General features: G+C 70.1%; 50 protein-coding genes and 2 tRNA genes (1 of these 52 only partly in view). 31 read left to right on the top strand and 21 right to left on the bottom strand.

The annotated features are described in order from the left end of the window. The 3 genes in view from ENSA5_RS36710 to ENSA5_RS34935 are tightly spaced (at most 46 nt apart) and all read right to left on the bottom strand, a layout consistent with a single transcriptional unit that may run on beyond the window. On the bottom strand, window positions 1-297 hold the start of the coding sequence (locus ENSA5_RS36710; RefSeq protein WP_146156449.1) for a hypothetical protein. It extends 1,764 nt beyond the left edge of the window; 297 of the gene's 2,061 nt are visible here — the first part of the coding sequence; its start codon is at window positions 295-297; its stop codon lies off the left edge, out of view. Continuing rightward, the gene (locus ENSA5_RS34940) at window positions 288-1,907 is read right to left on the bottom strand and encodes a serine/threonine-protein kinase (protein ID WP_106396057.1); all 1,620 of its coding nucleotides are present in this window, start codon (window positions 1,905-1,907) and stop codon (window positions 288-290) included. Before ENSA5_RS34940 ends, ENSA5_RS36710 begins: the two co-directional genes overlap by 10 nt. Window positions 1,908-1,953: 46 nt before the next feature. Continuing rightward, on the bottom strand, window positions 1,954-2,247 hold the full coding sequence (locus tag ENSA5_RS34935) for a hypothetical protein (RefSeq protein WP_106396056.1): 294 nt from the start codon (window positions 2,245-2,247) through the stop codon (window positions 1,954-1,956). 110 nt (window positions 2,248-2,357) lie between these two features. Between ENSA5_RS34935 and ENSA5_RS34930 the strand changes: the two genes are divergently transcribed. Genes ENSA5_RS34930 through ENSA5_RS34920 form a run of 3 tightly spaced genes read left to right on the top strand, consistent with a single transcriptional unit; the run spans window position 2,358 to window position 4,420 of the window. Continuing rightward, window positions 2,358-3,230, top strand: coding sequence for a protein-disulfide reductase DsbD domain-containing protein (locus ENSA5_RS34930; protein WP_181198480.1), 873 nt, complete (start codon window positions 2,358-2,360; stop codon window positions 3,228-3,230). After that, window positions 3,215-3,988: a redoxin domain-containing protein gene (locus ENSA5_RS34925; protein ID WP_258183114.1), complete on the top strand. Its 774-nt coding sequence runs from the start codon at window positions 3,215-3,217 to the stop codon at window positions 3,986-3,988. Before ENSA5_RS34930 ends, ENSA5_RS34925 begins: the two co-directional genes overlap by 16 nt. Before the next feature lie 57 nt (window positions 3,989-4,045). Further along, window positions 4,046-4,420 (top strand): hypothetical protein, encoded by a 375-nt coding sequence (locus tag ENSA5_RS34920; RefSeq protein ID WP_106396054.1) that lies wholly within the window; start codon window positions 4,046-4,048, stop codon window positions 4,418-4,420. A gap of 186 nt (window positions 4,421-4,606) precedes the next feature. Here ENSA5_RS34920 and hemC read toward each other — a convergent pair whose 3' ends face one another. The 4 genes from hemC to ENSA5_RS36705 all read right to left on the bottom strand — a co-directional run bounded on the left by hemC (window position 4,607) and on the right by ENSA5_RS36705 (window position 8,204). Then, window positions 4,607-5,584, bottom strand: coding sequence for a hydroxymethylbilane synthase (hemC, locus tag ENSA5_RS34915; protein WP_181198479.1), 978 nt, complete (start codon window positions 5,582-5,584; stop codon window positions 4,607-4,609). Further along, window positions 5,581-6,960 carry a glutamyl-tRNA reductase gene (hemA, locus tag ENSA5_RS34910; protein WP_106396053.1) on the bottom strand — a complete coding sequence of 460 codons (1,380 nt, stop codon included), beginning with the start codon at window positions 6,958-6,960 and terminating at the stop codon, window positions 5,581-5,583. Before hemA ends, hemC begins: the two co-directional genes overlap by 4 nt. Window position 6,961: 1 nt before the next feature. Next, entirely contained in the window at window positions 6,962-7,753 is a 792-nt protein-coding gene (gene ccsA, locus ENSA5_RS34905; protein ID WP_106396052.1) for a cytochrome c biogenesis protein CcsA, read from the bottom strand. 82 nt (window positions 7,754-7,835) lie between these two features. After that, the gene (locus ENSA5_RS36705; protein WP_146156448.1) at window positions 7,836-8,204 is read right to left on the bottom strand and encodes a hypothetical protein; all 369 of its coding nucleotides are present in this window, start codon (window positions 8,202-8,204) and stop codon (window positions 7,836-7,838) included. 121 nt (window positions 8,205-8,325) lie between these two features. Here ENSA5_RS36705 and ENSA5_RS34900 point away from each other — a divergent pair, with 121 nt between their 5' ends. The 8 genes from ENSA5_RS34900 to ENSA5_RS34865 all read left to right on the top strand — a co-directional run bounded on the left by ENSA5_RS34900 (window position 8,326) and on the right by ENSA5_RS34865 (window position 14,203). Beyond that, the gene (locus ENSA5_RS34900) at window positions 8,326-9,027 is read left to right on the top strand and encodes an NUDIX hydrolase (RefSeq protein ID WP_181198478.1); all 702 of its coding nucleotides are present in this window, start codon (window positions 8,326-8,328) and stop codon (window positions 9,025-9,027) included. Next, complete coding sequence (locus ENSA5_RS34895; protein WP_146156447.1) at window positions 9,024-10,055, top strand: hypothetical protein; 1,032 nt, start codon at window positions 9,024-9,026, stop codon at window positions 10,053-10,055. Before ENSA5_RS34900 ends, ENSA5_RS34895 begins: the two co-directional genes overlap by 4 nt. 14 nt (window positions 10,056-10,069) lie before the next feature. Next, a complete protein-coding gene (locus tag ENSA5_RS34890) occupies window positions 10,070-10,936 on the top strand; it encodes a hypothetical protein (protein WP_106396049.1) in 867 nt (288 codons plus the stop codon). An 8-nt stretch (window positions 10,937-10,944) separates the two neighbouring features. Next, a complete protein-coding gene (locus tag ENSA5_RS34885) occupies window positions 10,945-11,463 on the top strand; it encodes a 4-hydroxylaminobenzoate lyase (RefSeq protein WP_106396048.1) in 519 nt (172 codons plus the stop codon). A gap of 178 nt (window positions 11,464-11,641) precedes the next feature. Next, window positions 11,642-12,364 carry a hypothetical protein gene (locus tag ENSA5_RS34880; RefSeq protein ID WP_146156446.1) on the top strand — a complete coding sequence of 241 codons (723 nt, stop codon included), beginning with the start codon at window positions 11,642-11,644 and terminating at the stop codon, window positions 12,362-12,364. An 80-nt stretch (window positions 12,365-12,444) separates the two neighbouring features. Next, window positions 12,445-12,517: transfer RNA gene (locus tag ENSA5_RS34875), tRNA-Glu, on the top strand. A 32-nt stretch (window positions 12,518-12,549) separates the two neighbouring features. Next, a tRNA-Lys gene (locus tag ENSA5_RS34870) sits at window positions 12,550-12,622 on the top strand. Window positions 12,623-12,838: 216 nt separating this feature from the next. Further along, window positions 12,839-14,203: a serine/threonine-protein kinase gene (locus ENSA5_RS34865; RefSeq protein WP_106396046.1), complete on the top strand. Its 1,365-nt coding sequence runs from the start codon at window positions 12,839-12,841 to the stop codon at window positions 14,201-14,203. Here the strand turns inward: ENSA5_RS34865 and ENSA5_RS34860 are convergent. Further along, on the bottom strand, window positions 14,184-14,615 hold the full coding sequence (locus ENSA5_RS34860) for a hypothetical protein (RefSeq protein WP_181198477.1): 432 nt from the start codon (window positions 14,613-14,615) through the stop codon (window positions 14,184-14,186). The genes ENSA5_RS34865 and ENSA5_RS34860 overlap by 20 nt on opposite strands. A gap of 857 nt (window positions 14,616-15,472) precedes the next feature. Here ENSA5_RS34860 and ENSA5_RS34855 point away from each other — a divergent pair. Beyond that, window positions 15,473-15,811, top strand: a complete 339-nt coding sequence (locus tag ENSA5_RS34855; protein ID WP_106396044.1) for a hypothetical protein — start codon at window positions 15,473-15,475, stop codon at window positions 15,809-15,811. On the opposite strand, the gene ENSA5_RS34850 is transcribed toward ENSA5_RS34855, so the two are convergent. Both ENSA5_RS34850 and ENSA5_RS34845 read right to left on the bottom strand, forming a co-directional pair. After that, window positions 15,799-15,990, bottom strand: a complete 192-nt coding sequence (locus tag ENSA5_RS34850; RefSeq protein WP_146156444.1) for a hypothetical protein — start codon at window positions 15,988-15,990, stop codon at window positions 15,799-15,801. The genes ENSA5_RS34855 and ENSA5_RS34850 overlap by 13 nt on opposite strands. Window positions 15,991-16,021: 31 nt before the next feature. Next, window positions 16,022-18,544: an endopeptidase La gene (locus ENSA5_RS34845; RefSeq protein WP_106396042.1), complete on the bottom strand. Its 2,523-nt coding sequence runs from the start codon at window positions 18,542-18,544 to the stop codon at window positions 16,022-16,024. Window positions 18,545-18,675: 131 nt separating this feature from the next. On the opposite strand from ENSA5_RS34845, the gene ENSA5_RS34840 reads away from it, so the two are divergent. Continuing rightward, complete coding sequence (locus ENSA5_RS34840) at window positions 18,676-20,610, top strand: hypothetical protein (protein ID WP_146156443.1); 1,935 nt, start codon at window positions 18,676-18,678, stop codon at window positions 20,608-20,610. Window positions 20,611-20,704: 94 nt separating this feature from the next. Continuing rightward, window positions 20,705-21,979 (top strand): hypothetical protein, encoded by a 1,275-nt coding sequence (locus ENSA5_RS34835; protein WP_106396040.1) that lies wholly within the window; start codon window positions 20,705-20,707, stop codon window positions 21,977-21,979. Window positions 21,980-22,242: 263 nt separating this feature from the next. Here ENSA5_RS34835 and trxA read toward each other — a convergent pair whose 3' ends face one another. Then, complete coding sequence (gene trxA / locus ENSA5_RS34830) at window positions 22,243-22,569, bottom strand: thioredoxin (RefSeq protein WP_106396039.1); 327 nt, start codon at window positions 22,567-22,569, stop codon at window positions 22,243-22,245. A gap of 226 nt (window positions 22,570-22,795) precedes the next feature. On the opposite strand from trxA, the gene ENSA5_RS34825 reads away from it, so the two are divergent. The 4 genes from ENSA5_RS34825 (at window position 22,796) to ENSA5_RS36700 (ending at window position 30,066) form a co-directional block, all read left to right on the top strand. Beyond that, window positions 22,796-25,120, top strand: coding sequence for an ATP-binding protein (locus tag ENSA5_RS34825; protein ID WP_106396038.1), 2,325 nt, complete (start codon window positions 22,796-22,798; stop codon window positions 25,118-25,120). Continuing rightward, a complete protein-coding gene (locus tag ENSA5_RS34820; RefSeq protein ID WP_106396037.1) occupies window positions 25,117-26,097 on the top strand; it encodes a response regulator in 981 nt (326 codons plus the stop codon). The genes ENSA5_RS34825 and ENSA5_RS34820 overlap by 4 nt, the downstream gene beginning before the upstream one ends. A gap of 626 nt (window positions 26,098-26,723) precedes the next feature. After that, window positions 26,724-29,720 (top strand): hypothetical protein, encoded by a 2,997-nt coding sequence (locus ENSA5_RS34815; RefSeq protein WP_106396036.1) that lies wholly within the window; start codon window positions 26,724-26,726, stop codon window positions 29,718-29,720. 1 nt (window position 29,721) lies between these two features. Next, a complete protein-coding gene (locus ENSA5_RS36700; RefSeq protein ID WP_146156441.1) occupies window positions 29,722-30,066 on the top strand; it encodes a hypothetical protein in 345 nt (114 codons plus the stop codon). 62 nt (window positions 30,067-30,128) lie between these two features. Here the strand turns inward: ENSA5_RS36700 and ENSA5_RS38800 are convergent, their stop codons facing one another. Both ENSA5_RS38800 and ENSA5_RS38795 read right to left on the bottom strand, forming a co-directional pair. Continuing rightward, the gene (locus ENSA5_RS38800; protein ID WP_181198476.1) at window positions 30,129-30,272 is read right to left on the bottom strand and encodes a hypothetical protein; all 144 of its coding nucleotides are present in this window, start codon (window positions 30,270-30,272) and stop codon (window positions 30,129-30,131) included. A 379-nt stretch (window positions 30,273-30,651) separates the two neighbouring features. Beyond that, window positions 30,652-30,795, bottom strand: a complete 144-nt coding sequence (locus tag ENSA5_RS38795) for a hypothetical protein (RefSeq protein WP_181198475.1) — start codon at window positions 30,793-30,795, stop codon at window positions 30,652-30,654. Between the two features lie 447 nt (window positions 30,796-31,242). Between ENSA5_RS38795 and ENSA5_RS34810 the strand changes: the two genes are divergently transcribed. Further along, window positions 31,243-32,316 (top strand): hypothetical protein, encoded by a 1,074-nt coding sequence (locus ENSA5_RS34810; RefSeq protein WP_106396035.1) that lies wholly within the window; start codon window positions 31,243-31,245, stop codon window positions 32,314-32,316. Between the two features lie 71 nt (window positions 32,317-32,387). Here ENSA5_RS34810 and ENSA5_RS34805 read toward each other — a convergent pair whose 3' ends face one another. Then, entirely contained in the window at window positions 32,388-32,951 is a 564-nt protein-coding gene (locus tag ENSA5_RS34805; RefSeq protein ID WP_106396034.1) for a hypothetical protein, read from the bottom strand. A 117-nt stretch (window positions 32,952-33,068) separates the two neighbouring features. Here ENSA5_RS34805 and ENSA5_RS34800 point away from each other — a divergent pair, with 117 nt between their 5' ends. From ENSA5_RS34800 to tsaA, 4 genes are all read left to right on the top strand, one after another. Continuing rightward, window positions 33,069-34,196, top strand: coding sequence for a hypothetical protein (locus ENSA5_RS34800; RefSeq protein ID WP_146156440.1), 1,128 nt, complete (start codon window positions 33,069-33,071; stop codon window positions 34,194-34,196). A gap of 75 nt (window positions 34,197-34,271) precedes the next feature. Then, entirely contained in the window at window positions 34,272-35,282 is a 1,011-nt protein-coding gene (locus ENSA5_RS34795; RefSeq protein ID WP_106396032.1) for a fatty acid desaturase, read from the top strand. Next, window positions 35,279-36,073, top strand: a complete 795-nt coding sequence (locus tag ENSA5_RS34790) for a hypothetical protein (protein WP_106396031.1) — start codon at window positions 35,279-35,281, stop codon at window positions 36,071-36,073. Before ENSA5_RS34795 ends, ENSA5_RS34790 begins: the two co-directional genes overlap by 4 nt. 9 nt (window positions 36,074-36,082) lie before the next feature. Continuing rightward, a complete protein-coding gene (gene tsaA, locus ENSA5_RS34785) occupies window positions 36,083-36,808 on the top strand; it encodes a tRNA (N6-threonylcarbamoyladenosine(37)-N6)-methyltransferase TrmO (RefSeq protein WP_106396030.1) in 726 nt (241 codons plus the stop codon). On the opposite strand, the gene phoU is transcribed toward tsaA, so the two are convergent. Then, window positions 36,784-37,482 (bottom strand): phosphate signaling complex protein PhoU, encoded by a 699-nt coding sequence (gene phoU, locus ENSA5_RS34780; RefSeq protein ID WP_106396029.1) that lies wholly within the window; start codon window positions 37,480-37,482, stop codon window positions 36,784-36,786. The genes tsaA and phoU overlap by 25 nt on opposite strands. A 412-nt stretch (window positions 37,483-37,894) precedes the next feature. Then, complete coding sequence (locus ENSA5_RS34775) at window positions 37,895-39,340, bottom strand: sodium/proline symporter (RefSeq protein WP_106396028.1); 1,446 nt, start codon at window positions 39,338-39,340, stop codon at window positions 37,895-37,897. A gap of 30 nt (window positions 39,341-39,370) precedes the next feature. Here ENSA5_RS34775 and ENSA5_RS34770 point away from each other — a divergent pair, with 30 nt between their 5' ends. Both ENSA5_RS34770 and ENSA5_RS34765 read left to right on the top strand, forming a co-directional pair. Beyond that, on the top strand, window positions 39,371-40,681 hold the full coding sequence (locus tag ENSA5_RS34770; protein ID WP_106396027.1) for a hypothetical protein: 1,311 nt from the start codon (window positions 39,371-39,373) through the stop codon (window positions 40,679-40,681). A gap of 2 nt (window positions 40,682-40,683) precedes the next feature. Beyond that, window positions 40,684-41,316 carry an HD domain-containing protein gene (locus ENSA5_RS34765; protein ID WP_106396026.1) on the top strand — a complete coding sequence of 211 codons (633 nt, stop codon included), beginning with the start codon at window positions 40,684-40,686 and terminating at the stop codon, window positions 41,314-41,316. 42 nt (window positions 41,317-41,358) lie between these two features. Here ENSA5_RS34765 and ENSA5_RS34760 read toward each other — a convergent pair whose 3' ends face one another. Together ENSA5_RS34760 and ENSA5_RS34755 are read right to left on the bottom strand one after the other, a co-directional pair. Next, window positions 41,359-41,769: a hypothetical protein gene (locus tag ENSA5_RS34760; protein ID WP_106396025.1), complete on the bottom strand. Its 411-nt coding sequence runs from the start codon at window positions 41,767-41,769 to the stop codon at window positions 41,359-41,361. A 60-nt stretch (window positions 41,770-41,829) separates the two neighbouring features. After that, the gene (locus ENSA5_RS34755; protein WP_106396024.1) at window positions 41,830-43,668 is read right to left on the bottom strand and encodes a DUF2330 domain-containing protein; all 1,839 of its coding nucleotides are present in this window, start codon (window positions 43,666-43,668) and stop codon (window positions 41,830-41,832) included. A gap of 317 nt (window positions 43,669-43,985) precedes the next feature. Between ENSA5_RS34755 and ENSA5_RS34750 the strand changes: the two genes are divergently transcribed. Further along, window positions 43,986-45,188: an extensin family protein gene (locus tag ENSA5_RS34750; RefSeq protein WP_106396023.1), complete on the top strand. Its 1,203-nt coding sequence runs from the start codon at window positions 43,986-43,988 to the stop codon at window positions 45,186-45,188. Window positions 45,189-45,256: 68 nt separating this feature from the next. Further along, window positions 45,257-46,873: a gluzincin family metallopeptidase gene (locus ENSA5_RS38790; protein WP_181198474.1), complete on the top strand. Its 1,617-nt coding sequence runs from the start codon at window positions 45,257-45,259 to the stop codon at window positions 46,871-46,873. 15 nt (window positions 46,874-46,888) lie between these two features. Here the strand turns inward: ENSA5_RS38790 and icmF are convergent, their stop codons facing one another. Next, window positions 46,889-50,221, bottom strand: a complete 3,333-nt coding sequence (gene icmF / locus ENSA5_RS34740; protein WP_106396022.1) for a fused isobutyryl-CoA mutase/GTPase IcmF — start codon at window positions 50,219-50,221, stop codon at window positions 46,889-46,891. A gap of 299 nt (window positions 50,222-50,520) precedes the next feature. Between icmF and ENSA5_RS34735 the strand changes: the two genes are divergently transcribed. Both ENSA5_RS34735 and ENSA5_RS34730 read left to right on the top strand, forming a co-directional pair. Then, complete coding sequence (locus tag ENSA5_RS34735; protein ID WP_181198473.1) at window positions 50,521-51,927, top strand: serine/threonine-protein kinase; 1,407 nt, start codon at window positions 50,521-50,523, stop codon at window positions 51,925-51,927. Window positions 51,928-52,041: 114 nt separating this feature from the next. Beyond that, the gene (locus ENSA5_RS34730; RefSeq protein ID WP_181198472.1) at window positions 52,042-53,214 is read left to right on the top strand and encodes a 30S ribosomal protein S1; all 1,173 of its coding nucleotides are present in this window, start codon (window positions 52,042-52,044) and stop codon (window positions 53,212-53,214) included. A gap of 46 nt (window positions 53,215-53,260) precedes the next feature. Here the strand turns inward: ENSA5_RS34730 and ENSA5_RS34725 are convergent, their stop codons facing one another. Continuing rightward, window positions 53,261-53,797 (bottom strand): hypothetical protein, encoded by a 537-nt coding sequence (locus ENSA5_RS34725; protein WP_106396019.1) that lies wholly within the window; start codon window positions 53,795-53,797, stop codon window positions 53,261-53,263. Between the two features lie 77 nt (window positions 53,798-53,874). Here ENSA5_RS34725 and ENSA5_RS34720 point away from each other — a divergent pair, with 77 nt between their 5' ends. Continuing rightward, window positions 53,875-55,896, top strand: coding sequence for a serine/threonine-protein kinase (locus ENSA5_RS34720; RefSeq protein ID WP_181198471.1), 2,022 nt, complete (start codon window positions 53,875-53,877; stop codon window positions 55,894-55,896). A gap of 30 nt (window positions 55,897-55,926) precedes the next feature. On the opposite strand, the gene ENSA5_RS34715 is transcribed toward ENSA5_RS34720, so the two are convergent. Continuing rightward, window positions 55,927-56,778, bottom strand: a complete 852-nt coding sequence (locus ENSA5_RS34715; RefSeq protein WP_181198470.1) for a methyltransferase domain-containing protein — start codon at window positions 56,776-56,778, stop codon at window positions 55,927-55,929. 62 nt (window positions 56,779-56,840) lie between these two features. On the opposite strand from ENSA5_RS34715, the gene ENSA5_RS34710 reads away from it, so the two are divergent. Beyond that, the coding region (locus ENSA5_RS34710; RefSeq protein WP_219906918.1) for an FIST N-terminal domain-containing protein at window positions 56,841-57,168 on the top strand (328 nt) is incomplete at its 3' end.

Below are 57,168 nucleotides of genomic sequence, written 5' to 3'. Positions count from 1 at the left end.
GGTCGCGGGATCGAGGATCAGCTCGGTGGCCGCGGCAGGCTCCTGGGCGTCGTCTCGACCGGGCCCGGAGCTCGACAGCAGCTCGCTGAGGTGCTGACGCGTGCGCGGGCCCTCGCCCTGCGAGACCACGCACAGGTGGGTCGGGACCTCGCCGACCTCCGGGCGCAGATCGACGGTCACGACCCCGTAGGGCTTGGCCGCCCGGGCCAGCGCCGGGAGCAGCAGGGCCGCGAGCAGGACCGCGGCCACGACCCACGCCCGCGAGCGGCGCAACCTGGGGGCGCGGCTCAGCTGCACGCGTCGGCGCTCGCTTTCCCGCACAGTGAGTAGCCGGCGCAGTCTCGCGGTGAGAAATTGCGGGTCCGGCTTCGACGTCGCTCGACCCGGCAGGTGAAGCAGACGCCGTCGTGCTCGAAGCTGCCCCGCCGGGTGTTGGTCCGCGTGAGCAGGGTGTAGCGATCTTCGTGGAGGTGACACCAGCCGCGCAGCTCGGGCGCGGGCGCGGGCGCGGCCAGCTCGGGCTCGGCCTCCGCTCCGGTGTCGGTGCCCGGCTCGACCTCCCCGGTGTCGGAGGCCAGCGCGAGCTCGAGCGCGGCCCCTGCATCGGCCCCCGGCTCGGACGCGGCGGGCTCGACCACCCCCGGCTCGGACACAGCGGGCTCGGCCGCGGCGACCTGCGCGGACTCGCTGGCGGGCGCGGGCTCCGGCTCCGACCCCGGTGACGACGAGCCCGGCTCCCGATTGGGCCCAGCGAACAGCCCGAGCTCCAACCCGACGAGCCCGACGACGGCGACCACCACCAGCGCCGCGACCCCAAACCACCGCCACGAGCTCCCGGCCTCGGGCAGCTCGGTAGCGACCGGCTCGGCGAGCACCGCCTCGAGCTCGACGAGCACCGCCGCCATGTCGTCATGGCGCGCGTCAGGATCGGGATCGAGGCCCCGCGCGATGATCTGCCACAGCCGCCGCGGCACGGGCGAGTCCGGGTCGGGCTCGATCACGCGTCCGTCCGAGACCGCCTGGACGTGGGCCGAGATGTTGCGCGAGCCAAAGGGCAGCTGGCGATAGACGCCCTCGTAGAGCGAGGCACAAAAGGCGAATTGATCGCTGCGCGCGTCGGCCGGGCGACCGAGGTAGAGCTCGGGCGCCATGTACAGCGGGGTCCCGATCAGCGCGCCGGTCTCGGTCAGCCCCCCGGCGAAGGCCGCGGTCGGCAGGTGGGCCAGATCTGCGTCTGCGCCCGCGCCCCCGTCGGTCTGGGCCAAGCTCGGCGCGGGCGCGCGCTCGCGATCGTCGGTGCTCGGGGCCTCGACGGGCCGATGGACCCGGGCGAGGCCGAAGTCGAGCACGCGCACGCGCCCATCGTCGCCGACGAGGACGTTCTCGGGCTTGAAGTCGCGGTGGACCAGCGCGACCTCGTGGGCGGCCGCGAGCCCGCGCCCGGCGGCGATGAACAGCTCGAGGGTCGCGCGCCACTGGGCGCAGCGGCGCCCGTCGAGCCAGCGGCGCAGATCCGGACCCGCGACCAGCTCCATGGCCACGAACACCTGCCCGTCCTCGGTCCCGACGTCGTAGACGGTGATCACGTTGGGGTGCGAGAGCTTGGCCAGCGCCCGAGCCTCGCGCAGCATCCGGGCCCGGGCCTTGTCGTCGGCCGACGAGTCGGCGTGGAGCAGCTTGACCGCGACCGGGCGATCGAGGTCCGGATCGTGGGCGCGAAAGACCACCCCCATCCCGCCAGCCCCGAGCCGCGAGTCGATCTCGTAGCGGCCGACGCTGAGGCGCTCGGGCTCGTCTTCGCTCGGCCCGAACAGCGCCGCCGCGACACCGATCCGCGCGCGTTTGGCCTCGAAGTCGTCGTAGGCCGGCGCACCCTCGCGCAAGGGATCTGGGCTTTGCTCGGCCATGCTCGTCACGCCTCAGCGACGTCCGATTTCCAATGGTAACAGAGTGTCAACAGGCGCCGGCTTCGGGGATGCTGTCGGCGGCCCACGTGCACCACGACAGCCAGGTCCAGCGCAGCAGCCCTCGGCGCGCCCGCAGCTGGCCGTAGTGAGCCTCGCACCGCTCCCGATCCGAGGCCTCGATCGGCTCGCCCGCGAGCTCGCCGAGCTCGAGGACGTGCGAACAGGTCGCGCCCACGCCTGGGGCCGTTGCGACCGGGGCGGCGAGCATCGAGACGGTGACCGCGGCGGCGATCAGCCAGCCGCGTCGTCGGGCCTTCGCGCGCGCGTTGGGGGCCACCACGGGGCTACGGTACAGCTTTCGTCGACAGGCGCCGAGCCACGGGCTGCGATCGCGCCATGATCGAGCGCGCCGCTGTTGCTGTGAGCAGGTCAGCGCCCTACCCTGCCTGCGTGACTCGGATCGTCTGCTCGCTCGCGACCGCCTCGCTCGCCCTGCTCCTCGCCGGGTGCAAGACCGGCGGCACAGATCCCACAGCCGCGGAGCTGCGCGCGAACGACGAGCCCGGGCCGAGCAAGGTCGAGCCCGAGCGGCCGCCGCTGGTCACCGTCGAGCTCGCGCTCGTCGACGACGCCGCGCGCGAGCGCCTCGCCGCGCGCCTCGGGCCCGGCAGCTCCCTGGCCGGAGCCGAGGCGCTCGTGGCCGTGCGCCACCAGATCGAGCCGGGCTGGCACATCTACTGGAAAAACCCCGGCGAGACGGGCCTCCGGACCCGGCTCACGGTCGAGGCCGAGCACGCCGAGGCTGGCGAGACGCTCTACCCCGCGCCCGAGCGCTTCGCTAGCGAGGGCGGCCAGCAGAGCTACGGCTGGGGCGAGACGGCGGTGTTGTTCGTCCCCCTGAGCGAGCTCGGCGAGGGCGCGCAGATCGAGCTGCGCAGCAACTACCTCGCCTGCGCCCAGAGCTGCATCCCGGGCGAGAGCGAGGTCGGCGCCCGCGTGGCCGAGCTCGCCCAGGCCAGCGACGCCGCGACCGTCGAGATGCTCGCGCGGGTCCCGGAGCCGGCCAACGCGCGCGTCGCCTCCAGCTGGATCGACGGCGCCTTGCACCTGCGGCCGAGCGCGGAGGATCTCCAGCTCACCGAGCTGTTCCCCTACGCAACCGAGACCGCGATCCTCGGTAACCAAGACCGCACGGGCGACGATCTAGTGCTCCACTACCGTTTCACTGGAGCCCCGCCCGCGGGCGCCCAGGGTGTCTTGCGCGCGACCCTCGCCGGGCAGACACGCTGGCTCGAGCTCGCGGTCCCGTGGCCACCCGCGTGACCGACAACAAGCAGACAACCATCATGAACCACCTCGCCCCGACCGTCCTCGCCCTGTCCCTCTCGCTGCCCCTCGTCGGCTGCGGCGGCTCCACCAGCGCCGACGATGCCAAGACCGAGAAGCCCAAGGGCGACGCCAAGTCTGACGACGCCAAGTCTGACGACGCCAAGCCCGACGACGCCAAGCCCGAGCCGGCCGAGGCGCCCGCCGGCTACAGCGCCCACCTGCTCACGGCCCTGACCGAGCTCGGCGCCGGAGAGGCCGTGACCCTGTCCGAGACCACCGCCTACGGATGCGGCGTCAAGTATGCGGACGCCGGAGCCGAGGCCACCGCCGTGCTCGGCCAGCCCGCGCCCGCGTTCACCTTGCCCGACCTCGACGGCGCGCAGGTCTCGCTCGCCGACTTCGCCGGCAAGACCGTCGTGCTCGAGTGGTTCAACCCCGACTGCCCCTTCGTCAGGTACGCCCACGGCGAGGGCCCGCTCGCGACCCTCGGCAACGAGCAGACCAAGGCCGGCGTCGTGTGGCTCGCGATCAACTCCGGCGCGCCCGGCAAGCAGGGCGCGGGCGTCGAGCGCAACAAGCAAGCCAAGGCCGAGTGGAAGATCGAGCACCCGATCTTGATCGACGAGGACGGCGCCGTCGGCCACAGCTACGGGGCCAAGACGACGCCGCACATGTTCGTGATCAACCCCGCGGGTGAGCTCGTCTACGCGGGCGGCCTCGACAACGCGCCGCTCGGCCGCGTCGACGGCTGAGCCGGCAAAGCACGCGCGCCCCCTTGCCGGCCCCGGGCGCCGAGCTAGAGACAGGGGATGGAAGCGAAGCAGCTAGCACCCGACGCACTGTTCACCCAGTACATCGACGTCGTGAATCGGGCGATCGCGGCCAACAAGGACGAGATTCCGTTCAAGCAGCTGTTGTCCGTGGGCGAGAAGATCCTCGGCGACAAGAGGATCGGCGTCGAGATCTACAAGACCGATCCCAAGTACCCGCACGACTATTTCACGCTGACCTACTCGGGCAAGGAGCTCCACGCCACCCACGGCAAGGACGCGCCCGACATCGGCTGGAAGGTCAAGGAGGAGCACCTCCAGCACGTGGTCGACGACCCCGACACCTTCATCGAGCACCCCACCAAGCTCGACCTCGACTGGCTCAAGACCCGGCTCAGCAGCATCAAGAGCTGACGACCGCCGCGGGCTCGGGCACGCGTGTCGGCATGAGCCTCTCAACGCCCACTGCGGCCCGCAGCAACTACCCTTCGCGTACGTCGACGCCTACGCCGGCGCGCTCGCGGCCGAGCTCGGCGTGAGCGAGCACCTCGGCGCCTACCGTAGGTACTCGCAACACGGGTCGGTCGACAGGCGCTCCGCTCACCCTCGGCGCGGCGCCTGCTTGTGGGCCTCGATGATCGCCCCCGCGCCGAGGCGCAGCAGCGTCTCGGCCAGGCCGCGGCCGAGCGCGGCCGCGTCGCTCGGATCGCCGACCTTGCGCGCGTCGAACAGCGGCGCGCCCGAGGGATCGACGACCAAGCCGCGCACGTGCAGGCTCGCCGCGCCCTCACCTTCCCCCTCGACGACCTGCGCGTGACAGGCCATCGGCACCTGACAGCCGCCCTCGAGCCGGGCGAGGAAGGCCCGCTCGGCCGCGGCGACGATCGCGGTGCGCGGGTCCTCGAGGGGCGCGAGCAGCTCGTGGACGGCCGCGTCCCCTGCCCGGGTCTCGAGCGCGAGGATGCCCTGGCCCGCGGCCGGGCACATGGCCTCGATGTCGAGGTACTCGACGATCTGGGCGTCGAGGCCGAGGCGCTGCAGCCCCGCGGCCGCGAGCAGCACGAGGTCGACGACGCCCTCCTCGATCTTGGCGATCCGCGTGGGCACGTTGCCGCGGATCGAGACGATCTCGAGCCCGGGGTTGATGCGCCTGGCCAGCGCCCCGCGGCGCAAGCTCGAGGTCCCGAGCCGGGTGCCCGCGGGAGCGCCCGCGAGGGTCGAGCCCGGCGGACCGACGAGCGCGTCGCGGGGATCGGCGCGCTCGGGCGTGCAGACGATCGCCAGACCCTCGGGCGGGTGGCCCGGGAGGTCCTTCATGCTGTGAACCGCGAGGTCGATCTCGCCGGCGAGGAGCTGGTCCTCGATGGCGTTCACGAACAGGCCCTTGCCGCCGACCTGGTTGAGCGGGCGATCGAGGATCTGGTCGCCCTTGGTCACGATCTTCACGAGCGTGACCTCGAGCGCGTCGCCCCAGTGGGCGAGCAGGGCGTCGCGGACATGCTTGGCCTGCCACAGCGCCAGCGCGCTCGCGCGGGTGCCGAGGCGCAGGTGCTTGGTCTTGGGTGCTTCGTCGTTCACGGGTCGTGCTCGGGCGGGTCGTCGGCCAGCTCGTCGCCCTTGGGGTTGTCGAGCTCGCCCTCGCGCTCACTCTCGCCAAGCTGGTCCTCGCTGTCCAGGGCCTCCTCGAGCGCGAACAAGGTCCGGAGCGCGCCCGACAGATCATCGCGCTCGGCGTGGATCGCCGACTCGCGCAGGGCCTTGAGCGGGCGGTGGAGGATCTTTTGAGTGATCGCGTGACCGAGGGCCGCGACGACCTCGCGCTGGGCCTCGTCGACCTCGCCGAGCCGCGCGATCGCCTTGTCGACCTCGTGCGCCATGATCGATCGCGCGTGGCTCCGCAGCTCGCGGATGACCGGGTTGAGGCTGCGCGCGCGCTGCCAGTGCAAGAACGAGAGGATCTCCTGCTCGAGGACCTCGTCGGCGGCCTTGGCCTCGACGCTGCGGGCCTGGAGGTTCGACAGGAGGATCTTCTGGAGGTCGTCGACGTCGTAGACGTAGACCGAGTCGAGCCGCCCGACCCGGGAGTGGACGTCGCGCGGGACCGCGATGTCGACCATGAAGATCGGCGCGCCCCGACGCTTGCGCATGATCTTGCGCATCATCCGGGGCTCGATGATCGGCTCGCTCGCGCCGGTGCTGGTCACGACCACGTCGGCCCGGATCAGGGCCTCGTCGAGCTGATCCCAGCCGTGGGCCTGGCCACCGACGGCCTCGGCGAGGGCCTCGCCGCGCTCGCGGCTGCGGTTGACCACGAAGATCTGCTCGGCCCCCGCGGCGCGCAGGTGGATCGCGGCCTGACGGGCCATCTCGCCGGCGCCGATCAGCGCGACCGTCGAGCCGCCGAGCTCGCCGAAGATGCTGCGCGCGAGGTCGACGGCGACCGAGGCGATCGACGCCCCGCCGCGGGCGATCTCGGTCTCGCTGCGCACGCGCTTGGCCCCGCGAAAGGCCATCGTCAAGCAGCGATCGAGGATCGGTCCGACGGTCTGGCGCTGGCGCGCGAGCTGCCACGCGTCCTTGACCTGGCCGAGGATCTGCGGCTCGCCGACGACCATGCTCTCGAGGCTCGCGGCGACCCGAAAGATGTGTCGCGCGGCGCCGTCTTGCTCGCGCACGAAGCAGTGGCGGCGAACGAGCTCGCCCTTGATCCCGCGCAGCTCGGCGAGCGCGTTGACGATCGTCTCGGGCTCGGGCGTGTCGGGCTGGACGGCGTAGACCTCGACCCGGTTGCAGGTCGACAGCAGCACGACCTCGCTCAGCGACGCCCGGGTCAGGAGGCCCGAGAGGCTGTCGCCGATCTGCTCGCGCGGGACCGCGAGCTGCTCGCGGAGATCGACCGGCGCGGTCGTGTGGTTGAGGCCCACGGCCAGCAGGCTCACGGCGTCATCCCCCAAGTCATGATCGTACGGCGTAGGACACGAGTATGAGGACCATGCACAAGAACGCGACCATCGTCAGCCATGCGGCCTTGCGCCCGCGCAGGCCCCACACCGCGCGCGAGACCAGGCTCGCCGAGCTGGCCACGAACGCGATCGCCGCGGCGGCGATCTCGATCGCGCGCTCACCCAGCATCTCCGGGCCGCCCTCGCGCAACAAGGCGATCGCGCCGGTCACGATCGCGAGGGTGAACACGGGCGTGACCAGCAGCACCAACCACCAGTGGAGACGGTCGAGGCCGCGCAGTGAGATCCCCGACTGGCCCGGCTGGAATTGCTTGGTCCTCAGCCGCCGCTCCATCCCGAGGTAGAGCCCCGCGACCCCCGCCGCGAGCACGAAGCCCGACACGCCGACGGTCGCGAGCGCGATGTGGGCCCGGACCAGGTCGGCGGAGACCGTGCCCGCCCCGGCGGGGACGGCCGGCCCCATGACCACGCCCAGGGTCAGGCCGATCAAGCCCAGGGGCGCGAGCACGGCCCCGAGCGCGCGCATTGGGCGTCGCTTGGCGCTGATCGCCAGGAACCCGGCGACCGCGATCAACAGCCCGAGGCTGGTCGCGAGGAAGACCGACTTGAAGGGGTGGTTGCCGTCGACGCACTGCGCGCCGACCGTGCCGAGGTGAAGGAGCGCCGCGCCAGCCAGGAGCGCGCGGGCCCACTGCTTGACCGGGCTGCCCTCGTCGGTGCCGGCGCCGTAGGCGAACGAGGCCGCGCCGTATGCGAGCGCGGCGAGGATGAAAAAGGGCAGCATCGGTATCGCCAGTATGAGGGCCCAACCCCCGCGGGCCCAGCCGGGAGATCAGATCAGCGGGGAGCTCAGATCGGCCAGTGGCTCAAGGAGCCCCGAGCGCCTCGATCGCGCCGACCAGCTGGCCCCAGGCGCCGCCGTCGAGCATCACCGGGGTCCCGTCGGGCCCGACCGGCGAGGCCACGAAGCCCGGGTTGACGGTGTAGGCGAAGTCCCCGAGCACGACCGAGCGCTCGTAGTGCTCGGCGCCCATCTGCGCGAGCTCCTGGGCCGTCTTGACCGCGCCGACGATGTCGTAGGGGTCGGCCTCGCCGCCGTCGATGCGCTCGAAGTAGACGCTCGGGTTGATGAACAGGCCCGCACCCGGGACCGCGTGAAAGCGCAGGATGTCGCCGTCGAGCGCGATCCCCCCCGCGGCGTGCCAGCGGTCGATGCAGTTTTGGGACATGAACACGCGGACCATCATCGTGAGGGTAATGCGCCGCCGGCCCTACAGACAAGCTGTGTCTGACCGCGCCAGCGCGCAGGCGTGCACGCATGGCCAGGGCGCAAAGGAACGTGATACCAACGCCGCGATGACCCCGGCTGTTCGACCCGCGGCGACGGTCGTCGTCCTGCGCCCCCGCAGCAGCGACGACCCCGAGCCCGAGCTGTACATGCTGCGCCGCTCGGCCAAGAGCGCGTTCATGCCCGACGCGCTGGTGTTCCCCGGCGGCCGCGTCGAAGACGAAGACGCGCAGGCCCAAGACGAGGGCGAGGACGCGCAATTTGCACGAGCCGCGCAAAGAGAGTGTCTCGAGGAGGCCAGCCTCGCCCTCGACCTCGCCAAGCTGCGCTGGTTCGACACCTGGACGACCCCCTCGGCGGAGTCCCGGCGCCGCTTCACCGCCCGCTTCTACCTGACCACGATCGCCCCCGACCAGGGTCACGAGGCGGTCGCCGACGGCGAGGAGACCCACGCGGGCCGCTGGGCCAGCGCGGCGACGATCCTCGACCAATGGCGGGCCGAGCAGGTCGACCTCCCGCCGCCGACCCTGAGCATCATGATGGGCCTCGCCAACGGTCACTGGCGCGAGTGGCTGGCGCGCCCGTCCGCGTCCGCGCGCGAACCGATCCTGCCCAAGGTCGTCCCCCTCGACACCAGCATCCAGATCGTCATGCCCCACGACCCCGAGTACGCCCAGCTGCCCGGTGACACCGGTTCGGTGCCCGAGCGCGTCCACCCCCTTCCCCGTCGCTTCGTCCGCGCGGGCAAGCGCTGGGTGCCGCAGTCATGAGCGCGCGTCGAGCAGCTTGGGTCCTTTGCCCCTTGCTCCTGAGCCTCGCGCTCGCGGGCTGCAAGGACGAAGAGACCAAGACCAAGCCCGAGGCCGAGGCCGGAGCCGACGCCAAGGCTGACGCCAAGACCGAGGCGGGCGCGAGCGACCCCAACGCTGGCGAAGACCCGGCTCAAGCCCCGGCGGCCGCCAGCGGCGAGCTCGATCAGCTCCTCGCCTGGCTGCCGCCCGATCCGATCGCCGTGGCCTTCGATCGCGTCGGCCAGCGCCTGGATCCGGCGATCGTGGCGGTGGTCTACGGGATCCCGCCGATGGCCGCCGACCTGCTCGTCGAGCGCGCCACCCTCGACGAGGCCCTCGACGTGGTCTTCGACGGCGACGCCGAGCCCGAGAACTGGCTCGCGTCAGACAGCCTCGCGTTTGGCGTCGCGCTGTCCAAGACGCCCTACTTCGTGCGCCCGCTGACCAAGCCCGCGGCCGAGCTCGCGCCGCTGTTCGAGCAGGGCGGCTTCAGCAAGAACACCGTCGACGAGATCGAGGTCTGGCTCCCGAGCGGGTCGTTCCCCTGGCGCATCGCGCTGGTCGGCGACGGGGTCGCGGCCTTCATCCCGGTCGACGTACCGGGCGCCGGGCTCGAGCCCCTGACCAGCGCGCGCGATCAAGACGGCACGGCGGTCGAGACCGAGCTCTCGCGCACGCTCACCGACGACCCGATGATCGAGCTGGTCCTGTTCTCGGCCGGGCCGCTGATCCACTACGACGTCAAGCAGACCATCGCCCAGGTCCAGTTCGCCTTGCGGCGGGTCCAGGGCCCCGGCGCCCAGGTCGGCTACGAAGGCCAGATCCGGCTCGAGCCCAGCGGCGACGTCGACGAGTGCACCAACGAGCTGCGCGAGCGCGCCCACCCCGAGGAGAACCAGCAGGTCCAAAAGCTGGTCTCTTCGGTCGAGTTCGTGGTCGAAGGTGGCGGCGTCGTCGGGCGTCTGGCGATCACGCCCGAGCAGGTCAAGCACTTCATCATTCGCTGAGGTCCGCGGCCGTGATGAGCATGACCTCGGCCACGCGGACAGCGCTCGCCACCTCGCTGCTGGCGCTGTCTGGCTGTCCGCACGAGCCGTCGGCGACCACCGCCGCCGAGGCCCCCGCCGTCGCCAACCGCCCCGAGCCCGAGCAGCCGCTCTGCGGGACCGGCGAGCGCTTCACCGACTACGCCTGGGTGCCCGACGACGCCCGCCTGACGACCTCGATTCAACGAGGCGACGGCGAGCTCGGCCCGGCCCTCACCACGCTCGCGCGCATGACCGAGGTGCCCGAGCTCGCGCTCCCGGTGTCCGCGGCCCTCGACTTTCGCAACCTCTCGCTCCAGCTTGCGAGCCTCGACCACCTCCTCGGCGAGCTCGGGCTCGATCCCGCCGAGCTTGTCGAGCTCCACAGCCCCGGCGGCGAGCTCGTGTGGCTGTGGCCCAGCGACTGTCCGCCGGCCTCGCTCGCCACGCGCGTGCTCGATCGCTGGCAGGTGATCATGCGCGCCGACCTCGAGCACCCCGGCCTGCGCTGGGGCGCCGGCTCGGCCGAGGGGCTGCCCTTCGACGTCTTGACCCTCGGCGAAGACCGGGTCGGGCTGGCCCCGCTCGGGCGCGGCGCGCAGGTCGGCGCGTGGTTGCTCGAGGTCCCGCGCGGCGGTGATGACGGACCTGGCCGCGCGCTCGCGGACATCGAGGCCGCGCCGATCCGCGCGGTCCTCAGCGGCGAGGCGCTGTTGACCCACGCGGGCGCGTCGACCCCGGCAGACCGCCCGCGCGACGCGAGCGCGCGACACCGACAGATCCGCGTGACCGGCGACGCGTGGGACGAGCTCGGCACCAACACCAACGCCGACACCAACACTCAGACCAAAACCGACACTTGAACTCCGCCATGTCTACCGAAGCCACTCCAAGCGCCGCGCTCCTCGAGCTCCTCGATCCCATCCTCGCGCGCGTCGCTGCCCTCGACCTCGCCAGCTGCGCCGACGAAGCGCAGATCCGCGAGCTCGAGGCGACGATCGAGCGCGAGTTTCCCCATGCTGGCGAGCGGGTCCAGGCGATCGGACGCGCGCTCGAGCGCGGCGTCCAAGAGGGTTGGTTGGCCAACCGCGGTCAACCCGAGGCCCGCTTTTCCCGCGTCGCCAAGCCCGGACCGGCGACCCACGGCCTCTCGATCGACGTCGTGAGCATGGTCGGCGCGGGTCTCGAGCACACCCACCCCGCCGGCGAACTCACGATCGGGTTTCCCGCAGACATGGACCGAGCGCCCGACACCTGCCAATTCGAGGGCCGACCGCCGTCTTGGGTGTTCCTGGGTCCGGGCTCCCGCCACGTGCCCCGCGTCATCGGCGAGCGCATGAACCTGATCTACTTCTTGCCCGACGGAGCGCTGCAGTGGCACCGCCCCTGACCCGATCGTCGACGCGCTGAAAGTCGATTGCTGGGGTCGCGCGTTCGCAGCCCGGCCGCGCTCCTCGCCAGCGCGCAACCCACGGATTCGCCGCACGGTGCCGGCGGTCCCCGCGTCCGACGCTTGAAACTCGGTCGCTGACCTGGCAAGAATGCGCCGACCCAGGAGACTTGTCCCCGTGTTCCGATCCGTCATCATCACTTCGTTGGTCCTCTCCCTCGCCCTCGTAACCGGTTGCGACAAGCCCCCCGAGGGCACCAACCCGCCCGACGACGGTACGACCGCCGACGCAGGCAAGGGCAAGGACAAAAAGAAGAACAAGAACAGGGACAAGACCGAGGACGGCGGCGGCGAGGGTGGCGACGACTCGGGCGCCGACGACTCCGAAGACCCGACCAAGAAGGTCTGCCCGGCCGAGACCGCCGACTACCCCGCGCCCTACTTCGCGGACACCGTCCTCATCCGTCTGCCCAAGAACGTGACCGAGGACAACTTCATCGAGTTCACGCCGACCTTTGCTCGGCTGAGCTCCGAGGTCGAGTCGGTCTCGTGCGTCGAGGGCACCCCCGGCGCCATGATCAGCTACATGGCGATGACCTTCTACGAGGACGACACGGCCAAGGACCTCATCACCTTGCGCGACGAGACCCTCGAGGTCATGGGCTACACCGGCCACACGATCTCCGAGGAGAAGCAGGACGACAAGATCCGCTTCTACCAGGGCGTGCTCGACGTGCCCGGCAGCGACGCCAAGCCCGAGCCGGCCAAGGCCCTGTTCCAGATGAGCGCCGCCAACGGGATGATGTACGCGATCGTCTACGAGACCCACCCCGCCGCCTGGAACGCGCTCAAAGAGACCTTCTACGCCTCCGCGAGCAAGATGTCCTTCCTGGCGCCCTGAGCCCAGCGATCAAATCGTCGCCTACGGGCGGTGTCTGCTTGCCGGACACCGCCCGAGCATGTAGAAACCCTTTCCCATCTGACCCCTTCGTCCAGAGGCCTAGGACACCGGCCTTTCACGCCGGCAACACGGGTTCGAATCCCGTAGGGGTCGCCGCCTCCACCTGTTCGTCACCTGACAGATCGGGGCTCGTAGCTCAGTTGGTAGAGCGACGGACTTTTAATCCGTTGGTCGTAGGTTCGAGTCCTACCGGGCTCAGCGGGGCACACCCCGAAGCGAACGCTTCGGGGTTTCTTTTTGGGTGGAGGCCCGGTCACGTTGGCGCGTTCGCGCCCCGCGCTCGGATCGAGCCGCCAACGGGGACTCACCACAGTCCTGAAATTGGCCACAGGACGCCGTTTACGCCGCGTCTGGGCGACAGCGATCTGGAGCCTGCGTTTCCACGCTAACCTCTGCAGGCCCCAGCCTCGCCCCATGCTCGCTCAACACAGCGATCGGAGCTCAGCTTCGGAGTCCTCAAACGGTCTGATTGCGGGCCGCTACGACATCTTGCGGCCCCTCGGCGACGGCGCGTTCGCGGTCGTCTACGAGGCCCTCGATCGCGATCTCGGCCGTCGCGTGGCCCTGAAGCTGTTCACCAGCTACGCCCCCGACGAGCTCGAGTTGGCCCTGCGAGAGGCCCGAGCAATGGCGCGCCTCAACCACCCCAACGTGCTGTCGGTCCACGACATCGGGGAACACCGAGGCACGCCTTTTCTCGCAATCGAGTACGCCCAGACCGATCTTCGCCGCTGGCTGATCGCGGGCTCGCGCGACCCCAACGAGATCCTGCACCTGTTTTGTGAGGCCGGCCGTGGCCTCGCGGCGGCTCACCGCGCGGACCTGGTCCACCACGACTTCAAACCTGCCAACGTGCTGCTGCGAACCGACGGCAGCGCCGCGGTCGGTGACTTCGGCCTCGCCCGGCACCTCGACAGCCACGACGACATCTGCCTCGACGAGGACGACGAGGACGAGCCCAGCCCCCGCAGGGGCGGCTACGCCGTCGGCACCTTGCGCTACATCGCCCCCGAGCGACTGCTCGGCCTCCACGGCGACGACCGGAGCGATCAATTCTCGTTTTGCGTGGCCCTGTGGGAGGGCCTCGCCGGCCAGCACCCCTTCTTCGGCTCCGACGCTCAGCGCCGCTACGAGTCGATCGCCGCTGGCGCCTCCGGCACCCCCCGCGGTCCCGCCCACGTCGTCCGCGCCCTCCGACGAGGCCTCTCGCTCGAGGCCCACGATCGCTTCAACAGCATGGACGACCTGCTCGCTGCCCTCGAGCAGCCCCGGCGCAAGAGCCCCGTTCGCTGGCTGCGCCCCGTGGCCACCACCGCGATGCTCAGCGCCGTGTTCCTCCTCGGCGTCGGCCTGTCCCGCGAAGCCCCGGCCCTCGACGTCAAGATCACGCCAACCCAAGAGCTCACCGCCGACGCGGCCATGGATCGTGCCTACGATCTCGCCTTCAACGGCGCCTACGGCGACAGCCTCGGTGTCGTCGTCGCGGTCATGCCGATCGTGCGTGAGGCCGACGCTCACTACCAGCGCGAGTACCTGGCCAAGCTCGAGATCCTCGGTGATCTCTTGTCCGAGGCCGACGCCCACTCCCAAGCTGCGTTCATGTACGCCGGCGGCATCAACCTGGCCAAGAGGCTCGGGGACGACACCACGGCCTTCGAGGCCAAGCGGTCGACGGCCACGGCCAAGGCCCGGCGGCTCACGCGGGCTGCGGCCGCGGCTGACGAGGGCGAAGGTCCCGGCTCCGGCAATGGTTCCAGTGCTAGTCCTGGTGGCAAATGAGGCCGTCGTCGGTCTTCTCGAGCTGCGTACACCACGTCGGCTCGCCCTCGGGGCAGCTGCCACCGACTGAGGGGACGCAGCCGTTGTCGCCGCAGCAGGCCAGGTCGTCGGGCAGCCCCTGCGACTCGAAGCTGCTCGGCACGCAAGACATGAACTTGCACGCGTCGGGGACCACGGCGTAGGCGGCGACGATGTTGAGGTCGGGGTCGACGACCTCGCCGTTGCGGAGGAAGTAGACCCGCGAGCCATCGACACAGGGCGCGGTGCCCTTGACCGTGGCGACGTCGCCGTTCCAGCAGACCTCGCCGTCGAAGACTGGGGCATTTGGCCCCGCGTACACGCACCCCCCGCGACCGTTGCCCGTGTCGACACCGGTGGCGATGCACAGATCGGGCGCGAAACTCCTCGCCATCGCCGAGCTAGGCGACATCGACACGGCGACCGTGCCGAGCCCACCGACAACACCAAGCACGAAAGGGGCGACCAGAGCGAGAGCCGAGAACATCTCTTTGCAACGGAACATGATGTCAACATACACAGATTTGGAAGCATGTGAATGCTGTAGTTAAACAAAAAAAGGTGGTGCCCAGATTCAAATTGTCCATACGACCAAGCTGCGGCGCGAGCGAACAAGCGGCCCAAAATGGCACCCACTGGGGTCTTTTGGCCAATAGTGGGCCGGACGACCAATTCAGTCACCTATTGTCCATCGGATCCATTTATGCACTGTACGCAGTCAGACCCGGCCCTCAGCGCGAAAATGGCCTCCCATTGAACTGTCTACACCGTCGCGACCATGTCCATTGGTCCAGCGCGCTCACGCCGACCGATGGTGCGAGATTGCCCCCGGCGATCGCCAGCTGACCTCGTCCGCGGAGAAAGATCCCAGGTCGAGATCGTCTCCCCGAGCGCGACCAGGGTGCGCCAAGAGCACGCCTGCGGAGGGATCCGGCCGCTCGGCCCTTTCCCTCCGCGTCGGGGGTGGTCGCCCCCTCATCGAGGAAGATGTGCATTCGTATCGGCACCCCGCACAAGGGCGGAAGAAGGATGGAAGGAGCCCTGAGGCAGACTTCAGGAGCTGCGCCCCGAGGCCACCTCGGGGAGCTCGAGACCGACCAAAACTATAGCTCTGGCGCCCGCGCGAGGATGGCGAATGTGCGCGCGGCGACGAGCGGTGCCCGGCAGCCGTCCCCAGCACCCAGCGAGCGCGGCGCCCGGCAAATTTCGCGTGCCCGGAACTTTCGCCCGTCGCCAGCCTCCGGGCACCGCATGCAACGCGAGCGACGAACGATGGCCGAGCTGATCGAGCGTGAGCTCCTGCCGATCCTCAACATCATCGTCTTGCTCATCCCCGTGGCGATGCTCGGGCTCGAGCTCGCCAGCTTCGGCGCCAGCCAGGCCTCGATGCCCGACTCGCGGCTCGATGTGGCCGAGCTCGAGACCCCGCGGGCGCCGCAGCCGCCGCTGGCGGCGATCCCAGCGGACGAGGTGACGCCCGTGGCCGGCCCCGCGCGGGCGCGGGCGCGGATCGAAGGGCGCGAGCGCGGAGAGGCGCCACGCCACAGCCCCCCCGTGTTCCCCGATCCCATGCTCGGCTATGGACCGTGATCCCTGCCTGGCTCTTCTTGGGCCTCGCGCTCGGTCGGCGGGAGCCGCGTCGCACGCAGCCACAAGATCGCAACCGCGAGCGTGCAGATCGAGACCAGGCCGACGACGACGGCGATGAACTTGCGAGGGCCACGCCCACGGGTGGGAATTGGCCGCTCGCGGTCCGCGGGGTCGCTCACGACCACAGACTCGCCGGCCCGGCCGCCTCGATCAAGCGCTGACGCGGGTCGCGGGGTCGCACAGCGCGAGGGCGAGGACCTCGTCGACGTGGGCGACGTAGTGCAGGCGCAGATCCTCGAGCGCCGCCGCGGGGATGTCGGGCTCGTCCTTGCGATTGCGGACCGGGAGGATCACGTCGCGAATGCCCGCGCGGTGGGCCGCGAGGACCTTCTCGCGCACGCCCCCGATCGGGAGCACGTGACCGCGCAAGGTCACCTCGCCGGTCATCGCGATGTCGTGCCGTACGGGGCGCCCGAGCAGCGCGCTCAGCAGCGCGGTGGTCAGCGCGATCCCGGCGCTCGGACCATCCTTGGGCACGCCGCCCGAGGGCAAGTGGATGTGGACGTCGCAGGTGTCGAACCCGACGTGGCCGATCCCGAGGCGCTCGGCCTGGCTCCGGATCAGACTCAGCGCAGCCCGAGCCGACTCCTTCATGACGTCGCCGAGGCTGCCCGTCAGGCGCAGCTTGCCAGCGCCGCGCATGGTGGTGACCTCGACGAAGAGCAGCCGGCCGCCGGTCGGCGTCCAGCCCAGCCCGGTACACACGCCGACCCGGGGCCCCGGGGCCATGAGCTCCTCGTGATGGCGAGGCGGGCCGAGGATCCGGCCGAGGTCTTCGACGCCGATGTGCGCGACCTCGAGCGCCAGCTTGGGGCCGCCCTCGGCCTTGCGCATCGCGACGTCACGCAGCAGCGCGGCGAGCTGACGCTGAAGATTGCGGACCCCGGACTCGCGCGTGTACTCGGTCGCGAGCCGCTCGATGACCGCGTCGTCGATCTCGACGCCGGGCCCGAACTCGCTGGGCAGCGGATCGTCGCCGTCGCGGCGCGTCGCGGCCAGCAAGCTGGTGTTGCGGGCCCGCTGGTCTCGCAGCGAGCCCGGCGCGGCTGGGCCCTCGTCGTCGAGCAGCGAGGGGCTCAGGCCGTTGTCGCGCAGCTCCTTGGGCAGCAGGTGCTCGCGCGCGATCGCTAGCTTCTCGTCGATCGTGTAGCCCGACAGCGCGATGAACTCGAGCCGGTCACGCAAGACCGCCGGGATCGCCTCGACCTCGTTGGCCGTGCAGATGAAGATCACCCGCGACAGGTCGTAGGGCACGCCCAGGTAGTGGTCCTCGAACTCCTCGTTTTGCTCGGGGTCGAGGGTCTCGAGCAGGGCCGAGGCCGGATCGCCGCGCAGGTCGGGGCTCGACAGCTTGTCGATCTCGTCGAGCAAGATCACGGGATCGGGGGTGCCCGCGGTCTTCATCGCCCGGATCAGCCGACCCGGGAGCGCGCCGACGTAGGTCCTTCGGTGCCCACGGATCTCGGCGTCGTCGCGCACACCACCGAGCGAGAAGCGCACGAACTCGCGGCCGAGGGTCGTGGCGATGCTGCGCGCGAGCGAGGTCTTGCCGACGCCTGGGGGCCCGGCGAAGCACAGCACGGGCCCGCGCTTGTCGGGCGCGAGCTTGCGAACGGCGAGGTACTCGAGCACGCGCCGCTTGACCTTGTCGAGGCCGTGGTGGTCGGCGTCGAGGCGCGCGCGCGCGGCCTCGAGGTCGATGTCGTTGCGGACCGGCGCCGCTCCATCGACCAACCACGGCAGATCGACGATCCACTCGAGGTAGGTCCGGGCGATCATCGCCTCGCTGCTTTGGGGGTTCATCCGCTCGAGTCGGCCGAGCTCGCGATCGGCGGCGAGCTGGGCCTGCTCGGGCAAGATCTTCTGATCGAGGCGCGCGCTGAGCTCGTCGAGCCAGGTCTCGGGGTCGCTGTCGCCGAGCTCGGCCTGGATCGCGCGCAGCTTGTGGCGCAAGACCGCCTCTTGCTCGTGGCGCGACAGGTGATCGCGGACGCTGCGATCGATGTCGCGCTTGACCTCGAGCTCGTTGCAGCGCTGCGCGACCATCTCGATCAATTTGCGCAGTCGCTCGCCGCCGTCGCGCTGCTGCAAGAGCGCGACGCGATCATCGATGTCGAGCTCGACGAGGTTCGCGACCAGATCGCTGACGCGATCGGGGTCCCGCTCGTCGAGCGCGTCCTGGACCGTCGCCTGGCGCTGCTCGGTCGCTCGGGCCGAGGGCAGCAAGGTCTCGTGGCGGCGCACGAGGTCGCGCAGGACCCCGGCCAGGGCGGTGATCATCGCCGGCGCCGCGTAGCGCGGCGTGACCCGACGGTAGCGCACGAGGTCGCAGCCCTCGACCCGCTCGAGCCCTTCGAGGACCACGCGCTCGAGCCCGCGAACGATCACCGTCATCCGCCCCGGCAGGCCACGAAGCACCTGGACGACCCGGGTCGCGGTCGCGATCGGGTGGAGATCTTCGAGGCCCGGCTTGTCGTTCATCGGGTCGCGCTGGACCGCGACGATCACGAGGTTGTGCGGGCCGAAGCGACGACCCTGGGCGGTCGCGCGGCGCACGGCCTCGACCGAGCTGGGGCGCCCGAGGTCGACGGGCATCGAGACGCTGGGATACAGCACCGCGCTGCGCAGCGGGAGCAACGGCAACACGCCAGCATCGGACAGTCCCTCGGACATCGGCGAATGTTAGATCTCCCCACGGGCATTGGCGACCCCGCCGTGCGCGGGCGACCGCAGGCCCCTGCGCGCCCGGCAGGCGGCGCTCTCGCGTGCGTGTGCCCAGTTTGGGACCAAGTATGATCGGGCAGATGACCCGCTCGAGCCGACTCAGCTTGGCGATCGCCATCGCGTGGGCTGGCGGGTTCGGGTCACTGGGTCCACTGGCTCCGCCGCAGCTCGCGGTCGCGGGCCTGGTGCTGATGCTGGTGCTCGTGCTCGTGCTGGCGCTCGCCAGCCGCTTCGGTGATCCGCGCGGCCACGAAGCGACCCGAGACGAGCGCGCGGTGGCGGCCGGGGCCCTCGCCCTCGCGCTCGCGCTGCTCCTGGGGTTGCTCGCCCGGACCCTCGGGCGGGTCGTGATCGCGGTCCCCGCCGCGCTCTGGGCCCTGCCCGTGGTCGGCGCGGCGCTGTGGATCGGACGCGCTCAGGGGCGCTGGCGCGTCGGCGCCGTGGTCCTGCTGACCCCGCTCGCGCTCGCGGCTGGGCTCGCGGGCTCACGCTTCGAGCTCGACGCGGTCCAGGCCCGCGGCGCGGCCCACTCCGGCCCGATCATCGGCGTCCATCCCCGCCAGGCCGTGGGCATCCGGATCGACGGCTTCGGTCCCCACGACATCATCGTCGACGACTACGTCGATCCGCCGGGCGGCCTCGGCTACGACCCCGAGGCCTGGGCCGCGCGCCTCGAGCTCGAGCTCCACGAGATCGCCCGCGTCCGCTATGCCGACGGGCCCGCCCGCGCGCGCGAGGCCTTCGCCAGGGCCGAGGTCCGCGTCACCGACGCGATCGTCCCGCCCGCCGACCTCCCCCTGTACGAGTCGCTGCTCGGCGTCGAGGTCCGCTCGGGCACGAGCGGCGCGGGCTCGCGGGTCGAGTTCGTGTGTCCTGGCCAGCCCCTCAACCCCCGCAACGCGGCCGCGGCTGCGGGCGCGGGGCTCAGCCGAGGGTGCCCGCGCAAGTACCTGGTCGACGGCTCGACCGGGCTCGGGCTCTCGCCGCGGTGGCCGGGCTACACGGAGCTGCGCGGTCGAGACCGAGCCCGCGTCGGGCCGTGGCTGTCGAGGACGGGCGGCGGGCTCGCGCTCGAGTCGGGGGTCTGGCTGATGCTCCTCGTCGCCGGCGCCTCGCTGCTGGCGCGCTACCGGCGAGCTGGCGACCGCGAGTCGAGTGATCGGGCTGAGCCGAGCATCGCGCTGGGTGCCGGGCTCCTCGCCGCCTTGGTGCTGCTCGCGCTCGGCGTCGCGACCCCGAGCCCGCACGCCGCCGCCTCGCCGGGCCCCGCGCTGCTGGCCCTCGCCCTCGCCCTGCTCCCCTGGGACTCGCGCACCCCGGGCCCGCTCGGGTGGGCCTGCGCGGCCGGGATCGCGTTGATGGCCGCATCCCCGCTGGCCGGGCACGGCGACGCGATCGCGCTGATCGACGCGATCTGTGAGCTCCTGGTGCTCGAGCTCGGCTTCGGCTTCGAGGCCAGCCGGGCCCTCGCTGGGACCGCGAGCGTCATCGTCCTCGCCGGGGGCCTGGGGATCTGCGCGGGCGCGCTCGTCGATCTCGCCCGGGCTCCGAGGCGCCCGGGGGCGCCAGGATCGTTGTCGCGGGCAAGCAGCCAAAACCCCGCGGTGGTGGGCCCACTGCAAGTTTCGGCGACCCAGCCCGCGGCGAAGAGCTCAGGCGAGACGGCGCGAGGGGTCGCAGCGCGGGCTCCTAGTGAGGGTGAACACACCCGAGCGCTGTTGATCGTCGGCCTCTCGCTGGCGATGGCCCTCGGCCTCGCGCTGCGTAAGCCGGGCGAAGATCTCGCGTTGCTGGGCAGTGCCGCGGCTGTGCTCATTGTTGCTGGCGTGTCGGTCCGCGGACGTGGGCGGCAGCTGGCCCTGGGCCTCGCGTGCGCCCTCGGAGCCGGGCTCCCGCTCCTGTCCGAGCAGGCTCGCAGCCCGGTGGCGCTCGGCTCATCCGTCCTCGCGATGCTCGCGTGTGTCGCCCTCACCCTCGCGCGACTGCGCGGGCGCGGCCCCGTCGAGCTCGGTTGAGCCAGATCCAGCGGCCCGTTATCATCCCGGCCCACGGATCGGTACTCGTCCCGGCCGGCGTCAGGCCTGGGGCGGACCGAGAGGTCCCTCGCCGATGCAGCGCTCCACCTCCCTCTCCCACTCCCTCCCCTACTCGCTCGTCCGTAGCACGATCGGGATCACGCTCGCGCTCGGGCTCGCCGTGGCGCCGCTACCGGCGCTCGCCGCTCCGCCCGCCGAAGACGCGCCCGCGCCGACCGAGGCGACCGTCGGTGGCAACGTCGCGGTGCTCAAGTTCACGGGTGACGACTACAAGGCCAACGACTTCCGCGGCCGCGTCCAGGCCTCGCTCGCGAACGAGGGCTACACCGCAAACTTCATCAAGCGCTCGGTCGACGAGGCCGCACAAAAGAACAAGTGCAAGCAGCTCGACGACGCCTGCCTCGACAAGATCGGCGCGTACCTCAACAAGAACAGCAAGACCGCCTACGACTTCTACGTCTGGGCCGAGGTCCCGGCCGACGGCGTCGCGACGATCGTCGTGTACGACATCGCCGCCAAGAAGAAGGCCGTCGAGCTGGCGATGAGCACCTCGGCCCAGGACTTCATCCTGCCCGAGGTCGTCGGCGGCGCGGTCGCGCGGCGGCTGGCCCATACCCAGGTCGCGCCGTCGGCAGCGACCGACGAAGAGCAGCAGATCCTCGCGACCCTCGACGAGCCCGGAGAGACCCCCGAAGAGCTCGCCGCCCGCGAGGCCGCCCTCGCCCAGGCGATGGAGGAGGCCGGCCAGAACTTCAACGCTGGCGTCGACGTCGGCGAGCAGGCCGTCGATCTCAAGCGCGACTTCGACGAGTATTGCCGCAAGGGTCCGCGCGAAGACAAAGAGATCGAGGACGACGACGGCGAGGTCACCAAGGAGCGAGATCTTCGGCCCGCGTGCAAGCGCGGCCCGGTGTTCGGCTACTGGCAGCCCCGCGCGTGGGTCGCGCTAACGCTGACCCTGGGCTCGGCCGCGACCATGGGCACGATGTACGGGCTCGCCGCGGCCTCGCGCTCGAACTGGAAGACCGCCAAGAACGACCTCCAAGGGTCCGACCTCTCGGCGACCGACCCGACCAACAGCTGCAACAGCGAGGGCGTGTGCTACGCCGACCTCGCGGGGGACGTCAGCAACGCCACGGGCCAGATCCGGCGGCGGGCGATCGTCGGCGACGTGTTCCTCGGCGCGACCGTGCTCCTGTCCGGCGTCCTGGCGATCATCATCTACCAGGATCGCCAGGCCGCGAAGAACTTCATCGGCCGCGAAAAAGAGCTCAAGGCCCTCAGCAACTTCCGAATCGGCCCGGTGTTCGGCGAGACCAACGGCGCCGCCGCCAGCTTCGAGTTCTGATCGCCGCCCCCTACAGAGAGGCCTGAATCGAGCGCTGTGCGCTCGACTCAGGCCTTGTCGTATTCGAGGGGCCTTTCAAACAGCCCCTCGCAGCGGCGGCGAAGCTCGCCTCTCGGCTCGCACTCGCTCGATCAGCTGCGCGCGGTGGCCCCCCCCCAAAGCGGGCTCGCCGGATTGGCGGGCTCGCCGGATTGGCGGGCTCGCCGGATTGGGGGGGGCTCGCCGGACTGGCCGTGGACGATGGCCAGTCCGGAAACCGGGCCTCAGATCCCCTTCTCGATGAAGGCGCGGAGCTTGCGGGGCCCGGGGTTGCCGACCATCGTGTCGACGAGCTCGCCGCCTTGGAACTTGAGCAGGGTCGGGAGCTTGAGGACCTTGTAGCGGGTCGCGGTCGCCTGGTTCTCCTCGACGTTGAGCTTGACGATCTTGACCTTGCCGTCGAGCTCATCCTGGATCTTCTGCAGATGCGGGACCATGGCCTTGCACGGCGCGCACCAGGTCGCCCAGAAGTCGACCACGACTGGCGTCGACGAGTTGATGACGTCGGCGTCAAAGCTGCCGTCGTTGGTGATGTTGAGTGAGTTGGACATGCGCTTTCCTCGTGGTCTGGTCGGTGGGTGCCGGAGCGTGGACTGGGACTATCGGACCCGAGCCACGTGCTCGCAACCTTGCGCTACATGCGCACAGTGTAACTCAGGATCCCTTCGTGCGGCGAATTCGTCAGCGCGGGCCGGAGGTTTCCCGAGCGCCGCCTGGTCGGGCGGGTGAGTGGCGACCAAAACGCGTTCCTGCGCTACGGTCAGCGCTGGCCCCGGCGTGGATGTCAAACGCACCAGCTCGTTCAAGTTGTCCGGAGAGATCGTCCGCCCGGCGGGTGAGACCGACCGTCCCCACGCGCAGATCATCCGCGGGCTGGTGATCCCCGCGGCGGTCCTCGACGCCTCGGGCATCGTGATCGCGGCGAACCGCTCGATGGCCGAGCTCCTGCGCATGGATCGCGCGCAGATCGAGGGTGAGCCGCTGCTGCTGTGGATCCGCCGGCCCAACGAGCGCGAGGCCTTCGGCCGCGAGTTCCTCGGCCTGCGCAAGCGCGGCAAGGGCCAGGCCTTCACCCGCGACCTCGAGTTCGCCCCCTCGATGGGGCCGGCCCTGCGCTGTCGGGTCCGCGCGGCCAAGCTCGACCGCGACGAGGTCCTCTTGACCTGCGAGCGGTCCCAGGCCGCCGACGCCGAGACCGAGCTCGGCCGCGCGGTCACCCGTGCGCTCGACGGCCTCGATCAGGGCGTGCTGCTCGTCGACGGTGAGGGCCGCATCGTCCACGCCAACCCCGCCGCGCAGGATCTACTCGGCGACGCGATCGTCGGCCGCGGGCTGCTCGAGCTGGCCGAGCCGGCGTTCTTGGATCGCCTCGGGCGCGGGCTCGGGCTGGCCCGCGACGGCAGCTGGTTCGGCGAGATCGATCTCAAGCGCATGGACGGTGAGACGGTCCCGGTCGAGCTCTCGCTCGCGGCCGGCAGCGGCGAGGGGGCGCCAGCGGTGGTCCTGTGCCGTGATCTGCGAGAGAGCCGGCGGCGCGCCTTCGAGGCCCAGATCACCGCCCAGGTCGACCGCGCGCTGGTGTCGTCGGCCGAGCCCCGCGAGACGATCCCCGCGGCCTGTCAGGCCCTCGCGACCGGGCTCGGCGCCCTGCGGGTGACCGTCCTGACCAGCTTCGGCGGCAACTGGGAGCGCTGGGACAGCGTGCCCGACAGCTCGCCGCGCTTCACGACCCTGGCCGCCGACATCCGCCCGCCCGCGAGCTGGGCCCGCGACGTCGGGGTCCAGCGCCCCGATCTCGACGACCCCGAGCTCCGCGCCGAGCTCGAGGCCGTGACCGGCGAGCTCCACCCCGCGGCCCAGGCCGTGCGCATGACCCTGCGAGCGACCGGCGGCGTCGTCGGTCACCTGATCTGCACCTTCGACCTCAGGTCGCCGTGGACCGAAGACGAGATCGGCCTGGTCTCGCAGCTGGCCCCGCAGCTGGCCATGGGCCTGGCCAACGGGCTCTTGATGCTCGAGACCCGGGCCCTGGCGGCCTACCGCTCGCGGGTCCTCGATCAGACCGCGGTCTTGCTCAACTCCGTCGACGCCTCGGGCCGCGTGGTCACCTGGAACCGCGCGAGCGAGCGCCTCGTCGGGGTGACCAGCGACGAGGCCAAGGGCAAGCTGTTCGGCATCGAGGTCGCCCCGGCCACCGACAGCGACCACTGGCGCGAGATGTGGGACATGCTCCTGACCGACGGGGTCATCACCCGCGAGCTGGTCCTGCTCGGCGGCGACGGGCGCGAGATTCCCTTTCACCTCGAGGGTCGGGTGCTCCGCGACGGCCACGAGATCCGCGGGGCGGTGTTCGTCGGCCTCGATCTGCGGATCCGCCGGGCGCTCGAGAAGCAGGTCTTGCAGAGCCAGAAGATGGCCGCGGTCGGGCTGCTCGCGGCCGGCATCGCCCACGAGATCAACAACCCGCTGTCGGGCGTGGTCGGCTACTCGAAGCTGCTGCTGGAGCGCCAGCTCGAGCCCAACATCCGCGAGAAGGTCGAGCGCATCGCCCAAAGCGGCGAGCGCTGCCGCAAGATCGTCGAGGGCGTGCTGCTGTTCTCGCGCTCGCAGCGAGGCGGCGAGCGGACCGAGCTCGACCTCGGCAAGGTCGTCGACCGCGTGGTCCGGATCGGCGAGTATCAGTGGAAGATGCACAACGTGCGGATCTTGCGCGAGCCCGAGCAGCTCGCGGGCCCGCTCCTGGTCATGGCCGACTCCGACCAGCTCGAGCAGGTTTTGCTCAACCTGCTGTCGAACGCGGTCGACGCGATGCCGCGGGGCGGGACCGTGCGCATCTCCCTGGCCGCCGAGCCCGACGACCAGGTCAGCTTCGCGGTCAGCGACGAGGGCATGGGCATCCCCGAAGAGATCCGCGACAGCATCTTCGACCCCTTCTTTTCAACCAAGGAGATCGGCAAGGGCACCGGCCTGGGCCTTTCGATCTCCTACGGGATCGTGCGCGATCACGGTGGTGATATCCTCCTGGAGTCACAGCCAGGACGTGGCACCACCTTTCGCGTGATCCTGCCTCGCAGTGGCACCACATCGGATCCAACTTCATGAGCCGCGGACGCACACCACCTGTCAAGGACACCTACTCGACCCACGACGTGGCCAAGATCTGCTGCGTGACCCCAACGACGGTCATCCGCTGGATCGAGGACGGCCTGATCCCCGCGTTCAAGACCGTCGGCGGTCACCGCCGGGTCCGGCGCGAAGACCTCGAGAAGGTCTGCCGGGAGCGCAACATCCCCTTCAACGTCCCGACCGGGTCGGAGGTCGGGCGGATCCTCGTCGTCGACGACGAGCCCGTGGTCCTCGAGCTGGTCCGTGACGTCGTCAAGGAGCTCAGCCACAAGTTCGAGGTCGAGGTCGCCAAAGACGCCTTCGACGCCGGCCGCCTGGTCGTCTCGTTCCGGCCCCAGCTGATCTTCCTCGACTTGATGATGCCCGGCGTCGACGGCTTCGAGGTCTGCACCCGGCTCAAGAAAGACTCGGCCACGACCAACACCGAGGTCATCGCGATCACCGGCTACTACACCGACGCCAACATGGAGCGGATCATCAACGCCGGGGCCGTCGCCTGCCTCAAGAAGCCCCTCGACGTGCTCGAGGTCCGCGGGCGGGTGATCGACGCGTTCAAGCTCAAAGACGAGGACGTCGACCAGGCCTCGAAGCAAAAGGGCGCGACCAAGGTCCTCGTCGTGACCCAAAACGCCGACTTCCGCACGCGCCTGCGCGACGAGCTCAGCAACGCCAAGCCGGCCGTCGAGTTCCTGACCGCGCAGACCGGCGCCGACGCGACCCTCGTCGCCCAGAACAAGCCGCCGCAGCACGTGATCGTCTCGCTCTCGGTCCCCGATCTCGAGAGCAGCGACGTGATCGCCAAGCTCTCGCAGGGCGACAACAAGCCGCAGATCATCGCCGTCCACGACGCCCCGACCGACGAGATCCGCTCGGCCGCGCGCGAGGCCGGGGCGCGGATGTGCCTGCCGACCGCGATGGTCAGCGGCACGATCCGCGAGCTGCTCGGCGTCTAGCACCCCGGGCTGCTAGCAGCCCAGGCCCGAGACGCCCCGCCTCCCTTCAACTCTGGCGGCGCCTCGTCCCCTCAGCGCCACGTCGAGGTGGACACGGCCCAGCTTCGTTCATCGGTGAGCCCGTGCTGGCCCGCCCGCGGCGCTCGCCTGCCGCGTCTCGAGCTCTCACCTAGCAGCCCGGGGTGCAATGCATCGTGTCGCCTCGCGCCGGAATTTTCGCCGAGGGCGCGAAGCCAAAACGCCGATGTACCGGGCGTACTGCAAGTTTTGGCGACAAAGCCCTCGGCGAAAAGGCCAAGCGAGGCGGCGCGAGGGATTGCACCACGGGCTGCTAGGCCCCCGAGCCTCACGACGGTGACCCGGCGATGGCTCGACACCCGAGGCCACGGCTCGCGCGGACGCCCCAGCCAGACCTCACCAGACCCCCCAAGTCCCGCGTCGACCCTCTGGTGAGCCCTCCCCGCCAGCCGGTCGCCGCGTTCGGGCGGCGGTTTGCGCACCTCGGTCGTCGCGTTCGGGCGGTGGTTTGCAGGCGGTGGTTTGCGCACTTCGCACAGCCGGCGTAAAGTCCGCAACCATGCGGGTCCCGGCTCGATATCGAGGCCTGGAAGGACGAGGGCAACGCCGTGCGCCTGAGCGTCTACGCCGAGCTGCTCGCGCTGGTCGCGAAGACCCGGCGCAAGCGCTCGTGGGCAGAGTCCTTCTTCCCCGAGTCCTCGGCGCGCAGCAGCCGTAGCCGTGGCCGCCAACGGCGACGAGTGAGCTCCATGTTTTACTTCGTCCCCAACCTCAAACCCTACACCTTGGCGGACGCACCCGACGCCGAGCGCTTCGACGCCTACCTGCTCTCCGCCGACTACACCCGCGATCTCGCCGACCTCGCCGGGGTGGTTCGAGCCGAAGGTCGGGTGCTCGTCGCCGACAACGGCAACATGGACGTCTTCCGCTCGCTCGGAAGAGAATTCGCCGCCGACGCCGCCAAGCTCGATGCGGACCGCCGCGCATGGGAGCGCGCGAGCGGACGCTACGCGCGCCCCAACGACCTGCCCGCGGAGCTCTCGGAGCGCTTTCGGGCGCTCGCCCAGGCGATCGCCGTGCGCAACGAGTCGATCACCACCGACGCGTTCACGCACGACGCAGTCCGGCGCCAGGCCTCGATCGATCCGAGCCTGCTCGTCGGCATGGAGGACCTCACGCTCGGCACGATGGGCGGCCTCAACCTCGAGCCGGAGTATGTCGATCTCCCGGCGAGCTTCTTCGAGGCCCGGGCCCGGCGGGCGGTGAGCTTCGCACGCAAGACCATCGACGGCGAGTTTGGCGAGGTCGGTGGCGAGGTCCTCGCCGGGCTCCATGCGCTCGACTTCGACTCTGGCGTGCTCGCGGGCCGTGTCGCCGCCGAGGCCGGGCTCGACGGGCTCACGGTGGGTCTGTTCGGCGCGCTCACCGATCGCAACTACGTCGACTATCGCGTCGAGGACGGCGAGCTCATCGAGCTCGCGCGGACCGTGCCGCGCCCCTACTTGCGCGTGATCGAGATCTCGGCGGGCGTGCTCGAGGGCTTTCGCCGCGCCGGACGACCTCGGCCTGCATTTCACGGGCTCGGCGTGGGCACGCCGATCTTGCTGCCACTCTTGTCCCTGCTCGGACAGGGCGAGAACTACTTCGCGACAGACAGCACCGCGCCGATCGTCGACGGTTGGTCGAGCCCGACGATCAGCCTCTACGTCCGCGATCCCGCGCCGCTCAAGTACAAGGCCTATCGCATCGCCAGCGTCTGGATTCGGGGCGGTCGCGGGTGGGACTGCGCGTGCCCGTACTGCGCTCGCTTTCGCGACGCGCACCCGCCGGAGATCGATCTCGCCCGCAAGTGGTGGCGGGATCAGGGCAAGCCCGACATCAAAAAGCAGATGCTCGAGCGAGACGGGCCCCTGTCCGCCTGGCTGCCCTTTCTCGCGTATTCGGCCGACGATGATCTTCGCAAACAAGCCGCGCTCGCCCGCGTCGGCCACAATCATTGGATCCTTCGGCAGCTCGAGCTCGAGATTCGCGCGAAGAGCAAGGGCTGGCCGGAGCTGGAGGGGTGGGTCGAGGGGATCGTAAAGGCCTATGTCGATCGGCCCGGGTCGGCGGCGTGGAAAGCTGCGGTGACCGAGGCCTACGCGCTGGCCCGCTCGGTCGGCGGGCGGCTCGAGGCGAGCGCCTCAGCCCGCGACCATGTAGAAGCAGCCAGCGGGCCGCGGGCGGCTCGCAACGACGATGGAGGTAGGACGATGGGATTCATGATGGGATATGGAGAACCGCTGCTCGGGGATCAAGCGGCACAAGAGCTGCTGCGCACGACCCTCGAGCAGCTGCGCCAGACCGACGCGCTCCCCAGGGAGTGGAAACAGCTGCAACAGGTCGCAGCGGGGCTGGCCGGCCAAGCGGCGGCCGTGCTCGACCTGCTGCGCGCGAACACGCCGGCCGTTCAGGCGCGGGTCGAGCAGCAGGCCGGAGACATCGACGCCTGGCGTTCTGTGTTGACGGACGTCGCGAGCTCGGACTCGGAAGCCGCCGCCGAGTGGCGCGAAGCCCTGCTGAGCGCGGCGACGGAGAGGATGGGGGCGCCCAAGGCCGAGGAACGGGTCGGGGCGCTGCTGGCCGGCGACGCGCCGCTCTTGCGGGTCGCCGAGGCGAGCCTCCGCGTCGCTGCGAGCTCTCAGACGGCCTACGTGGCCCTGTACGCGGCCGCCACCGCGACCTCGTTTCGCCTCGCGTGCCTCGCGGCGCATCTCGCTGCGGCGGCGCCCGACGAGGGTGACGAGCCATCCGTGGTCGACGAGGCGAGCGCCGCGGAGGTGGCCTCGTTCACACAGGAGGCCGCAGGGTTCGTGGACGGCGCGTTCTCGCAGTTTCACGCGCTGTTCGCGGGCGACAGCGCATCGATCGCCGACGCTCGGTTGCTGGCACGAAGCGTCCTCGATCAAGCGGGCGCCCTCGGTCTGTCGATCGGCCAGGTCTCGGGCGCGCTGTCGCGTCAAGGCGTCCCGCCCGAGATTATCGGCGAGTTGGGTCCGACCGCGGTGCGCCTGGCCGAAGCTGGTGCGCGACTCGGGCTGCTCGTCGCCTACTCGGCCCACGTGCTCGGGCACGCCGATTCGTTGGGAGCCGCGCCCTGGCTCGAGCAGGAGCGCAAAGCGGCAAAGCTCGATGCGCCATCGAAGGTGCCGACCGGGCTCAAGGTTCAGATCGGCGAGATCGGCGAGATCGACGATGATGTGCTCGTCGAGGTCCAGGGGCGAATCGAGAGCCTGTCCCTCGACCATGATCCCAAGCCGCCCAAGTTTTCCTCGTTTGTCGTGCTCCGAGCCTTCGACACCGAGACGACCATTCGGCTCCGCGCGCACATGTTCAGCCTGGCGAGGAACGGCCTCGTTTCGGGAGCCTGCTGCACGATCCGCGGGTTCGTGCGGCGGCACAAGCCGTGGCTCGAGGACGGCGAGGCCGGGCTCGACATCGACCGCGTCAGCTTGTCGAAGCTGCGCAAAGTGAGCTGGCTGGACGAAGTCACCTATCGGATGCGGCCGTTCTTTCGGCTGTATCAAGACGAGATGAACCTGTTCAATACGCCTGGGAGGGTTTGAGATGCCGTGCAAAGATGAAGCTGAAAAAAACGACGATGCGTGGAGCGCCGTCCTCGAGGCTGAAGCGGCCCTCGCTAAAGCGCATCACAAACTCGAGAATCGGCTCAAAATAGCAATGGCAACGTGCGGAACTGGTGCACTGACCTCGATTCTGGGGCTGGGGCCCCTCATCGCCGGGGGGATGGCGTGCATTGGCGCACTGCTCGCAGCCGATGATGCGGACGCCGACTACGAGTACGCAATCGCCATGAGCGAACTCGCGGGGGACAAGCACGCTCGCACGCTGGTGGATGAACTGCTGTGCCTTTCACGCTGCGGCCCAGTTGAACTGCCACCAAACTCGTAGCCACCGGAGATATTTGAATTGCCCGTAGCGGACTAGGCTTGGCTTGGCTTGGCTTGGCCCGGCTACCACTCGCGCGAATAACCAACAATCATTATAGTCGCCAGCACCACAATAGTGAAGATGAATCCGACCGGAATCGGTCCGTACATCGGACCCCACCAGGGGCTCTTGCGCCAGTGCCACTGTGTCTTCTTGTCGTCGGACATGCGCCGAACCTACCCCAACCCCATCGCCCGAGCAAGGCTCCAGCCCGGGGGAGCGGCGGCCACGGCGCTGTCGGAACGCGACCCTGGCGGAGTTCACTACGATCCAGCTATCACTCTCGAGAATAGCCAACGATCATGATAGCGGCCAGCACTACAACGAACGCGATAAACCCCACGGGAATGGGCCCCCACATCGGTCCCCACCAGAGGCTCTTGTGCCATCGCCACCGCGAGTCGTCGGACATGCGCGGAACCTAGCCCAGCCCCATCGCCCGAGCAAGGCTCCAGCCCAGCGGGGCGGTCGCCCCGCCGGCGACCGCCCCGCCCCTCCGTCACATCGAGGCATTTGAATTACCCGCAGCAGACTTCGCTTGACCGGCTACCACTCGCGCGAACAACCAACAATCATAAAGGTCGCCAGCACCACAATAGTGAAGATGAACCCGACCGGAATCGGTCCATACATCGGACCCCACCAGGGGCTCCTGCGCCAGCGCCACTGCGGTTTGTTGTCGTCGGACATGCGCCGAACCTCCCCCACCCCCCATCGCCCGAACAAGGCTCCAGCCCCAGAGGCGGCGCCCCGCCAGCGACCGAAGCGCCGCCTCCGTCGCGCCGAGGATGGCGGCCCTACTCCTATTCGACGATGACGTAGAAGTAGACGAAGCTCCCCGCCAATCCCAAGACGAGCAAAATGTACGCGACAGGAATCGGCCCCCACATCCAACCCCACCAGACGGACTTGCGCCACTGCCACCGCGAGTCGTCGGACAAGCGCGGACGCTACCCAAGGCTCGCGCCACGGGCAAGGATGGATGGCCGCAGAACCTGCGAGGCGGAGCCTGCGTCGGGCAAGCTGCCCGCGCGTGCAACGAGGACGAGGACGACGACGGGTACGGTCACGCAAAAAAGACGCGCCCGTGAGGCGCCAACCTATGCGCGCCCCCGCGGGCCGTCTATTAACCCCCCCATGTCCAAGCGCAACGTCCACATCATCGGGACCGGAACCATCGGCGAGCCTCTGATCGGCCTGTTCTCCGCCTTCCGCGCGGCGTGGAACATCGACGAGGTCAGCTTCCACAAGCGCACGCCGCTCGAGGACGAGCGCGCCAAGGTCGAGAGCATGGTCCGACGCGGGGCCAAGCTCGTCGTCGACGCCGAGCGCGTCGCCGACTTCGAGAAGCTCGGCCACAAGGTCAGCCAGACCGCAGACGAGGCCCTCGCCGACGCGACGGTCGTGATCGACTGCACCCCCGTCGGCAACAAGCTCAAGCCGCGCTACCTCGAGGCCAGCGGGCCCAAGGTGTTCATGGCCCAGGGCAGCGAGTTCGGCTTCGGCCAGCAGTACGCGCGCGGGATCAACGACGCGGCCCTCGACCTCTCCGAGCGCTTCGTGCAGATCGTGTCGTGCAACACCCACAACATGTGCGTGATGCTCAAGACCCTCGGCGAGCGGGTCGAGGGGCCCAAGGCGGGCAGCATCGGGGTCGACTGGGCCCGCTTCATCTGCCTGCGCCGGGCCACGGACATCTCGCAGGCGACGAACTTCATCCCGGCCCCAGAGGTCGGCAAGCACGACGACCCCCGCTTTGGCACCCACCACGCCCGCGACGCCTGGCACGTGTTCAAGACCCTCGATCAGGACCTCGACCTGTTCTCGAGCGCGGTCAAGCTCCCGACCCAGTACATGCACGTGCTCCAGTTCTCGATCGCGCTGAGCGAGCCGACGACCAAGGCCGCGCTCGTCGAGCGCCTGGCCTCGAACCCGCGCGTGGCCCTGACCCAGAAGCGCTCGGCCGCGCTGGTGTTCTCGTTCGGGCGCGACCACGGCTTCTACGGGCGCATCTTGAACGAGACCGTGATCCCGCCGAGCTGCATCCACCTGTCCGAGGACGGCCGCGTGGCCACGGGCTTTTGCTTCACGCCCCAAGACGGCAACTCGCTGCTGTCGTCGATGGCCTGCGCGCTGTGGTACCTCGACGGCGAGGATCCCCGCGTGCGCCTCCAAGACACGCTCCAGCCCTACATGTTCAGCGAGATTTAGCGTCGATGGGGGGGGGCCTCGATGGAGGGGCCTCGCGGCCCCTGCCCAGCGCTCAGGCAGAGCCCTCAGCCTCAGTCTTCGACGAAGGCGTAGATCGCTCGGCGCACGCCCATCAGGTGGTTGAGCATCGAGCGGTCGCCCTTGAGCACGCCGTAGACCGAGGCCTTGGCCTCGGCGACGATCAGCGCGATGAGCTTGGGCTCGAGCCCGAGCGCGGCGCCGGCCTGGCGGGCGTCGGCGAGTTCCTCGTCCGAGAGGCCGTCGAGAGCCGCGATCGCGATCATGCCCGACAGCAAGAAGCAGGCCTGGCGGCTGCGCGGGGGGGCGAGCGAGCCGATCTGCTCGGCGGCCACGCGCGAGACGTCGAAGTCGAGCACGTGCTCGACGACCTTGCTGGGCAAGCCGTACTTGCGCATCAGCAGCTTGAGCCCGGTCTCCTCGGCGGTGCTGAGCCCGTCAGCCGCCGACAGGTACTTGGCCGCCTTGATCAGGTTGATCGAGTCCTCGAGCCCGATCGCCTCGCCCGTCGACTCCATCGAGCGGACCCGGACGCTGGCCCTCGCGTCGGCGATCGTCTGCTCGTCGAGCTGCTGCATCAAGGACTCGGTCGTCTCGGCGATGGGGTTGCTCGGCATGGCGATTGCGCTCGCCGGGCATCGTAGCGCGTCGTGAGTGCGCCCGGGACCCACCGACTTGACCTGGCCCCGCGGCCGGGCCCACCATCCTTGTCTGGGATTGCCCTGCCGGAGCTCATGATGAAGAACACACCGTGGATCGCGCTCGCCTGTCTGCCGCTGCTGTCGACCCTTGCCTGCGGCGGGCCCGAACAACGCGCGAGCTTCAGCTCCGACGGGGGCCTGACCTTCAACGACAGCAGCAACAACAGCGACGGGATCGAGACCGGCGACAGCAACACCGACTCGAGCGATCCGACCGACACCAACACGAGCGATTCGACCGACAGCGACACCAACGATACCGGGCTCAAGCTCGACACCCTCGACAACGACGACGGTCAGACCTCCGCCGACGACGGCGCGGGCGAGACCGGCTGCAAGGCGATCGACTTCCTGTTCGTGATCGACAACTCGGGCTCGATGGGTGACAACCAGGCGAACCTGATCAACAGCTTCCCGGGCTTCATCTCGAAGATCCAAGAGACCATCGCCAACGTCGACAGCTACCACGTGATGGTCGCCAAGTCCGACCAGTACTGGAACGACTGCCAGATCGAGTGCGCGTTCTTCCCCTTCCTGTGCCAGTTTGGCGACATCAACGCCTGCGACGGCGCGCCGACGGTCTGCGACGAGACCCTCGGGGCTGGCGTCAACTTTCCGATCGGCGACGACGCCAGCAACATGTACTGCGACCTGGCCGGCGGCCAGCGCTTCATCACGCCGCAAGAGCCCGTCGCCTCGCTGCCGCAAAAGTTCACCTGCATCGCCTCGGTCGGGACCGACGGCGACAACAGCGAGATGCCGATGGCCTCGCTGACCGAGGCGGTCGGCCCGGCCCTCAACGGGCCCGGCGGGTGCAACTCGGGCTTCTTGCGCGACGACGCGGTCCTCGTCATCACGATCATCACCGACGAAGAAGACGACGACTCTCCGGGCACGCCCAACGGATGGTTCCAGAACATCGTCGCGCAAAAGTCCGGCGACGGCTCGGGCGTGGTCGTGCTCGGGCTGATCAACGACACCGACGCGGGCGACCCGGTCTGCTCGGCCGAGTCCCAGGATCCCGCGAAGATCCGCGAGTTCATCGAGATGTTCCCCAACCACATCAAGGGCTCGGTCTGCGAGGCCAACTACGCGCCCTTCTTCGACCAGGCCGTCGATCTGATCAACACGACCTGCGACGAGTACACCCCCGTCGGCTGACCTGCCCTGAGCCCCGCGCAGCGCAGCGCAGGCGGGGCTCAGACAACGATTCAGCTTCCTCGTTGAGGTCTACATGTGGGACAAGCGATCATCATGATCGCCATGGATGGCGTCGATCCTCGCCACCGCCTCTACACCGCCCGGCTCCTGTGTGAGTCGGTGCTCGGCGCCGTGCTGCTCGGCGCGGCCGCGGTCTGGATCGACGGCGAGGATGGACCGGCGGCAGGCGCAGGCTTGGTCGCGCTCGTGCTCGCCCAGGGCTGCTGGCTGCACCGGCTCTACGTCGTCGCCCACGAGGCGTCCCATCGCAAGCTGTGGCCGACGAGCCCGGTCATCAACGATGTCCTCGGCCAGCTGCTGCTGCTGCCCTTGATGCTGCCCCTGCGTATCCACCGCAAGATCCACGCGTTTCACCACGGCCACAACCGCCGCGACGTCGAGACCTCGGCCCTCGACACCTTCGTGATTCGACGGCCTCGCACGGCCCTCGGGCGGGGGCTGAGCCGCGCCTGGTGTCGGCTGCTGTGGTACGCGGCGGTCTTCGCCGGCGGCTTCTTCCTTCACTCGCTGGTCTCGGTCGTGCTGTTTTTGGCCATGCCCATGCCCATCGCCCGCCGGATCTCGCCGGCCTTCAAGGGCTGGAAGCTCGAAGATCAGCTGCGCTCGCTGCTGAGCTTCGGGCTCGGGCTCGGGCTCCACCTCGGCGTCGCGTCGCTGCTCGGCCCCCGCGTGTGGGCCCTTACGCTGGGCTGGCCGCTGCTCGCCTTCGCCTGGGTCTACTCGCTGCTGGTGTACATCTATCACTACGACACCGACTACGGGCCCGCGGTCCGCTTTCACGTCCGTGGCCTGCGACGCCAGCCGCTCGCGGCCTGGTGGCTGCTCAATTTCAACGAGCACGCGACCCACCACCGCCTGCCCAAGCTGCCCTGGTACGCGCTGCCGGACCACCGCGAGCCGCTGCCGCCCGAGCACGCCGACAACCAGAAGGTCGAGACGATCCTGGCCGCGATCGCGCTCCAGCTTCGCGGGCCGCGGATCCTCGAGCGTCCGCCGAGCGCAGCCCCAAAGAAGGACCCGAGGTGATCGAGCTCGACGACGGCGCCCGGCTGCGACGGGGCACGGCCGCAGACCTCGAGGCGATCCTGGCGATCCGACGCGCGCTGCCGATGCCGAGCGCCAGCGAGACCCGCGGGGGCGGCTTCTTGCTCGACACCAAGGACGAGGCCTACCGCGAGCTGCTCGCGGTCGCGCGCGTGTGGCTGCTCGAGCAGCCCGAGCACGGCGGCCTCGCGCCGGTCGGCTTCACCTTGACCCTCGACGATCCAGCGCTCCGAGCCTCGCCGATCTGGGCCCAACGCGAGCGCATCGAGTGGCGTCCCGACTTCGACCCCGAGGCCGCGCTCGATCGTCGCCTCGCCTACTTCGACCAGATCGCGGTCCTGCCCCGGATCCGCGCCCGCTACTGGGGCGCGGCCCTGGCCCTGCGCGCGCTCGCGGATCTGTTTATCGCCTCCAAGACTCGGACCGCGGGCCCGACACCCTCGCTGCGCTCGGGCCCCAGGTCCCCGGAAACTGGGATCGACGAGGCTGGGATCGACGAGACTGGGATCGACGAGACTGGGATCGACAATCGGGGACACGAGCTGGTGCTGACGACAACCCTGCGCGAGCCGATCGTCAACCGCGCCGCCCTGCCCTTCCTCGCCCGGGTCGGCGCGCGCGAGGTCGGGCGCCTCGCACAGACCGACCCGGGCGTCGGGCCGATCGTGTCGGCGATCCACGCGATCGAGGCCGCGCGCTTTCGTGAGCTGCTCGCGGCCGCCGAGACCGCGGGGCCCGCCGCGTTGCGGGTCGTCCGCGTGCTCAGCGAGTAAATTGGCGACATGCCCCTCCCACCGCGCGCGCCGATCAGCCTCGAGCCGATCGGCCTCGTCCGATCACCGTGGAAAGAGAAGTTCGCCATCCCCCGCCAAAGCGGCATGGCCCAGGGGGTCGAGCTGACGGTCGAGCTCGACCCCGAGCGGATCCCCGCCGAGAGCCTCCGCGGGCTCGAGCAAGTCTCCCACCTGTGGCTGCTGTGCTGGTTTCACGCCTGCGCCGACGAGGGCTGGCGCCCGACCGTTCGGCCTCCACGCCTCGGCGGGTCCGCGCGCCTCGGCGTGTTCGCCACGCGCTCGCCCCATCGACCCAACCCGATCGCGCTCTCGCTCGTCCGCCTGATCGCGGTCGAAGGCCGCCGCCTCCGCGTGGCCGAGGCCGATCTGCTCGACGGCACCCCCGTGCTCGACATCAAGCCCTACCTGCCGTGGGCCGAGCTGCGCCCCGAGGCCCGCTGCGACTGGGCCCCTTCGGCCCCGATCAGCCTCGAGGTCCGCCTGTCGGACGCGGCGGCCGAGGTGATCGCCTCACACCCTCGCGCCGAGCAGCTCAGGCGCGTGATCGTCGAGAGCTTGCGCTGGGATCCGCGACCGGCCCATCAGCGCGCCGACCCCAAGCGCGAGTTCGCGGCCGCGATCCTCGACGTCGACGTGCGCTTTTGCGTCGATGCGACCGGCGTCCACGTGCTCGCGGTGCGCCGATCAGGTCAAGAAGCACCCGAGCCGGGGTGACGGATGTCTTCGGCGTGGACCAAGAACACGACCTGCTCGGCGAGGTTGGTCGCGTGGTCCCCCATCCGCTCGAGGAACTTGGCGGCCTCCTGCACGTGAAGCCCGACCGGGAGCACCTCGGGCCGGGCCTGCATGTGCGCGAACACGTCGCGGCAGACCTGGTCGTGGAGCGCGTTGACCTCTTTGTCGCGCTCGATGACCTGGTGGGCCAGGGCCGTGTCACGCTCGACGAACGCGTCGAGGGCGTCGGCCAGCATCGAGCGCACGAGCTCGGCCATCCGCTCGATCGCTGGATGCACGCCGAGGTCCGGCCGGTCGAGCTTGGCGAGGCCGATCGCCTGGCGGGCGAGGCTCCCGGCGAGATCTCCGACCCGCTCGATGTCGGTGACCATCTTCAAGGCCCGGGTCAAAAAGCGGAGATCCGAGCCCATCGGCTGGCGGCGAGCCAGGATCCGCAGGCACATGCGGTCGATCTCTTTTTCGGCGTGGTTGACGAGGCGATCGGTCTCGCGGACCTCGTGCGCCATGGCCACATCTCGCGCAAAAAGCGCTCGCACGGACTGACCGATCATCTGCTCCACGCGGCCCGCCATCGACAGCAGGGCCTCGTTGAGCGCGCGCAGCTCGCTCTCGAAGTCGCGATGCGTGTGCCGACGCGAGATCGCGGCCTTCATGTGGCGGTGGCTCCGCGGGCGAGGTGGGTGGAGATCGACATCAGGCCAATCAGGCAGCAAGTCCCCCGTACCCCGAGGCCTGGGCTCGCTTGAGCCTGCGTGGTCACAGTCTTCGAGGACCTGGGCCCAAAACAAGCGCTGACTTGAAAAAGCTGAATGATTTGGGACTCGTACGAGCCGAGAGGCGAGCGTTTGGGGTGAGCGGAGGGGGATTCGCCGCCGCAGCCCGTTGAAGATGAGGAGGCCTGAGCCGAGCGCGCAGCGCTTGATTCAGGCCTGGGGGCCGAGCGCAGCGAGGTCGTCGGGGCGCAGCCCCGAGCCTTGGACACGGTAGAGACTGTAGTGCTCAGGTCGCTCCCGGGGCAAGCGAGAAAGCGCCCCAGACTCGCCGGACCCGCGCACACCCGAGCGCTCAGCCCGGCCGGTTCGCGGGGCTCGCCGGCCGGCGCCGCGCGCCGAGGTAGGCGATCGCCAGGGCGATGACGAAGGGCACCACGCGCTCGACCGCCCCGCCCCGGGTCAGGGGCCACAGGTGGGCGCCGACGCTCAACGCGAAGCCGCACACCATCGACGCGAGCACGGCCGGAGCTCGCGGACGCCGACGCGAGACCGTGACCAGCAGCAAGGGCCCAAAGGCCGCGCCCATCGCCGTCCAGGCAAAGAGCACCGAGGAGAAGATCGTCTCGTCGACGCGCAGCGCGACGAGCACGGCGGCGATCGAGATCGCCAGGACCGTGGCCCGCGAGCGCCTCAGCTGCGCGCGCTGAGTTCGCTTTGACGCCCCCGCCCCACCGAGCAGATCGTGGCTGATCGTGCTCGCGGCCACGAGCAGCTGGCTGTCGGCCGTCGACATGATCGCCGAGAGCAAGGCGGCGACCATGACCCCGGCGAGGACCGGCGGCAGCAGCAGCTCGGTGCTGTGCACGAAGGCGTCCTCGCGGCTGGCGAGCTCCGGCGCCAACACCCGCACCGACCAGCCCAGCACGATCATGCCCGTGTAGATGACCACCGCCCAGGTCAGGGCGATGCGCCGCCCCACGACGACGCTCCGGTCGTCGCGCAAGGCCATGAAGCGATTGACGACGTGGGGTTGGCCCGGATAGCCGAGGCCGATGCCGAGCAGACCGAGCACGAAGCCGAGCGCCGCGGCGCCCGGCAGCCCCTTGGTCGCCGCCGCCCAGGTCGTGACCCCCTCGGGCCCGCTCACGCTCGCGAGCAGCCCGTCGACGCCGACCTCGGCCAGCGCCACCAGCGGCAGGATCACCGCAGCCAGCGCCATCATGACGCCCTGGAGCGTGTCGGTCAGGCTCACGGCCCAAAACCCCCCGAGCAGCGTGTAGAAAATGACGATCCCCGCGCCGATCAGCAGCGCCCACTCGAAGCGAATGTCGAAGGTCTCGGCGAAGGCCTTACCCGCGCCCTGAAACTGCGCGGACACGTAGGTCAGCAAGCTCAGCAAGATGATCGTCGAGGCCACGAGGACGATCGCCCGGCGCCGCTCGCTCCCGACCGGACCGGCGAGCAGCTCGGTGACGGTGATCGCCCCCCGCTCGCGGGCGACCCGACGCAGGGCCGGCGCGAGCACGAACCAGTTGAGCGCGAAGCCGCCGATGCAGGCCGGCAGCAGCCAGATCGCCGCGAGGCCGAAGCCGTAGGCGTAGCCGCTGACGCCGATCAGGGTCCAGACCGACGAGGAGCTGGCCGAGGCGCTCAACGCCGCGACCGCGGGCCCGAGCCGACGACCGCCGAGAAAGTAGTCGCTGTCGTCGATCGACAACCGGTTGGCGAGCACCCCGATCGCAACCATCGCCAGCTTGTAGACGACCAGCGTGCAGAGGATCGCCTGAGCGCGCGACACGGCCGGATTGTACTCGGCTATGATGCGCCCATGCGCACGCCGCTCGTCCTGGTCGCGTCCACGCTCGCGAGCCTCGCGCTCGGCTGCGCGGCTCCGTGCGAGCGGGTCCAAGACAGCCACACCGCGTTTCGCAAGGCCACGTCACCAAGCTCGAGCGCCGCCCGCCCGTCGCCCGACCAAAGCGACGGCCGAGCGCACTCGAGCGTCTCGATCCCCTACGAGGTGATCGACGCGATGATCGCCAAGGAGCTCGGCCGCGTCCCCACGCTGAAGCTCCCGCTGCCGCAGGTCGCCGGGGTCTCGCTCGGGAGCCTCAGCCTCGGCGTCGACTCGGTCCGCTCGCGCGCGGCCCCAGCCGGCGAGCTCGGCTTTCGCGTGAGCATCGGCCTGCGCCAGGGCACGCGCGCGGTCGTCAGCGTCGACGTCGACGCCCGGGTGCGCCCGCGCCTCGACCCCGCAGACGGCAGCGTGGCCGTGGCGCTCTCGGGCCGCGATGTCATCGAGCTCAGGCCGAGCATCTCGCAGACCTCTCGCCGCCAGCTCGGCGACTGGATCTGGTCCCAGCTCCCAACCGCAGCCAAGATGATCGTCGATCGCGAGGCCGTCGCCACGCTCGCCGGGGAGCTCGCCGACCAGCTCATGCGCCAGGCGGCCGGGCTGCTCGAGCGTGATCTGCTCGACGATCTCGGCGAGCTCGCCCGCTTCGAGTTCGACCTCCCCGAGGAGCTGCCGATCAGCCAGCTCGCCGTGGTCGCGGGCGATCGCTACCTCAACATCAACCTGCGCACGAGCTTGAGGGTCGCGCACGGCCTGGCCCCGGATCAGGGCCGGGTCGACGGCATGCACCCCAACCTGATCCAGGTCCGCCTGTCCGGCGACGCGGCCGCGGCCCTCGCCAACCATGCGATCCGCGAGGGCCGGATCCCCGAGCGCTGGACCCTCGACGGCGAGCCCGATCCCAGGGGCGAGGTCTACGCTGGCGTCGGCTGGGCCGAGGGCACCCCCGCCCCCCTCGAGATCCACCTGTGGAAGCTCGACAGCGACTGCGCCCACGTGATCCTGCGCGGGGAGCCACACCTCGAGCTCGCCGGCAGCGAGCTCGAGCTCGGGACCGAGCGCGCCAAGGTCGAGAGCGTCGTCGGCAGCGCCAAGGTCCGCGCCGGGCTGTTCCTGTCGAAGACCGCGCGTCGCGGCGTGTCGCTGATCGAGCGCACCGCTGGAGCGACCGCGATCGAGATCGGGACCCAGACCATGTCCGCACAGATCGCCGCCGCCACCGTCAACGGCGACGAGATCGTGCTCGGCCTGCGCCTGACCCAAGCCCGCCCGGGAGGACGCTGACCATGACCAAGAACCTCGCAAGCTCGTGGGCGCCGCTGCTGACAGGCTACCCAAACGAGGCCGAGCTGCTGAGTGAGCTCGGCGTCCGCTACAGCGAGGCTCAGCGGGCCTACCACGGCCTCACCCACATAGACGCCCTCACCCGGCACTTCCTCGACGTCGCCCGGGGTCCCGGTTGGCGCCAGGAGCCCGAGGTCAAGCTCGCGATCTTGTTCCACGACGCGATCTACGTGCCCGGGCGCCCGGACAACGAGGCCCGCAGCGCCGAGCTGGCCCGCGCGTCGCTGCAAGACCTCGGCTGGCCCGTGGATCTGGCCCGGGTCGAGGCCCTGATCCTCGCGACCAAGGCCCACGAGCTCGTCGACGCCAGCGACGATCCGGACCTCGCCCACTTCATCGACGCGGACATGGCCATCGTCGGCGCGGCGCCGAAGGTCTACGACGCCTACGCCCAGGCCGTCCGCGATGAGTTCGTCAACGTCCCCGGGCTGCTGTATCGGCGCGGGCGCGAACGCTTCCTTCGCAAGCAGCTGGCCCGCGACTCGCTGTTTCACTCCGAGCTGTTTGCGAGGCGCTACGAGCACCAGGCCCGCGCAAACCTGGCCCGCGAGCTCGCGGCGCTGGCGGTCCGCTGACGCGACCTGGCGCGATCTGAAGCGTGACAGCTCGCCGCGAGCTCAAGCCTGGCGCGGCCGGGCCGGTCCGGTCTGGACGACCCGCGCGGGCGCGGGCACGAGCTCGGGCTCGGGGCTGCCACGTCGCAGGAGGAAGCCGTGCAGCAGCGTCAGCATTGTCGCCATTGGGATCGGCTCGGTCAGCGGCAGCGCGCAGTAGAGCGCCCCAAACAGGCCCAGCAAGAGCGCCCGGGCAGGTCGCACCCCCGAGATCAGCGCGACGAAGGTGGTCAACGCGCCACCGACCGCCAGCCCCGCGACCAGACCGAGCGGCCCGGCGGTGGCGAAGTCAGCCAGATCGATCGTCACCGCAGCGAGGATCGGGGCCCAGCCGTGGCGACCGTCATCGTTGGCGAGGGCGGCGGCGCTGCGCTGCGCTCGTATCGGGCGGCGGGAGCTCTTGTCGTTCGACACTGTGCGGAGGCTAGGTCGGGATCGTCGGTCGTCAACCCCGGACCAGCGCCCGGCCGACGCTCACCCGCGCCGCAGACGTCGCCAACCGACGCCAAACAGGGCCAGAAGCGCCAGCCCCCCGCCGAGCCCCTCACGGCTCGCGTCGCCCCCGCTCGAGCACGCGCACGAGGCCCCCTCGCTGTCGATCCCGCCCTCGCCGGTGCCGTCGCCCGCGTCGGCCGAGCCCGATCCGTCGCCGCTGCCCGGGTCGCCGTCGCCGCTGCCCGGGTCGCCGTCGCCGTCGCCGGAGTCGCCGTCGCCATCACCGCTCGGCGGCCAGCCATTTTGTTGGTTCCAGGCCGCGAGCAGCTCGTTGATCAGCTCGGTCCGATCGCTGAGGCTTTGGTTGGGCCCGGCCACGACCCCGAGCTCGACGTCCTCTTCCCACGGCATCTCGTCGCCGCCGACGTTGGGCCAGCTGTTGGGGTTGGGCATGTAGACCTCGCGCCCGTCGGGCAGCGTGAACAGGGCCCCGCCCGCGCACAGCAGCTCGCGGGTGCCCTGACGGACGTTGTCGACGTCGGGCAGGCTCTCGTTGACGTGAAACATCGGGTCGACGGTCATCTCGTTGGGCGAGATCGTCGTGTACATCCGCGTGAGGTAGGGCCAGGTCTCGAGCAGCTGCTCGGCGTGGACGCCCGGCTCGACCACGCGCTGATCGATCGCGGCCGAGAACGCGGCGGCGTCCCAGGCGAGCTCGTCGATCAGGCCGGCGTAGCAGAACATGCAGCTGTAGAAGTCCCCGGGCGCGACGCCCTCGGGCACGGGCAGGTACTGCGCGAGCAGGCCCTCGACCAGCGGGTGCGTGACGCACTCGATGTTGCCCATGCCGTCGTCGCCGCAGCTCATCAGCCCCTGGAGCTCGAGCTCCTCGCCCACCATCTCGGGCGTGTTCTCCATCATCGCGAACGGGGCCCCGCCCCACCCGGGCTCGACGAGCCCGAACGAGGACACGGCGTCGCTGGTGCCCGCGTACTCGGTCACGAAGGCGTTGCCCTCGGCCGCGAAGGCGTCGACGGCCAGCGACACGACCTCCTTGTAGTTGGCCCCGAAGGTCATCCAGTCGATCTTGAGCGGGTTGACCAGCACGTGGCGGTAGTTGGACGGGACCGCGCGCCCTTGCCCCAAAAAGAACACCCGCACGGCCATGTCGTCGACGGCGGCGATGCGGGTGAGCTTGAGCGGCACGCAGGGCTTGTCGCCGTCGTACTCGAGCACGATCGGGTGGATCTCCGACACCTCGGTGTTCATCGCGAGCTTGAGCGCGACGAACATGTAGCCAGCCTGAAGGTACTCGTCGAGGATCGGCTCGGCCGCCGGATCTTGCTGGTAGCCGTTGTCGCCGAGCCAGGTCATCACGCCCTCGACGTCGCCGCCTTGGAGCACGGCGATCTCGAACGCGCCAACGATCTCGTTGAACACGACCTCGGGATCGCCGTCGCCGTCGCCGTCCCCGTCGCCATCCCCGGGGTCGCCGTCCCCTCCGTCGCCGTCGCCGTCGCCCCCCTCGGAGTCACCGCAGGACTCGCTGAAGGTGTTGAACCCGTAGGAGGGCACGGTGCCCGCGAGCAGGTTCTGGAACAGCGCCTCGGACCCGATCGAAAACTCGGGCAGGACCTGCATCGGGATGACCCACGCGAACTTGTCGGCGTCGGCGTCCGGGTCGTACTGGATCTGGATGTGGGCCTCGACCCGGTTGCCGTCGAGGATGAACAAGATGTTCTCCCCGGTCTGGTCGACGGGCATCGACTGGGGACCGTTGTCACAGAAGGTCCCGCCGCAAGCGTCGGCCTCGGGCGCTTGGATGAGCGCGAGAGGCAGCGCGGCGAGCAGGGCGAGAGGGGCGAAAGTGCGCTTCATGAGAGTCTCCAGGACCTGAGGGCCCGAGCGTGGCGAGGGATCTACGCTTGTCAGGTGCCCTGGGGAGGCGAAGCGATCATGCCCGGAGCCAATTGATTGGCCGGGACTCGCTGAGCGTGAATCGCGGGCCCTAGCAGCCCGGGCTGCTAGGTCCTGGACCGGCGACCAGGTTGAATTCACGCCGCCAGGCACATCTGGAGCCGCTCCTGCCCTTGTCCCTCGGCGCTCCCACCGAGAGAGGGAGCGCAGCGACCGTGCGTGGCAAAGTCTAGAGTGCCGAGGGTCAAAAAGATCCGCGCTCGGTCTATGATCCAGCCATGCTTGTTCGGGCCAGCTGGGGACGAATCGCGTCGATAACCGCGTTCAGCGCGCTCGCGTGCACCGCTCTCGCGTGCACCGACATTGACACCCGGCCGCTCGACGGCGGCGAGACCAACACCTCGGGCTCCGAGTCGGGGCTCGGCGATGAGTCGGGCGAGCTGCCCGATCTCCCCGACGAAGGCGACGGCGACGGCGACCCCGGGGATGGCGACGGCGACCCCGGGGATGGCGACGGCGACTCGGGCGACGGCGACGGCGACGGTGACCCGGACGCCTGCGACCCCACGCCCTCGAGCTGGGATCCGTGGATCGGCGGACCCTGCGTCGACGACCAGGACTGCGCCTACGAGGGCGGCGTGTGCCTGCGCGAGGACGAGGGCTGGCCGTGCGGGACCTGCTCCCAGCCTTGCGAGCTGCTCTGCCCCGACATCGACGGCGCGCCCGGGACCTTTTGCGCCAACCAGGCGCTGGTCGATCCCTTCGGCCCCGACTCGGGCGCGTGTCTTCAGCGCTGCGATCCAAGCCTGCTGCCCAGCGGCGGCTGTCGGCCAGGCTACAGCTGCACCCTGGTCGAGCGCGAGGCCGATCCCGGGGTCTGGGCGGCCGTGTGCCTGGCCAAGGAGTTCGCCCCGCCGCTGAGTGAGTGCCAGCAGGCCCTCGACGACGCCGGGCTGCTGTGGATCCCGGCCTACATTCCCCTCGATCACCCCGACACCCACCCCAACCTCGACTGCGAGATCGACGAGGCCGTGCGCCTGTTCAGCCCGGTCAACGGGATCGACTACCGCTACATCAGCCACGAGGAGCCGAGCTCGATGCTGGTCTCGTGCGAGATGGCCCTCGCCCTCGACCACCTCAGCGAGCTGCTCCTGGCCAAAGACGCGGTCGAGGTCGCGCACATCGGCACCTACAACTGCCGGGTCATCTCGGGCACCGATACTCTGTCCGAGCACAGCTTCGCCCACGCGATCGATCTGGGCGGCTTCACCCTCGAGGGCGGGCAGTACCTGTCCGTGCTCGACGACTGGGAGGACGGCGTCGCCGAGCCCGTGACCTTCGAGGGCCAGTGGCTCAAAGATCTGACCGACCAACGCCACGAGCAGGGCATCTTCAACATCATTTTGACGCCTGAGTACAATGACGCCCACGACAACCACTTTCACGTGGATCTGACCCCGGGCGCGGACTTCTACGAGTGACATATACTCGCCAGGTGACGCGCTGGACCTGGATTGGGGTGCTCGTATGTGCGGGGTCGCTTGGGTGCGTGGACACCCCGAGCTCCGACCTCGACGCGACTGGCAGCGAGGAGACCGGATCGACGGGCGACGGTGACGGCGACTCCGGTGACGGCGATGGCGACTTTGGTGACGGTGACGGCGACGGCGACGGCGATGGCGACTTTGGTGACGGTGACGGCGACTCCGGCGATGGTGACGGTGACTCCGGTGATGGCGACGGCGATGGTGACTCCGGTGATGGCGATGGTGACGGTGATGGCGACGGCGACGGTGATGGCGACGGCGACGGCGACGGCGACGGCGACGTCCCCGAGTGCGTGACCGAGGCCTTCGTCCACGCGCCCGCCCCGATCGAGGTCGACGGCATGACCGCGGTCCCGATCGACATCCTCGATCTCGACGCGAGCTTCGAGTTCGACGTCGGCGCCGCCTCGGCCAGCGCCCTGGGCACGCTCACCTTCCAGGTCGGGCCCGACTCCGGCCAGCCGCTCTTCGACCTCCGCCAGACCCACCAAACGCTGGTCCTCGACGGCGAGCTGATCGACAACGACCTGCTCGCGCGCCACGACTTCGGCGCGGGCTGGAGCGCGGGCTTCTCGATCCTCGCGGTCGAGCTCGAGGCCTGCACGATCCACGAGCTCGAGTTCGAGTATCCCCTCGCGCTCCCGGCCGCGCCCCAGGCCAGCGGCCTCGCCTACGCCCCGGCGCCCGCGCGGCTGTGGTTCGACATCTACATGTCAGACCTCAACCCGGGCCGCTACCTCGAGTCGTGGCTCCCGGCCAACATGCCCTGGGACCGCCACCCCCTCCACCTCGGCGTCAGCCTCGTCGACGCCGGGGAGACGCACACGCTGATCACCAACGCCGAGCTCGAGGAGCTCGGCGAGCACGACTGGCAGCTCGAGTTCCCCGACACGACCACGGCGATGGCCCCGATGGTGTTGGTGTTCCCAAGCGCCGAGCTCAGCCTCGACAGCGGCGTCCACGCGGCCGCCAACGGCCAGGACATCCCCTACGCGGTCTGGGTCAACGACGACCTCGCAACCCCGCCGAACGTGTACAGCGCCAACCTCCTCGGCTACCTCGACGAGTTCGTGCTCTCGACCGGCGACTACCCCTACCCGCAGCTGACCGCCTACCTCTACCAGACCAACCGCTCGATGGAGTACGCGGGCGCGACGACCTCGTCCCCGGCGGCCTTCGAGCACGAGGTCTTCCACAGCTGGTGGGCCCGGGGCCTCGAGCCTGCGACCTACTCGGACGGGTGGATCGACGAGGCCTGGGACATGTTCAACACCACGGCCGGCGTGAAGCTGGTCCCGATCCCGCTCAACTGGAACGCGGGGCCGTGGCAGCTCTACGATCCCCACCCCTTCGCCCGCGACACGCCAGATGCGTCGTACTCGAGCGGGCGGCTGCTGTTCGCCGGGCTCGCCGACATCATGGGCCGCGAGCCCCTGCGTGAGGCGATGGCACAGCTCCATGCGCTCGGGCCCGTGCCGCGCTCGATCACGACCGCGGAGCTCGAGCGGCACCTGTATTGCGCGAGCGGCGAGCAGCCCGAGCTTCGCCAGGCCTTTCACCGCTTCGTCTACGGACTCGACGGTGACGCCGACCCGGCGCCGCTCGACTACTGCGATTGATCGCGAAGCGCCGCGCTACATGTTGCGGCGGTACTCGCCGCCGACCTCGAACAGCTTGCGCGAGATCTCACCGAGTGAGCAGACCCGGGCGACGTCCATCAGGCACTCGAAGATGTTGCCCCCCGCGAGCGCGACCTCGCCGAGGCGCGCGAGCGCAGCCTCGCGCTCGCCCTCGTGGCGGGCCTGGTAGGCGCGCAGCCGCTCGATCTGGGCGTTCTTCTCGTCGGCGCTGGCCCGGGTCAGGGCGAGGGAGTTGGCCTCTTCCTCGCCGCTCTTGTCCGGGTTTTGGAAGGTGTTGACGCCGACGATCGGGAGCTCGCCCGTGTGCTTGAGGCGCTCGTACTCGAGGCTCTCGTCTTGGATCTTGCCGCGCTGGTACTGGCGCTCCATCGCCCCGAGCACGCCGCCGCGCTCGTCGAGACGGAGGAATTCGTCGAGCACGGCCTCCTCGACCAGCTCGGTCAGCTGCTCGACGATGTAGCTGCCCTGGAGCGGGTTCTCGTTCTTGGCCAGGCCCTGCTCCTTGGTGATGATCATCTGGATCGCCATCGCCCGGCGGACGCTGCTCTCGGTCGGCGTGGTGATGGCCTCGTCGTAGGCGTTGGTGTGGAGGCTGTTGCAGTGGTCGTAGTAGGCGAACAGCGCCTGGAGGGTCGTGCGGATGTCGTTGAAGTCGATCTCCATCGCGTGGAGCGAGCGACCGCTGGTCTGGATGTGGTACTTGAACTTCTGCGAGCGCGCGTCGGCCTGATAGAGGTCGCGCATCGCAATCGCCCAGATCCGCCGCGCGACCCGACCGATGACCGTGTACTCGGTGTCGAGGCCGTTGGAGAAGAAGAAGCTGAGGTTGCGGGCGAAGTCGTTGACCGCCATGCCCCGCGATCGGTAGTACTCGACGTAGGTGAAGCCGTTGGCGAGGGTGAAGGCGAGCTGCGAGATCGGGTTGGCCCCGGCCTCGGCGATGTGATAGCCGCTGATCGACACCGAGTAGTAGTTCCGGACCCGCTTGCGGATGAAGTACTCCTGGATGTCGCCCATCATCCGCAGGGCGAATTCGATCGAGAAGATGCAGGTGTTCTGGCCCTGATCTTCCTTGAGGATGTCGGCCTGCACGGTCCCGCGGACCTGCGAGAGCGTGAAGTCGCGGAGCTGCTCGTACTCCTCGGGGTTCGGCGCCCTGCCCTGCTTGGCTTCGAAGGCCTCGACCTGCTGGTCGACGGCGGCGTTCATGTAAAACGCCAGGATGATCGGCGCGGGGCCGTTGATCGTCATCGACACCGAGGTCGTCGGCGCGCACAGATCGAAGCCGTCGTAGAGCTCCTTGGCGTCGTCGAGGGTGCAGATCGAGACCCCGCTCTCGCCGATCTTGCCCCACACGTCGGGCCGCTCCTCGGGATCCTGGCCGTAGAGGGTGACCGAGTCGAACGCGGTCGACAGGCGCTTGGCCGGCTCGCCCGCCGACAGATACTTGAAGCGCTCGTTGGTCCGGGCCGGGCCGCCCTCGCCGGCGAACATGCGCTTGGGGTCCTCGCCCTCGCGCTTGAACGCGAACACCCCACCGGTGAAGGGGAAGTGACCCGGGGGGCCCTCGAGCAGCATGTAGCGCAGGACCGCGCCGGGCTCGTCGTCGGCCGGGAGCGCGACCCGGGCGACGCGGCTGCCCGACAGCGTGGTCACGTGGGTCGGGTAGCGGACCTCGCGGTCGCGGACGCGGACGACGTACTCGTCGGCGCTGTACTCGGCCCGGAGCTTGGGCAGCAGCTCGAGCGCCCGGCGGGCGTCACCGTCGAGCTCGAGCGAACGCGCCGCGATCTGCTCGTCGAGCCACGCGAGCGTGGGCTCGCCGGGACCCGAGCTCGCCGCGAGCTCGCGCGTGTGGCGCAGATGCGCGAGCGAGCGCGCGACCTCGATCTGCTGGGCGACCCTGGCCTTGTAGGCCCGGACCGTGTGCACGACCTCGCCGAGGTAGTGGATCCGATCGGCCGGGATGATGTCGCGGGTGCTCGACGCGACCACGCGCTGGTCGGCGGGGATCCGGCAGACCCAGTCGGGATCGCCGAGCTCGCTGAGCCTGGCGCACAGCCCCGCGTAGAGCCCGTTGACCCCGCCGTCGTTGAAGCGGCTCGCGACCGTGCCGAACACCGGCAGCGCGTCGTCCTCGACGCCGTGGAACAGGTTGCGGTTGCGCCGGACCTGCTTGCGGACATCTCGCAGCGCGTCCTTGCTGCCCTTGTGCTCGTACTTGTTGATCGCCACGAAGTCGGCGACGTCGAGCATCTCGATCTTTTCGAGCTGGCTCTGGGCGCCGTAGTCGGCGGTCATCACGTAGAGGCACAGATCGGCGACCTCGCTGATCGCGGCGTCGCCCTGGCCGATCCCGGAGGTCTCGACCAGGATCAGCTCGTAGCCGGCGAGCTTGCACAGCCGGATCGCCGACCCGGTCGCGGCCGAGAGCTCGGCCCCCGACGCCCGCGTGGCCATGCTGCGCATGAACACGTTGCCGTGGCGGATGCTGTTCATGCGGATGCGATCGCCGAGCAGCGCGCCGCCGGTCCGACGGCGGGTTGGATCGACCGAGATCACGGCGATCTTGCGGCTCGGGTTCTCGCGCGCGAAGCGGGCCACGAGCTCGTCGGTCAGCGAGCTCTTGCCCGCGCCGCCCGTGCCCGTCAGCCCGAGGACCGGGACCTTGGGCAGCGCGTGGTCCTCGACCGCGCGCAGCAGCGCGCCGCCCTCGGCTGCGCCGCCGATGTGATCTTCGAGCACGGTGATCAGCCGGGCGAGGCGCGGGACCTTGGGGTCGGGCTGGTCCGCGCTCGGAGCCGGCCGCGCAGGCTTGACGAGCTCGTTGAACTCCGCGACCGGATCGTCTGGCGCCGTCGAAAAATCGGCGCCCGCGATGATCATGTCGATCATCCCGTCGAGGCCGTGACGGCGGCCGTCTTCGGGCGAGAAAATTCGGTTGATGCCGTAGGCGTGGAGCTCGTCGATCTCGCGCGGGACGATGACCCCGCCGCCGCCGCCCCAGATCGTGATGTGCGGGGCCCCCTTCTCGCGCAGGAGGTCGTACATGTACTTGAAGAACTCCATGTGCCCGCCCTGATACGAGCTCACGGCGATCGCCTGGGCGTCCTCCTGGATGGCGGCGTCGACGACCTCGGCCGCGCCGCGGTTGTGACCCAGATGGATCACCTCGGCGCCGTGCGCCTGCAGGATCCGCCGCATCACGTTGATCGCCGCGTCGTGACCGTCGAACAGGGCCGCCGCCGTCACCACCCGGATCTTGTGCCTGGCCTCATGGCCAACGCTGGGTGTGGTGGGTGGCTTGGCAGCTGCAACGTTGGGCATGGTCGCGCCGAGGGTACGGACGGGCTTGGGTCCATTCAAGCGTGAAACAGTCAGAGGCCCCTCTGTGCGACGGAATTCGCGGCTTTGCGCGGGCGCGCGCGGGTCGACACCCAGTCCCAGGAGCGCGATCGCCTTCGGCGCAGAACACGCTGTATGTCGGCCCCTCACATGGGAAAAACGGGCGAAGGGCGCCGAGCGCCCTAAACTCTGCCCTGCTTTCCTGGAATACTGGGCCCCACCGACTCATGTCCAAACGATCACAGAGGCGGCCGCAGCCAGAAGGATCCTCCGGCTCCAGCATGAGCATGGAGATGGTCTTCAACGACGACGTCGGCGGGCAAATCGCGAACCGCTACGACATCACCCGTGTGATTGGCGAGGGCGGCATGGGCGTTGTCTACGAGGCCTACGACACGCAGGTCGACCGCGACGTGGCGATCAAGGTCGTGCGCAGCGAGTGCCTGTCGGACCACAAGTTCCTGACCCGCTTCAAGCGCGAGATGGAGGTGACCACGCGCTTGCGGCACCCGTCCACGATCCGCGTGTTCGAGCACGGCTCGGCCGAGGACGGCCGGCCCTACATGGTCATGGAGCTGCTCACGGGCGAGAGCCTCGCCGAGGTCCTCGAGCGCGGCCGGGTGCCGGAGATCGAGGCCCTCCAGCACGCCCGCCAGGTCGCCGAGAGCCTGTCCGAGGCCCACGAGAACGGCATCTTTCACCGCGACCTCAAGCCCGACAACATCTTCATCGAGAGCGTCGGCGTCAGCACCGTGGTCAAGGTCCTCGACTTCGGCATCGCCGGCGGACTCGACGCTACCCGCCTGACCCGGGCCGGCGAGGTCTTCGGCACGCCGCAGTACATGTCGCCCGAGCAGTGCAACGGCCTGCCCCTCGACCACCGCACCGACATCTACTCCCTCGGCTGCATCCTCTACGAGATGATCGAGGGTCGGCCGCCCTTCTCGGCCGAGTCGCCGATGGCGACGATGCTCAAGCACGTCAAGACCAAGGTCCCGACGCCGCGCCACTGCTGCCGCGAGACCGCCAAGGTCCTGATGATGGCGCTGCGCAAGGATCGCGGCAAACGGATCCAGGACTGCGGGCGCTTCGCCGAGCTGCTCGGCGAGTGCATCGGCGCCGCCCGAGCCCGCGCCGAGGGCCGCAGTCCGCCCAACCCCGACGGCCCGCTGCGCCGCAACCTGGCCACGACTGGGCCGATCGCCTCGATCGAGGGCTCAACCAGCACGGGCTCGACCTCGCCGGTCGTCGTCGAGCAGGGCCTGAGCACCGCCAGCAAGTTCGTCATCGGCGGGCTCGGGCTCGCGTTCGTGGTCATCGTCGGCGCGATGCTGTTCGGCTCGGGCAAGGACGAGGGGGACCCGGGCGCCGACCACAAGCCGGGCATGTCGGTCAACGAAGACAAGGACGAGGACAAAAAGCCCGTCAACGTCGACGACCTGCCCAAGAACCGCGCGACGGTCGACAGCAACGTCGAGGGCGCCAAGGTGTTCCTCGACGGCGAGTACCAGTGCGATACGCCGTGCACCCTCGAGGTCCCCGTCGGTGACGGCGTGGCCCACGAGATCATCCTGCGCAAAGACGGCTACGTCGAGGTCATGACCAAGTGGGAGCCCCACTCGGTCACCGAGCGACCGCCCGAGCTGCCGAACCTCAGGCCCGCAGATCTCGAGGTCGAGCTCAAGTAGCTCGATCAATCGGGCCCTTGCGGCCCGCGCGAGACGGACGTTCAGCGGTCTGTGGGCACCGACCGCGCTACCCGCCCTGTAGACCGGGTCGCCAAAATGGTAAACCCCCCGGCCATGGCCGAAGACGAGGACTTCGCAGCGATGTTCGAACAGTCGCTGGCGAGCGGCAAGGGCGGCACCTACAAGCGGCTCTCAGCCGGCGACAGCGTCGAGGTTACGGTCGTACAGATCGGCAAGGACGCCGTGTTCGTCGACGCGGGGGCCCGCGCCGAGGGAGAGATCGCCCGCTACGAACTCGAGAACGAGCACGGCGAGGTGACCGTCAAGGTCGGCGACCGGCTCCGCGCGATCGTGACTGAAGGTGGCGATCGACCCAAGCTCGCCATGCGCTTCAACGCGGGCAGCGGGCTCGCCGGGCTCGAGACCGCGCTCGAGGCTGGGGCGCCGATCGAGGGCACCGTGACCAAGGCCGTCAAGGCCGGGCTCGAGGTCCAGATCGGCAAGATCCGGGCGTTTTGTCCCGCGTCCCACGTCCACATCTCCTACACCCCCGACATCTCGATCTACGAGGGCCAGACCTTGCAGTTCAAGGTCCTCGAGATCCGCGACAACGGCCGCTCGGTCGTCGTCTCGCGCAAGGCGCTGCTGCAAGAGGCCCGCGCGGTCGAGGGCCGCGAGACCCTCGCCGGGCTCAGCCCCGGGCAGATCGTCGATGGGACCGTGCAGGCGATCCAGCCCTACGGTGCGTTCGTCGATCTCGGCGGCATCGAGGGCCTGATCCACATCTCCGAGCTCGGACACGGGCGCGTCGATCAGGTCGAGGACGTGGTCTCGGTCGGCGAGCAGCTCAAGGTCAAGATCCTGACCATCGATCACGCGGCCGAGGGCACCACGCGGATCGGCCTGTCCCTGCGCCAGGCGACCCAGGCACCCGAGGGCGCCGAGTCGGCGGGCAGGGACGCGAAGGCCGTCGTCGACGCCGAGGTCGTCAAGGTCGAGGCCTTCGGCGTGTTCGTCGAGACCGCGACCGGCGGCGGGATCGTCCCGACCCGCGAGCTCGACCTGCCCCCGGGCGGCGACCCCCGCCGGGCCTTCCCCGTCGGCAAGCAGGTCCGCGTGGTCCCGATCGGGACCGACGACAAGGGCCGCACGCGCTTCTCCATGCGTCGCGTCGAAGACGAGGAGGCCCGGGCCCACTTCCGCCAGCATCGCGCCAAGCAGCGCAAGAGCCAGGGCGCCAGCGTCGGCAGCTTCGGCGCGCTGCTCAAGTCGAAGCTCGAGCGCTGAGGGGGCGGCGCGCGGAAAAACCTGGCGAGACGTCGGTGATGTTTCGCTAGCGAAACATCGCCGCGTCGGCGCAGATGTAGCTGTCGATGTAGACGTCGTGGACGCCCTCGGGGCACGGGACCCTGTACAGGTCGATGATGCTCCCGCACCGACCCCCGGAGCCGACGTTGCCGCTGCGCGATCCGTGGGCCTCCTCGAAGGACGGGAAGGCCCGCGAGCCATCGTCGCAGGTCAGGGCCAGGAGCAGCTCGACCCCCGCCGCGATCCCGCACTCCTCGACGGGCTGGTCCTTGGTCGAGGCCAGCTCGCTGAAGCGAAGCGCCTTGGCCGCGTAGCGCCGGGCGTACTGCTCGGCGTCGACGATCACGGGGCCATAGTCGTCGGGGCGCTCGCACGCGATCGGGAGGACGCCCGCCGCCTCCTCCGGCTCCTTTGGGTCGGCCCCCGGCCGCTCGCCCGCTCCGCCGCCGCCGGGGTCACCGCCGGGGTCACCACCGGGGTCGTCGGGGACCTCGACCTTCGCGGGTGGCAGGCAGCCGAGCACGAGGCTCAGCGCGCAGGGCAGCAGCAGTCGAGCGTCCACGGGCCATGGTACCGGGCCCGGCGTCGAGTGAGCGTGTGCGCGGCTCAGCGCGCAGGAATTTCGGGCACCATGCGGAGATGCCTGACGTCGAGGGGACCGAGTTCGAGGAACGCCCGACCATCGAGAGCGCCGACGGCAAGACCCTTGCCTGGCCGCGCGGCCAGGGTCCCACGGTCACGACCGACATCGAGATGCCCGCGGTCATCGACTTTGCCGGCCGCTACAGCGAACAGGGCCTGCTCGGAGAGGGCGGCGTGGGCACGGTCTCGCTCCACGAGGATCGACAGATCGGCCGTCATGTCGCGGTCAAGCGCCTGCTCCCGCGCGCGGGCCAGCCCCTCGAGCCAGCCCAGGCCCGCCGCTTCGTCCAGGAGGCGCGCGTCCAGGCTCAGCTCGAGCACCCCGCGGTCGTGCCTGTCTACGATCTGGGCGTCGATCGAGGGGGCGAGCCATGGTTCTCGATGAAGCGGGTCTCGGGCGTGACCCTGGCCGAGGTCGTCGACCGCCTCGCGGCCGGCGAGGTCGACGAGAGCTGGAGCCGCCGCCGGCTGCTGACCGCCCTGAGCCAGGTCTGCCTGGCCGTCGACTTCGCCCACGAGCGCGGCGTCCTCCACCGCGATCTCAAGCCCGAGAACGTGATGCTCGGCGACTACGGCGAGGTCTACGTGCTCGACTGGGGCCTGGCGAAGGAATTCGGACAGGCCCGAGCCCGGCCCCCCTCCGCCTCCCAGGAGCCCGTGCTGCCACCCCTCGCGTCGGCTCGCGCCGGGGTTCTTGTCGAGGGCAAGGAGCAAAAACCCCGCTGCGGTCAGCCCCATGCAAGTGTTGGCGACACAGCCCTCGGCGAAAGGGCCACGCGAGACGGCGCGAGGGGTGGCAGCGCGGGCTCCCAGGCCACGAACCCGGGCGTGATCGTGGGTACGCCTGGCTTCATGCCGCCCGAGCAGATCCGCGGGCTGCCGCTGGCCCCGACCGCCGACGTCTACGCCCTCGGCGCGATCCTGTTCGAGCTCCTGACCCTCGAGCCGCTGCAGCCGATCGACGAGGTCCCGGCGATGCTGCGCTCGGCGCTCGAGGGCGTCGAGCTCCGACCGTCGATCCGGGCGCCCGCGCGAGATCTGCCCCCGGAGCTCGACGCGATCGTCGTCCGCGCGCTCGACCCCGACCCCGCCCGCCGCTACCCCTCGGCGCGCGCCCTGAACGAGGCGATCGAAGCGTTTCTCGATGGCCAGCGAGACGTCGAGCTGCGCAGCAAGCTCGCGCGCGCGCACGCTCGAGAGGCCGCCGGCCTGCTCGACAGCGGGGAGCCTGGCGGGCGGCGCCAGGCGATGCAAGCGATCGGCCGGGCGCTGGCCCTCGACCCCAACGACCGCGGCGCGATGACGATCCTGCACAGGATCCTGACCCAGCCGCCCAGCCAGCGTCCGCCCGCGGTCGCGCGCGCCCTGGAGCTGTCGGCGGCGACCCAGCGCGGCTCGGCAGCGCGCGTGGCCTCGCTCGCGTACCTGAGCATCTTGCTGTTCTTGCCGCTGTTGTTCTGGGCCGGGATCCGCGATCTGGCGGCGGCGCTGCCCTTCTTCATCGCGATGTTGATTGCCGGAGCGATCAGCCACTTTGGCAACCGCGACGGCAAGGTCAGCGAGCGGACCGTCACCGCCGTGATGATCGTGAGCAACATCGGCATCGCGTGTACGACGACGCTGTTCGGCGCGCTGATCCTGCTCCCGGCGATCGCGGCGGTCCAGGCCACGGCCTTCGCCCTGACCTTCACCGACTGGCGCCGCTTCACCGCGGTCGCCGCCGCGATCCTGGCGGTGGTCGTGCCCCTCGCGCTCGAGCTCGGCGGCGTGACCGAGGCCAGCTATCAGTTCGGGCCCGAGGGCATGCTCGTGCGACCGCGGGCCATGGTCCTGACGGAGACGACCGCGATCGTGTTCCTCGCCCTGGGTAGCTTCGGGAGCATCGTCATCGGCGCGGTGACCGTCGCAAAGGTCCACGCGGCCCTGCTGCGCGCCGAGGAGCAGCTCCACACCTACGCCTGGCAGCTTCAACAGCTGCTGCCCGACGGCGCCCGCGACGAGCCGGCCCCGTCCTGCTAGCGCGGCGACCAGTCAAACTGGTCGCCGGTCTCACCTGCGCACGAGCACGAACTTGACCCGACGTCGATCGCCCTGCGCCTCACCAAACAGCGCCTGCGCGTCGCCCCCGGGTGGATCCCCGAGCAGCTCCCGAGTCGCAAACGAGGCCGGGACCTTGGCCCACAGCGCGGCGTAGCCGAGCGCGAGCGGGGCCAGGGCCGCGAGCAGCGGGAGCTCGGCGAGACCGCACCCGCGGCGGTTCCAGTCGGCGCCCCACGGCGGATCGATGAACAGGATCGCCGACTCATCCCGGCGCGCGGGCACCTGCTCGAGCGCGTCGCCGTGGACGAATTCGATGCGGTCCCCGACGCCGTAGACCTCGGCGTTGTGGCGAGCGAGCTCGAGGCGAGCGGCGTCGGACTCGATCGCGCACACCCGGCTGCCCGCCCGCGCGAACGCGATCGCGTTGCCCCCTGCCCCGCACCCGGCGTCGACGACCGGCCGTCCTTGGGCCCCCGCGGCGACGCGCTGGGCCAGGACCTCGGGCGTGAGCGAGATCCGACCGACGTCATCGAGGCGCACGCCCGCGCGCGAAAAGCCCGGGGTCGTCACGCGTCGCCGGCGAGCGTCCTCGCTTCGCGCCCGACGAGTGACGCTGCGCCGCAGCGGCGGCTCGACCTCGCAGACCAGCGCGCGGCCGTCGAAGCCGAGCCCGCGCAGACGCGCGACGAGATCTGCAGCGAGCGCCGTGGGCAGCCGGGCTTGGGCCTCGACGGCCCCCTCGGCCCCGGCCTCGACCTGCCAACCATCTCCGTCAGGCCCCCCGACCCGAGTCGGCCCGAGCAGGCGATCCAGTTGGAGCCAGGCAGGCAGCGGACCCACGCGCAGGTGATGCTCGGCCACGGCTGCAAGCATAGCGGCAGGAACACGAGACAGGCGCTCAGCCACCCTGCTACGCTCCGAAGGTGCGCTGGGCGTCCAGTATCAGTGACGCTGGTGAGCTCGAGGAGGCCGTTGAACGGACCACCGATGAGCTCCGCCAGCAGCTCGCGGGATCCCCCGCGGATCTCGTGCTGGTGTTCGCGGCTCGCGGCCATCAGCAGCGCTGGCACGAGCTGCCGGCCGCGATCCGCGAGCGCATGCCCGGCGCGGTGATCCTCGGCTGCTCGGGCGGCGGCGTGCTCGCCAACGGCCGCGAGCTCGAGGGTACGGCCGGCCTCGCCATGGCCGCCGCGTGGCTGCCCGGCGTCGAGCTGACCCCCTTCCACCTGCCCGCCGAGCGTACCCCCGACC

This window comes from Enhygromyxa salina, from assembly GCF_002994615.1.
GTDB classification, from domain to species: Bacteria; Myxococcota_A; Polyangia; order Nannocystales; family Nannocystaceae; genus Plesiocystis; species Plesiocystis salina_A.
This window is presented reverse-complemented; position numbering and strand designations above follow the sequence as displayed.

Coding starts and splice junctions, on each gene's coding strand:
- ENSA5_RS34860 (WP_181198477.1), bottom strand. CDS start 14,615: ATGGCGAGGAGTTTCGCGCCCGATCTGTGCATCGCCACCGGTGTCGAC.
- ENSA5_RS34865 (WP_106396046.1), top strand. CDS start 12,839: ATGCTCGCTCAACACAGCGATCGGAGCTCAGCTTCGGAGTCCTCAAAC.
- ENSA5_RS34805 (WP_106396034.1), bottom strand. CDS start 32,951: ATGCCGAGCAACCCCATCGCCGAGACGACCGAGTCCTTGATGCAGCAG.
- ccsA (WP_106396052.1), bottom strand. CDS start 7,753: ATGCTGCCCTTTTTCATCCTCGCCGCGCTCGCATACGGCGCGGCCTCG.
- ENSA5_RS34900 (WP_181198478.1), top strand. CDS start 8,326: ATGACCCCGGCTGTTCGACCCGCGGCGACGGTCGTCGTCCTGCGCCCC.
- ENSA5_RS34800 (WP_146156440.1), top strand. CDS start 33,069: ATGATGAAGAACACACCGTGGATCGCGCTCGCCTGTCTGCCGCTGCTG.
- ENSA5_RS34895 (WP_146156447.1), top strand. CDS start 9,024: ATGAGCGCGCGTCGAGCAGCTTGGGTCCTTTGCCCCTTGCTCCTGAGC.
- ENSA5_RS34810 (WP_106396035.1), top strand. CDS start 31,243: ATGTCCAAGCGCAACGTCCACATCATCGGGACCGGAACCATCGGCGAG.
- ENSA5_RS34770 (WP_106396027.1), top strand. CDS start 39,371: ATGCGCACGCCGCTCGTCCTGGTCGCGTCCACGCTCGCGAGCCTCGCG.
- ENSA5_RS34750 (WP_106396023.1), top strand. CDS start 43,986: ATGCTTGTTCGGGCCAGCTGGGGACGAATCGCGTCGATAACCGCGTTC.
- tsaA (WP_106396030.1), top strand. CDS start 36,083: ATGCCCCTCCCACCGCGCGCGCCGATCAGCCTCGAGCCGATCGGCCTC.
- ENSA5_RS34855 (WP_106396044.1), top strand. CDS start 15,473: ATGCAACGCGAGCGACGAACGATGGCCGAGCTGATCGAGCGTGAGCTC.
- ENSA5_RS34885 (WP_106396048.1), top strand. CDS start 10,945: ATGTCTACCGAAGCCACTCCAAGCGCCGCGCTCCTCGAGCTCCTCGAT.
- ENSA5_RS34820 (WP_106396037.1), top strand. CDS start 25,117: ATGAGCCGCGGACGCACACCACCTGTCAAGGACACCTACTCGACCCAC.
- ENSA5_RS34735 (WP_181198473.1), top strand. CDS start 50,521: ATGAGCATGGAGATGGTCTTCAACGACGACGTCGGCGGGCAAATCGCG.
- ENSA5_RS34720 (WP_181198471.1), top strand. CDS start 53,875: ATGCCTGACGTCGAGGGGACCGAGTTCGAGGAACGCCCGACCATCGAG.
- ENSA5_RS34835 (WP_106396040.1), top strand. CDS start 20,705: ATGCAGCGCTCCACCTCCCTCTCCCACTCCCTCCCCTACTCGCTCGTC.
- ENSA5_RS36700 (WP_146156441.1), top strand. CDS start 29,722: ATGCCGTGCAAAGATGAAGCTGAAAAAAACGACGATGCGTGGAGCGCC.
- ENSA5_RS34755 (WP_106396024.1), bottom strand. CDS start 43,668: ATGAAGCGCACTTTCGCCCCTCTCGCCCTGCTCGCCGCGCTGCCTCTC.
- ENSA5_RS34920 (WP_106396054.1), top strand. CDS start 4,046: ATGGAAGCGAAGCAGCTAGCACCCGACGCACTGTTCACCCAGTACATC.
- ENSA5_RS34940 (WP_106396057.1), bottom strand. CDS start 1,907: ATGGCCGAGCAAAGCCCAGATCCCTTGCGCGAGGGTGCGCCGGCCTAC.
- ENSA5_RS34730 (WP_181198472.1), top strand. CDS start 52,042: ATGGCCGAAGACGAGGACTTCGCAGCGATGTTCGAACAGTCGCTGGCG.
- ENSA5_RS34845 (WP_106396042.1), bottom strand. CDS start 18,544: ATGTCCGAGGGACTGTCCGATGCTGGCGTGTTGCCGTTGCTCCCGCTG.
- ENSA5_RS38800 (WP_181198476.1), bottom strand. CDS start 30,272: ATGTCCGACGACAAGAAGACACAGTGGCACTGGCGCAAGAGCCCCTGG.
- ENSA5_RS34765 (WP_106396026.1), top strand. CDS start 40,684: ATGACCAAGAACCTCGCAAGCTCGTGGGCGCCGCTGCTGACAGGCTAC.
- ENSA5_RS38795 (WP_181198475.1), bottom strand. CDS start 30,795: ATGTCCGACGACAACAAACCGCAGTGGCGCTGGCGCAGGAGCCCCTGG.
- trxA (WP_106396039.1), bottom strand. CDS start 22,569: ATGTCCAACTCACTCAACATCACCAACGACGGCAGCTTTGACGCCGAC.
- phoU (WP_106396029.1), bottom strand. CDS start 37,482: ATGAAGGCCGCGATCTCGCGTCGGCACACGCATCGCGACTTCGAGAGC.
- ENSA5_RS34890 (WP_106396049.1), top strand. CDS start 10,070: ATGAGCATGACCTCGGCCACGCGGACAGCGCTCGCCACCTCGCTGCTG.
- ENSA5_RS34840 (WP_146156443.1), top strand. CDS start 18,676: ATGACCCGCTCGAGCCGACTCAGCTTGGCGATCGCCATCGCGTGGGCT.
- icmF (WP_106396022.1), bottom strand. CDS start 50,221: ATGCCCAACGTTGCAGCTGCCAAGCCACCCACCACACCCAGCGTTGGC.